This window comes from Agrobacterium sp. LAD9 (genome assembly GCF_003031125.1).
Classification (GTDB): Bacteria; Pseudomonadota; Alphaproteobacteria; order Rhizobiales; family Rhizobiaceae; genus Agrobacterium; species Agrobacterium radiobacter.
This window is the reverse complement of record NZ_PHGS01000032.1, coordinates 1-57,671: the sequence shown is the minus strand read 5'-3', so window position 1 is coordinate 57,671 and position 57,671 is coordinate 1. Positions and strand designations below refer to the sequence as shown.

Here is a 57,671-nt window from a genome sequence, read left to right as displayed (position 1 = left end):
TTTTTTGATCGCACCGGTCGCTTACTCGGTCCTTTTCTCGCTTTGCACCTGGGACGCCAAGATTCTTGAAGTCTTCCAGATCACGTCCCGCAAAACCCCCCGCACGCGCAACAAGACCTTTTGGGGCGCCAACTCATACGGGCCATGAACATGCTGAACAAAGCTATCCGAGAAGAAATTGGTTTCGGCAAGGTCGCTCATAACGAGCGGCCTATGTCGTTTCATATTCCGTACACCCGTCATGTGTCGGAGAAGGTAATACGCCTCCAGAATGGCGCTCTGGCGTGCGTGATCAAGCTCGACGGTCTGTTTTTCCAGACGGAAGACCAAACTCGCCTCAATGCGCGCGCCGAATTTAGAAACACCATGATTAGAGCTCTCGGATCGAGCCGCTATTCCGTCTGGTCAACCGTAATCCGGCGCCAGGTCGATCCGAAGATCGGAGGAAGTTTCGATAGTGCCTTCTGCGAAATGCTCGATAGCCGTTATATGGAACGGCTGCTCAAAAAGCGCATGTTCCACAACGTTCAATATCTTACCGTGGTACGCGCTGATCTGCGAGGAGCGCTCGGCGTCTCGGATAAAATAAAAAAACTGATTTCCTCCGCTGCAGGATCGGAAGTCCGCGCCCAAGAGGAGCGCGAGGAAATCGCAGAATTCGAGGAGCTGGTTACTAACCTTGCCACCGACCTCAAAGCGTACGGTGCGCGGTTGCTTGGTATCTCATATCGAGACGGACAACCTTACTCGGAGCCCTGCGAATTCTTCCAATCCATATTGTCTTGCGGTGTCGAAAGGCCCATGCGACTGCCGCGTATGGCCATACGGGACTATGTTGGCGTGTCACGCTTGCACTTCTCCAAGAGAACCATGCATGCTCACGCGGGTACCGACGAAGACAGCCGTTTCGGCGCCATGATTTCCCTCAAGGAATATCCCCCGTTCACAGCTCCGGGTATGCTCGATGGCCTCATGCAGATGCCGCACGAGTTCATCCTTACTCAATCATTCACACTGTCAGACAAGCCGATCGCGCAAGAGCGGATCACGAGACTTAAAAGGCAAATCGCGGCATCAGACGAACGCGGCAGCACCGTCGAACAGGACATAGATTTCGCGCTCAACAGCCTCATGAATCAAGAGGCCGTTTTTGGCGTCCACCATCTGTCGCTTCTGTGCCTTTCGCGCGACCTCGATGGCCTCGGAAAGGTCATCTCAGATCTTGGAACTTGCCTCACCGACATGAACATGACCTGGCTGCGTGAGGATTTGAACCTCGAAGCAGCATTCTGGGCGCAGTTGCCCGGAAATCACAGCTACATCGCTCGTTCGGCCATGCTCTCAAGCGCGAACTATGCGGGCCTATCCTCCATGCACAATTTTGCGACAGGGAGCGCGGATGACCTGCATTGGAAGGTGCCGATCTCTCTTTTGGAGACGACGTCGCAAACTCCGTACATTTTCAATTTTCACGGAAACGGCGCGGCTCGCGACCTTGGTCATTTTCTGGTCACAGGTCCCAGCGGTTCCGGCAAGACCGTATCTCTCACCTTCCTGTTGGCGCAGACCCTTCGTGTCAAACCGACACCGAAGGCAGTCTTTTTCGATAAAGACCGCGGTGCGGAAATCTTTGTCCGGGCTATGGGAGGCACCTATGAGGTGCTGGAAGCGGGGAAACCAACGGGCTTCAATCCTTTACAGCTCGAAAACACCGGCCAGAATCGGGAATTTTTGTTCCGCTTGCTTAAGGTCATGCTCGCCAAGGACAGCGCCTCCCTCACCCAGGAAGACGAAGACAGGCTTGAGCGTGGGCTAGTTCGCCTCATGAAGGAACCCGCCGAGGAAAGAACGCTCTACCAACTGTCCCGTCTTCTAATGGGGCAGGCTCGCGCTGACGCCAACGACCTGGCAGCACGATTGCGCCCTTGGTACGACGGCGAGAAAGACTGGCTATTCAATGCAGAGCGCGATGCGCTTTCCTTTGGGGACGCGCGGGTGTTCGGTTTTGATATGACCAGCATCCTCGCCAATGATGAACTGCGGGTTCCGGCACTGATGTATATCTACCATCGCTTGGACGAGCTTCTGACAGGCGATCCCGTCATGTACTTCATGGACGAAGGCTGGCAGCTCCTGAAGGACAAGACCTTCAGCGACTTCATCATCGACAAGATGAAAACCATTCGAAAGCTCAATGGCATCGTCGGTTTCGGTACCCAATCGGCGGCCGACATCGTCAAGGCTGCTGCCGCACATACGCTGATTGAGCAATCAGCCACCCATATACACTTTCCCAACCCTCATGCGGATGAAGACAGCTACATCAAGCGGCTCAACTTGACCGTTAAAGAGTTCGATTTCATCAAAAATACGCCGCCAGAAAAGCGCGCATTTCTGATCAAGCATGGCAATGACTCTGTGATTGCCCGCCTTGATCTCGGGGGAATGCCCGACCTCATAAAGGTACTTTCGGGCACCAAAAGCACCGTCGATGAATGCGCCAGACTGCGAGAGGAGTTGGGGGAAGATCCCGCTGTCTGGCTTCCTGCATTTTGCGGGTGGGAGAGTGGCGATGATCAATGACCTCACCTATCGGTCAGTGCGCAGACTACCGTACATCGCTCGCCTCGGTTCCTTGGGCATCATGTTTGCCGCGTCCAGCGTCCTCGCTCAGGTTCCCACCACCGACGTCGCGATCGAGAGGGAGCGCAGCAAGCGAAACGAAACCACGGACAAGATCGAAGAGACGGACAAGAGCCGCTTTGCGATGAACAAAAGCGTCACTTGTTCAATCTACAGGCCAGCTAAAGGCGGCGATCCCAATGCTGCTGCGAATGCCAACCCTGAAATCGCCGGCCTGGTCAAACGCGTCGCCAAGCAAGAGGGTGTCGATGAAAACCTCTTCATGGCGCTTGTCTACCAGGAGAGCCGATTTAACCCTTGTGCTCGCTCTCAGGTTGGTGCCATGGGTTTATCACAGCTCATGCCAGGGACCGCCAAGGATCTCGGCGTCAACCCGCACGACATTGAAGACAACCTCCGCGGCGGCGCTCGATACCTGCGCAAGCAGCTGCAGACCTACAATGGCGACGTCAATAAAGCGCTTGCGGCCTATAATGCGGGTCCTGGCAATGTGAACAAGTACGGCGGTATTCCGCCGTTCAAGGAGACGCAAGGCTATGTTCACAACATAACCCAAAAATGGCTGCCATCGCTCGGCGGCAACAAAATCCCACTCAACTACGGCGGAAGCGGTGAGAGCTTCACGGGTATGCGATCCGCCACGATCAATTCGATGGCAGTGTCAAAGGGCGTCTCGGATAGTTCCGCAAACGTCTCCTCGTGGTTTCAGCAACTCGGCCAGATGGAGACCGGCACTATTCAGGATAGCTGGGACCTGAATTCCGGCGCCCGCAACGCAAACCTTGAGATGATCAACAAGGCGATCGAGCTCGGCAACAGCCTGTCCGAGCTATTAAACAGTCGCAACTCCGTCACCCTCAGCAGCACCTCCGGATCTTCCCAAACTTCCAGCGTGAAGACGAAGGACGACAATAAGCCTGCAGAGCAAACCGGCGTCTGCGATCCCCGCGAAAATTTGCAATGGAGCGACGAGGAAAAAGCCTGCGTCGCCAAGCGGGAAGACCCCAATCAGATCAACCTCAATCTCAACCCCCAATAAAGGATTAGGACGATGCAGTTTCGTCGAAAAATGCCCATTGCCATGGCAGTCACTGTGTTCGCCAGTGCCGCATTCGCCCAAGGGGTTCCCGTGATCGATCAGAAAAACTATCAGATCGCCCAGGAAACGTCACAGACCACCGACAAGATTCTCGGCACCAACAAGGAAATCCTCAAGACCGTCGATGAAACTCTCAAGGCAGTGACCGGCAACCGCGGAAGCGAGGCCGGGCAAATGCAGAGCCTTGCGATCGGCAATGGCTTCAGCGTTTCATCGGTGCCGTCGATCGACAGCATCATGTCAGGCGGGGTTCCTAACTTCGGCGGTCTGGGCGGCGACATTTCGAAAATTGCCTCCACACTCATCAACGGCCTGAAGCTAGTCAAAAGCCTCAGTGGTAAAGCCAACAGCGATTTCTCCGGCGACAAATCCTATGAGCAAATGGTCAACACGGTGATGGCCGTTTCAGCGCTCGTGAACGGCTCGCAGCAAGCCGTAACGCAACGGCGCTCCGCCTTCGAACAGGCGGGCCAGCAAATCGGACAGGCGCAAGACATCAAAGGATCCATCGACCAGAACACACAGCTTCAGGTGCAGTCTGGTCTCACGATGAATGAGCTGGTCGGCGTCATGAACGGCGCTGTGCAGTCGCTTCAGGTTCAGACGCAAAAGCAGGTCACGGACATGTCGAACACAAACAAGATTCTCCAGATCCAGAAGTGAGCAACACATGAAGTTCTTCCTCAAAACCCTTGCTCTCTCTGTAGCCATGGCGACGGCGGCCGAAGCTGCACCGCCCGGTTATTTTGATCTGAGACCCGGCGTCACGCTCGAAACCGGCGAGACCTGGAACGACGGTTCGACGCGATATCGCCTCTACGGCGTTCAATCATGCATTCGAGGAACGTCGTACACCGATTTGCAGGGGCAAAAGCGAGATTGCGGAGACGCCTCGCTTGCCGTCCTCGCGGCCTTCATCAAGGATACGAAACCTATCTGCGCTGCGACCGCAAAGACCTCCGACCTCACCTACGTGGTTTGTTATGCCACGGTGGCAAACGAGCGACTGGATCTCGGTACAATGATGGTCAGTCAGGGCTTCGCCTTTGCTGCCCTCGATGCGCAAGGCTTTCCCGTTTTTCCCGCATATTCCGTCGCGGAGCAGGACGCCCGCGCACGCAATTCAGGCCTCTGGCAGTTCAGCGATGTCACGCACCCTTCGATCTGGCTGTCGTCGCGTGTCAACGCACAAGTGAGGGAGGCCGCCAGATGAAACGATTTGCCTCTGTCGCCACCTTTGCTCTCTCTGTTGCCATCAGCAGTTCGGCCGCGATCGCAGCTGACCTCGTTGAAAAAGTTCCTTCACCCCCGGCCACGCACGGCAATGGGGTCGCGCGGATAAGTGGACATGTTTCGGTAATCGACGGTCGCACGCTCTGGTATCCGCAGTATGCGCAAAAAGTACGCCTTGCGGATATTGATGCCTGCGAACTTCCGCAATGGGCACTCGATCCAAACTGGCAGAACCGCGACAAGATCAAAGCTCCGCCGCCTGTGCCCTGTGGACCATTGGCGAAGGCCTGGCTCAAGCGCTCGATCGGCGCCAACAGCGTCACTTGCGAAATCGCAACCGTTGGCCCGGATGGCACACCGGAGGGATACTGTACGTCCCGGCGTGGTGGTGATCTTGCACTGGAGATGCTTCGTGTGGGTTGGGCCAGAGTTTCGGATCCATTCCCGCGCAACAGACAGTACCTGCAGTACCAGACGAGTGCCATCGCTGCGCGCTATGGCATGTGGGCTACCTATGTCCTCGACATGAACGAATGGCGCCGGCGGGCCGTGGATAAAACGCTCGAGCGCCAGCCAATTGCAGATTTCAATCTGCTGGCAACCCGTCAAAGCGAAATCTCCCCGCCATTCGCGGACGCGCGCAACAAGCCGCATCGCACCGACCGATGAAAGGAAATACCATGAAACTCGCTCTCGGATATATCCTGGCTATTTCGTCTCTTGCGCTGTCTTCACCGCCGGCCGCGGCGCAGGACGCCCCGTGGGGCTGCGAGATCCTGCTGTGCGCAGCGTCTTCCAACCCGTCATGGAAGGGCGTCACCTATTGCATCCCGCCTATGACGAAACTCATCGCCGCAATGAAGTTACCCGGTTTCTCATGGCCTATTTGCCCACAAGCCGGAACAGGAAAGCCCGGCTATGAGCCCTACGAGGATTGCCCGGCCGGGTATCTGCCGCACAAGGATTTGGATCGCAATGGCGAGCTCTGCAAAAAACCCGACAAGTGCCAGGGATACGGGGATAATCGCCTTTGTGACACCGGCGAGATTATAGCCCGGCCGGTGAAGAAGGATCCGTATTTCTTTGACATACCAAATGCCGAAAATCAGTCACAGCGTCATTGGTTCAATCTGACGTACTGAAATTCGATAGGGCGCTAAGTTTTAGCGCCCTTTTTTTGTTCGACCAGCTCTCGCGCCGTCTCGTAAATCTGAGCGATCCTTGCCAACGTCATGCAGGATAGGCAGAAGCCGAATGCGCCAATCAAAAAGGCGAGGAACTGGTAGATTTGAGCAATCGCCGGCGAGCTCCAAAACAGAGCAATCTTCGACAACATAAGCAACAGGAATACGATGCAGAGCGTCATCGTAGCCAGGATTGAGGCCGCCACAACGAACTGTTGGCGAAACTCGCCGATCGACCTTCCGTTGAGCAGCTTTCTACCTTGCGCCCGTCGTGCTAGCAAATCATCCGAGCCAGCCTTGCCACGCGGAAGCGCATCCAGTGTTTTCTTTCCATAGTACACCAATGGCGCCGACAGCGCAGATCCTACGATGCTCAGGATAAAGTCCGATACTGTCATTGTTTCTCCTACATCATGACAAAAACGGAACCCGCGTCACCGCGGGCTCCTTACTTTAGTGGCGCGTGCCATCGAGCATTTCGATGCACGACTTTTCGAGCGCTCTGCGCTGTCCAACGATCAACGCGGACAGGTAGAGCAGCTTGGCGATGCTCTCCTCCGCACTTGCCGGCTGATAACGCAAGACGGCCTCCTGTGCTTCCGTTTCCCTGTGCAGCAGATGCTCCAGGCGATGCTCGCCGGCATCTCCGCCGGCGTGGTCGCTTGCTATCACTCGCCACGCAATCGCTGCCTCGGCCGCTTCGCGCTGCACATCCATATGAATCCGGATTACGTCTGCCAGTTTAGGCTCTTCAATCACTCTTATGCTTTCACTCATGCAACATCTCCTAAATCGGCACCTTCCCCGATCCTCACCAGTCGGAAGCAGAGGGCAGGTCCACCTGCCCTCCTGCCCGTCCGGCGAGGACCGGGAGAGTGGGGGGCAATAGCCAAAAACGGAGGGGGATCGCCCGCCCGAGGACGTTCCGAGTGGTCATCGCTGCGCGCAGCGCGGCGATGATCCTGCACGAACTCCGTTTTGGCTTCGCCAGAGCGGCAGTGAGGAAGGACGGGGAAACCGTTTTTGGACTATTGCGGGGGAGAGAGGGCAGAGCTCTTTCTTCCCTCTAACAGCAACAATGGGAATGATGATCGTCATTCACATGATCAGATCCGTCTATCGCGGATCTGGTTTATATGCCCGTCGTCCTGCCTTCTGCCTCTCGGTAGCTCCGGTCATGCTGGCGATCGAATACGCGTCGCCGGCTCCGCAAGAGACGGCAAATACGCGGGGAGGTCGAAAGGTCCTGACATGACCATTGTCGGGAACATGGCTTGCAAAGCCTAACTCGCGCCTGGAAACGCGAGAACTGTCAGGAGACAGTAGACATGATGTCTATGTTTTGGTGCTGAAGAAGCCGGCTTCCCGGCGACATCCGCAAAACACAACTGAGCCCCTAAAAATCTCGGGGTAGTTGTGTCTTCTTGCGTTCATATAACGCGGGCGTTTCAGACAGGTTTATTCGAAAATCGCAATATTACTAAATTTGGTGGATTCTAGTTCAGGCTTTGGCTCTTCGTTTTTGTCAAGTTCGAGGCCATAGGCGGCGGAAACAGGCCGCTTTCTCCTATTCAGGGTTAAAATGACGGACGACTGGCAAAATTGTGACCAAAGATTTTTCCTCCATATCAACTAGATGTGACATGACGGAATTTAGTAGCTGAGCGGTTGCAGGATCCTGTCCAAAGAGCTGTGGCGCCGCGTCGAAAAGAACCTCCATGGGGTTCGCTCCCAGTATCGAACAAACCGCGATCAACCGGCTTACCGTCAGCCGGGCCTTTCCGGTTTCAATTCGACCATAGACATTCTCGTGCAGGCCAAGCCGATCGCTGATTTCCCGCCGATATAGATTGCGTTTTTCTCTCAACGACCGGAGAGCCAGACCGATTTTCTTCTCCAAGTCGGCCTGGTCGTCAGGCCAGTTTATCTCACCCGCAATGCCTGAAATTTCCGGCTCAGCCAAATTGTCAGGCCGCCGCTCGCTCATATCGTGTTCGTTCGTCGGATCGGTCGGAATGTCCATGCGGTTGTCTCATTAAGGGTGTTGTGTCTGAAGATTTGATACCAAGAGAGTATTCTAAAATTGCAGTGTCAACAACCTTTTTAGAATCTAAATTTTGGCGCGTCGCTGCGCGACCTATGCTCTATGCTGCGCACTAAACCCGCTAAATAGCGCGGTTTTCGCCCTTACGGGTAACGATCATTTCGCGTGCTCAAAAGAAATTAGGCACTTTCAAATGTGCATAAATGGTTTCTTTTTATCTTGTCAAAATGGAAAGATAAAATAGAGTTTATTGCGTTCAGCAGTTCGGTCCTCCGCGTCCGCTGCTTGGAGCCGTTTCCTCCGAAGCGGTATATTACTACAGGAATGAAAGTCGCCGGATGCGGATGTCTTTTTTCAAAAGGGGGAGGGCTAGCGCCGCTTCCCCTCCCCCAGCAAGGATCGTCCGCCCAGCTTCCTACGGTCCCTCCGCTTACGCTGCGTTTCCTTCGTGCAGCCGGTTCCCCGCGCCGATCCTTGCCCCCCACCCCAACGCTGGATCGCCAGTCCGAAGGTGCAGAAGCCACGCTCCTGCCCTCTCGGGCACGAGACCGCTTTGCGGGTATTGAAGAAAGGGATTTCATGCGTTCATATGCGTACCTACTCGATCCAGAAACGAGTCTGTTCCGCACTGTGCCTTTGCCGGAAGGCGACGGGCTGGAGCGGTTTTCGCCGTTACTCGGCGCGGATAAACTTGACGCCACGCGGTTTGACGAGCGCCATAGCATCGTCTTCGACGTACAAGGCCTCGTCCGTGGAATGACTTCATTCTCCGCTCACGATGAGCGATTGCCGCCGTTTGGCGGCAAGTTGCTGGTGATGGGCAATAGCGCAGCGCGTTTCGACAACACTCCCGCCCTGACCATATATGAGGTCGCGCAGCGCTTCATATGCTTCCGAGTGGTTGTTGATCCCATCTATGCCGACAGTGATGAAGTTACACCCGCGCACGCAATTATACAGGGGGCCTTCAAAGGGTTTCAGCTTCGCTTCGTCCGCTCTGTTCCAAGCGTGGTTGAGGGAGAGGGCTGAGCATGAAGTTCGTCAAAGCTCAACGCCACGGGCCGTTTCAGGACACCTCACGCAAGCGCGCCGCCCTAACGCGAAAGCAGAGAAAAGAGCGGGAAAAACTCCCGCTCTTTGCCGCAGTCATTGCCGAGAGTCAGCCAGACGCTGATACGGTCATGGAGAAGCGGGCTATCCAGTGGGACCGTTGGAAACAAGCGTATCGCGACGATCGAGCAGCAAAGTGGCGAGAGGCGCGGAAACGTTTGGCCACATACGGCGATAATCTGCGGCCGAGATTACGCCATCTCTGGAATACGAGCCCTTACCCGAAAACCCCCGGCTATCTCCTCGACATGCTGCATTCGTTCAATGTCGGCCGTCTCGATCTCGATAACCCACCATGGGTCTATAAGGGACCTGGTTTAAAGGCATTCGATATGACCCCCATCATAGAACGCGCCAAGGCCCGAAAGCTGGCAGCGGAAACGCGTCAGCAGCACAAAACAAGCATCCCCCCATTCGAACTCACGCCTTATTGAAAAGGAGCCTTTATGCCGTCCTACAAGTTCCCGTCCCACGTCCTCGCAGATGATGACAGCGCTTTCGAAACCGAACTGGCCGGTGCGCACCAAAACCGCTTCCGGCCAGCCTGCCTTTGCCAGACGCCGGCGCCTGACATGTACATCGCGCGCCTGGGCGACAAGTATTTCATCAAGCGCATGCCTGGAACCGGCCTCAGACACCATCATAGCTGTGAGCACTTCGATCCGCCACCAAGCCTCTCCGGACTTGGCGACGTCATGGGCCGTGCTATCCAGCAAAAGGATGACGGTCATACGGTACTGAAGCTCGACTTCAGCTTAACCAAGGTCGGACGCAGCGCGCCGGCGCAAGCGATGGAATCGAAGCCCGATACGGTGAAGGCCGAGACAAATAAACTCACCCTGCTTGGGCTGCTTCACTACCTTTGGCATGAAGCCGAGTTGAACAAATGGAGCCCTCGGTTCGCCGGCAGGCGCAACTGGCCCATGGTGCAGGCCAGATTGATTGAGGCCGCCAGCTCCAAGGAAACGAAAAAGGCTGCGCTGATCGAGAGGCTTTATGTCCCTGAGCCATACTATCGGGAGCGCTCGCAGGAGATCGATGGCAGACGCATGAAGCAGCTGCAGCCATACATGCCCACCAGTGCGAACAAGACCGAAATGCTGATCTATGTTGGTGAGCTTAAGAACATCGAGCCGTCGCGCTTTGGGTCAAAGCTTGTAATCAAGCACGCACCGAGTTTTCCCATCTTCATGGATGAAAAGATGGAGAAATCTGTCCGCAAACGTTTTGCGCTCGAACTCGACCTCGCGGAAGCGCATGAGCAACTGAAACTTGTCATGATCGCAACAGCTGGCCTGAATAGAGCCGCTTCCGCCCAACTAGCCGAGGTAAGCATCATGCTCGTCAACGAAAACTGGATTCCGGTCGAAGGTCTCTCGGAACTACAGCTTATAGACCATCTAACGGCCGACAAACGCAGTTTCACGAAAACGCTTCGGTTCAACGTCAAGGAACGCCCGATCGCCAGCGCACTTTTGACCGATACGACCCCGGTTTGCGCGATGTATATTCAGCCGGAGGAAGCGGGTGAGGCTTATCGTCAAGTCCTGGGAGAAATGGAAAAAGAAACTGGTATGGCGACCTGGCTGTGGGACGCCGAAGATGGGCAGTGGCCGCAAATTCCGGAGAAGGCATAATGTTCGAGGTTAGGGAGCGAATTCGCGAGTGGACAAGATACCATGTTTACCTGCGAGTGTATTTGATCGGCTACGACGGCAAGGTGATGCCACGCTCACTTCGTAAGCTTATCGCTCGATCTGAAATCCACAATGCATGGCTCCTCGGCTATATGCGCTTCTTTGAACAGGACGGAATGCGTTTCGGTCCTGCCAATCCCTATCCCGGCGATTTGGCCCTGGCCGCCGATTCATAAAATTGCCTTCAGGCCGTTCCGAAGAAAGCAACCATTGTACTCTATGTTCCCGCTAAAAGGAGAAGGCATGTCTTTCGGGAAAATCGTCGTGCTATCGATGTTTGCTGCTTTTTCGGCCGGAGCTGGCTACAGCTACTACGCTGACAAAACCGATCTTCCTCTGCCGTTTAACGCTGAGAAATCTCGGCCGCCTTCATCTGCTGTACAGCGAACGAACGTGACATCGCAAAGCGCAAAGTTGTCGGGGTCGCGACCCTACACGCTTTGCTCGGGATCGGTGAGAACGCATTGCGTGGTTGACGGCGATACCCTCTGGCACGAGGGCGTAAAAATTAGGATCGCAGATATCGATACTCCCGAGGTGTCCAGCCCCAAGTGCCAGTCAGAAGCGGCATTGGGTGCGAGAGCGACTTCGCGCCTGCTACAGCTCGTCAATGCCGGCCCTTTTGAAATTATGGCATGGCAAGGTCGTGACGAGGACAAGTATGGCCGCAAGTTACGTGTCCTGGTCCGAAATGGGCGTAGCCTTGGCGATGTCCTGGTGTTTGAAGGGTTAGCGAGAACATGGGCTGGTCGTCGGCAACCATGGTGTTAGGCCATACCGTAAAAAAGCCCGCTAGAAGCGGGCTTTTTCGTTAATAGAGTTCTGATTTCGGCCGAGGCTTGTCCGTCTGTTGCCGGCGTTTTTGATGCGCCGGCGGGTTGTTCTTTGCTTGCTGTTCCGCTGTCGCAGATTTGTTTTGAGACGCAGCAGCGGCCTTGGCAGGCGCTGCATCCGCTACCTTTTCCGGAACGGCTTTCTTCTCAGGCTCTGCCGGAGCGAAAGGATTTGTTGCGGCGATCTGCAGTGCTTTCTCGAAGCCTGCCATATGACCGCGCAGATCGATATCGATTGCCTCGCCGTTCGGTCCTTTCACTTTGTATGCAAAACCAATTTCCTGAGAGGACTGGACCGCCGACTGCAATATGCCTTCGAATGGCAAGCCCACGATGCATCCTTGGTCAGAGCAAAACCATTCCTGCTGTGGAATGGTCTTCTCTACTCCGGCAAATGACATACGCATCCCACCTTCTGAAAAGAAGTTGCTCGTGACATGCACAAACAAGAGCGACTTGTTTGCAACGCTGGAGCCGATGCCCCACCTGACCGAAGACCTGGTGGCAATCGGCTGCTGACTGTCCATGACCACCTGCTCTATCGAGCAAGAACGGCGACCGGACGAAATCCGGACGCTGCACCCAAGGCTCCACATGTCAAATCCCCGCGTGACCGTGAGGATATCGCCAATGTCGATCGTTTCACCCGGGTCAACGATTGGCGCCCGTACCATAAATCGGTTGATGGCTGGCTTTTCTGCAGGCGCTTGTTCAAGGGGCGCAACCTCCTCCGCCACTGCAAGCGGCGCGATCGAGAGCAAGGCAACCGTCAATAGTGTTCGCTTCATTTTTGCTCCAAGCTAATGAATGGGGAAACTGCCCCCCGATAGAGAAATCAGTTGAGGGTGAAGGATGCGCCGGCATTCCAGCTGAGGTCTTCTTCGCCAAAATTGTAACCCATTGAGGCGTTGATCCTCACTGCACCGTCTTCAGTGGTGTAGCCGACGCCGGCAACCATTGACGTTGAGCCTTTGAAGCTGCCGAGGCCGGAGGCGAAGGAAAGCTTGCCGGGGTTGTTGTCAAACCGCAGTGCGGCCATGCCCATCGCGGAGGCGATACCGGCACGCGTTTCCTGAAGGTTGCGTTCGATCTGACTGCTTAGCGCGGAAAACTGGCCGGTGTTTTGCGATTGCAGTTCCGAAAAACGCTGATCAGTATAGTTTTTCGATTCCTGAGCAACTTGCTTCACCTGCCGCACGTTTGCCGCGTCGGTGTCGGCCTTACCTTCTGCAACATTGTGGATCCGCACTGGTCCTGTGCCATTGCCGGTCAAAACGACGTCATTCGTGCGCTTGCCATTGCCGTCTGTGACGTACTGAACAGCTGCTTCATTTGTCGCCTTCAGTGCGTCACCAACGTTATTGTAGCCGAGGCCGGCGACCTCATACACCGGGGCCTGTATAGTGCCGTCCGCATTGATCTTCGCCCCGCCTCCAAGTGCGGCCACGGTGGAATCAAGCTGCGACACGTTCACGGCATCTGTCGCTGCCTTGCCGGCCGCTACATTTCCGATTTGGACCGGATTGCCGGTCCCGTCATTCAGTGTGAGGCCGCCGCTTTTGTTGCCGGCGGCGTCAGTGTTATAAAATACGCCTGTATCCTTGATGCCGGCAATGTCGCGATCGTGGCCGTCGAGCCGACCATCTTGCTGCACATTCTTCTGCTCAACTCCGTCGAGCCGCCCGTCCTGTTCAACATCCTTCTGCTCACCCGCCTCAATCCGAGTAGTGTGGTCATTCAGCTGGTTTTGCTGATTTATATTCGTGTTGTTGATGTTGGTGATATTGTTGGTGATGTTCGTAATGGCCTGATCGTGGCCATTCAGACGCCCATCCTGCTCGGCATCTTTCGCACCATTGTTGCTGGCCGAAATCTGCTGGTTCACATAGTTCTGGTACTCATTCTGAATTTGGTTGAAGGCGTTGTTGATCTCGCCGGCGGTGACAAAATTGTCCTGTATGAAGGCATCCCTGGAGTCGCCCTGTTGCTGATTGCAAGGCGTTACCGACATGTTTGTATTGGTCGGATTAAATGTGCCAACCGCAGCAGCGGCACCCGGTCTGATTATGCAGCCGCCCTGGCCGCCAACCTGCGGCGCGGCGACAGCCGTTGATAAACTGACGGGTAAAATAGCTGTCGAAGCGATTAACGAAATCAGAGCAGTTTTACGCCCCAATGGCTGTAGCTGGGTTTTTACAAACCCAGCTGCACGAATGGGATCCTTTGCGACTAGATGCCGCGACGTGTAAGACATGGAACGTTCCTCTATCCAGGGTGCACACCTTGAAGACGGGACATGGACCGGGGCGCTGTAACGCCCCGGTTCGCCCTTCGCAGCGTCGGCATCTCTGCCGAGATTACGAAAAAAGTACAATAATCGAACTACTAAATATGTGTTAGAAAGTACATACGGAAAACAGCTTTAGGCCGTATTCCATTGCGAATTGACGCAAAAAAGCCGCAAGATGATTTGAAAAGGCGTAAAAATCGCTAATGTGGCTCACGAAGAGCGGCTGAGTATTCCCTTTTAGGTAATGCGCTTATGTCAATTTAAGTATCTTTATTGGTCGAATTCAGCGACAGTGCCTGTTGCTATATCGACCAAAAAGTGAAGTGATGCTTTTAAATTTTCTTTTGCCGATGAGCGGCACGTTCAAGCGGACCGCTACGCGGACGTCTTTACGTTCGCCCCATGACAGCGCCGGCACAGCCCGTCAAGCGGCCCGTGAAGCCCTGGAACCTTCCGCGCCAGTCCGGCGGGGCCGGACCCGTGAAGATTCCACGCCTTCCGCGCCACGCCACTTGACCGCCTGTACCAGCGCCGCGGGGCGGGCTTTCGCCCTCCCCCCTCTGTCCGGGGAAATGTCAGGAGACATTCCCCGATCAGATCGGGGAGGCTTCGCCCGAGGGGGCTTGCCCTTCGGGAGTGCAACGCAAAGCTCAGGAGATAAGCCATGACCGATACCAAAGCCGCACCCGATACAATTTCCGTTCCGTTGAACAAGCTCAGCATCGACCCGAAAAATGTCCACGCTGGCAAAGTTTACAGCAAGCAGGGTATCGAAACACTCGCTGACAGCATCCGGCAGGACGGTTACAGGCTCTTGCAGGACCCGATCGTGCGCAAGGCTGAGAAGAAGGGTCACTACTATGTCATCGCGGGTGGTCGGCGCTTGACCGCTCTGAATTTGCTGGCCGAACTCGGTGAAATCGATAAGAGCTATGCTATTCAGTGCAAGGAAAGAAGCGGCGAAGACGCGCTGGAAGTCAGCCTTGTGGAGAATATCGAACGCGAGGCCATGCAGCCGGTCGATCAGCTGCACGCGTTCCGCCGCATGGTTGAGGATGGAAAGCAACCAGCAGACATTGCAGCCCGCTTCGGCGTCAGCGAAGTGACCGTTCGTCGTCGGTTAGCTCTGGTCAAGGTAGCACCGGCCCTGCTGGACCTCTACAGCAAAGGTGAGATGAACCTGTCGCAGTTGGAAGCCTTTACGCTGACCGACGACCACGAACGGCAGGTCGATATCTGGAAAAATCTTTCTTATTGGACAAAGGACGCCACAGCCATCCGTGATGCAATCAGGTCCTCTGGCGTGAGGCCGACCGACAAGCGGATGAAATTTCTCGGAGGCTTGACAGCATATGAGGCCGCTGGTGGTGCTGTAAGGCGCGATCTCTTTGACGACGAGACCAATGGTTTTGCCACGGACGTGCCACTGGTCGAGAAGCTTGTGGCGGACAAGCTGCTGGCGGAAGCCGAGAACATCCATCGTGCCGGTTGGGCGTGGGTGGAATGCAGCAATGGTTATCCCTCTGACACCTCGGGCATGCGCCGCATTTATCCGGAGGATGTTGCGCTCTCGGATGAGGCGAAAGCGGAACTGGACCGGCTGACCGCTGAGCACGAAGAACTTGCCAACCTATTCGAGGCGGGTGATGCGACGGATGCAGATGACGCCCGTGTTGAAGAAATCCGTGGATGCATCGAAGAACTGACCAATCTTCCGCCTGTCTATCGACCGGAGGATGTCGCTATCTCGGGTTGCTATGTGTTCCTCGACCACTACGGCAATCTGAAAGTCGAGGCCGGTTTCATTCGTCCCGAAAGCGATCCGATTGTCACCGAAGTTGGCTCCGAGGACGAGACAAGGGGTCGCTCCGCCACCAACACGGTGACGGCAGATCAAAAGCCGACCGGGTTCAATCCTTCGGCTGCGCTGGTCTTGGAGCTTTCGGCGCAGAAAACCGCTGCGATCCGTGCTGCAATGGCGAACAATTCGCACGTTGCTCTTGTTGCTGTGGTGCATTCCCTGCTGCTGAACGGGTCCAGCCTGTACCGAACAGAAGAAAGTTGCCTCGACATTCGCCTCGCGAGTGAGCGGCTTGGCGGCAACATCAAGGACGCCGCCGAGTGCAAGGGTATAGTGGAATTCGATGCTCTTTCCGAACTCTACGGCGACCACATTCCCGGTTCGCCTAGCGATCTCTGGCACTGGTTGCTGGAAAAGCCGCAGGACGAGCTCCTTTCGCTCTTGGCCTACGCCGCTGCGAAATCCGTCAATGCGCTTCATCTGGCGCATTATGCGCGCAGCAAGGAGCGCGCACACGCTGACCAGCTGGCGACAGCGCTCAATATGGACATGCGGGAATGGTTCGTGCCGACCGCTGCGAATTATTTCAGCCGCGTCAGCAAGACCGGAATCGAGGAAGCTTTGGCCGAGGCGAAAGGCGCAGATTTCGCCGCTGGCGTATCCGGCATGAAAAAGGCCGACGCAGCGGCCTACGCGGAACGCAACATTGCTGGAACCGGCTGGTTGCCGCCGCAATTGCGGATCGTAACCGACGCCTCGCAGAAGATTGAGAACGATCACCAGTTTGACAACTTTGAAGAATACGGCGAGCCTCATGGCAGTGCGCTTGCCGAGGCGGCTGAATAAGCCGCCAACCTCTGGCCGCGCCATGTCCCCCGGGCGCGGCCAGTTTCCATCCCGTGCCTGACCAGGTCGAGGGGCTCCCCTGTCGCCCTGCCCCTCGAACTCCCCGCCCACCCGAAGGATTTGAAATGTCGACCTCACCAAAAACCCCTAACCAGATTGATATCAATGTAGGTGCCCGTATACGCCACCGTCGGAAAATTCTCGGATACAGCCAAGGCAGGCTTGCCGAGTCCCTCGGCGTCACCTTTCAGCAGGTGCAGAAATACGAAAAGGGCGTCAATCGAGTCGGCGCCAGCCGCCTGCAGGCGATTGCAGCTGTGTTTGACGTGCCCGTGTCATTCTTTTTTGAGGACAGCGCCGCTCCGGAGGCTGACAGCGAACCACTCGAAAACGATTTCACGCAATTTCTCGGGACTCCTGAGGCGATAGCCTTAAACACCGCATTCGCAAAAATCGGAGACAGCGCAGTGAGGCGCAAGGTCGTCGTGTTGGTCAAATCAATCGCTTCACAGGATGTGAGTTTCTGACGAACGAGACCGGATATTTGAAGGGGCCAGTGTATCTGGCCTATTCCGTCAAAATGGTGACGTTTTGTAAAAACTTCGTGCTACGCTCACCTCATGAAGAAGCCGAGAAAAACACAGCCTCTTCTGAGGCATGACGAACCACTGCGTTCCCGAGCACGCCGCCGGCGCGATCCAGCTCAGCCAAACTTACCACTCGATCCTATGCCGGATCGCGTTGAGCCGTGTCTCGCACTACTCAAAGCCAAGCCCCCCAAAGGTGATGAGTGGCTTTTCGAGGTCAAATGGGATGGCTATCGCATCGCGGTTCACATCGAGCTCGGCCGCGTTCGCATACTGACCCGCGGAGGCCACGACTGGACACATCGTTTCCCGACGATCGCGGCCGCTGCGGAGAAACTTCCTGTCGCGACCGCCATCATAGACGGCGAGGCCGTGGTAATGGACGAGGAGGGGCGCTCGGATTTCGCCCTCCTGCAGAAGTCCTTGGGTGGACGATCAGGCAAGGTCACCGCAGCCGACGCGATCTTTATGGCCTTCGACCTTCTTTATTTCGACGGCCACGATCTCCGTTCGGTCGAACTTACCTCACGCAGAAAATTGCTCGAGGATCTTCTGTCTTCCAAACCGCCCGGCATCATGTTTTCAGAGACGATCGAAGCGGATGGTGAAGAACTGCTATCTTCCGCCTGTGGTTTTGGCCTGGAGGGCATCATTGCCAAACACCGCGACAGTTCCTACCGCTCCGGTCGCCTCGGTGACTGGCTCAAGATCAAATGCATTCAGAGCGCCAGCTTTTTCATAGTCGGCTACGAGCCGTCGATGAACGCGCTCGGCAGAATCGGTTCGCTCTTGCTCGCCGCGTATAGCGGCGATGACATTGTCTATGTCGGCTCCGTTGGAACCGGGTTCAAGGAGGCACAGGCAAACAAGCTGCGCACGCATCTTGATCGCCTCCAGCGTAAGCGGCCGCACGTGGAATACGCCGGCGCAAAAAAGAATACTGTCTGGGCGCAGCCAACGATTATCGCCGAAATCGAATATCGCGGCTGGACGCACGAAGGCAAATTGCGCCATGCTTCATTCAAGGGCGTCCGTGACGTCCAAGACAACGCCGAGGTATTTCGCCTCGACGCTATCTGACGCGACGCTTAGAAAGCGCATGTTCCGGATTATTCCTCGTATCCGGGAAGCCCTTTCTTTATCAGCCGAAGGTCCCCTTCATGGCAACGCCCGGTATAGGCCGTCGATACTTTTCCTTTTAGATCATTGATTTCAATGCCCGCGCCCAATGCAAGCGCCAGCAAATTAGTCGTCAATTTCAAACCGCTCTCCGACACAAAAACTATTGAGCCGCCTTCATTCCTCCCAACGAACTCAAAGCGCTGGCAACTGAGGTCCTCGTCATCGCTCCTGCCTTCGCCGTCACATAGTTGCGCGGATTTGCCGGTGATGATCGAGAAATACTCGACCTGTTCCGTAATCTTCCGCTTTTTGCTGGAAGCTTTAACGCGCTGATCGAATTGGCAAACCATGCCGCGGCCGCTTGGAATTCCGACGTCCAGGTTTGCCTCTGTCGCGTGTCCATTTTGAGCAAAAGCAGTTGATACGAAAAAAAATCCCAGAAAAAACAGCTGGGCCTTTGCGGTAAGGTGCACGAGAGACTCCTTGGCATCGTGAAGTTTCAGGCTCTGCTATCGCAGAACCACATAAATCAATTCAACCAAAGGACACTGAAGATACCGTTGCTATTTTACCGAGAATATTAGATGGGACGTCGACGGGGTGCAGCCGTTCTCTATGCCTTGGGCACGGAAGCAGTCTCGCCCTCGCCTACGATGCGCCCTGTCAAAAAGGAACGTCCACGTTCTCCAGCTCCAATGCTTCCCGAGCTGACGTCCCCATGTGACGATATGGAAGAATAAACGGAATGCGGTAAGCACTCGAAACGCCGAGCTTGGTTACACGCGACGGGATGTGGTCAACCTGCAACATGCCGTGCGTTATAAGGAGGCTTATGGCGGTTCGAATCCTTTCGCGAGGGATGCCGGAAAACTCGGTAATCTTTTCGTAGCTGATATTGGCCGCGTTTGTGTCTGTGCCTCTCCGCGCAACGATAAGAAAGAAAAACTTCAGCGCATCCAGTTCTCCCGCCTTCCGCAACGAAAAATCACGCAGGAACATAATATCTCCGCTTCCGGAATAGAGCTTGCGCGCCGGCATGGCACCCCAGCCACTTTTAGCCATTCCGACCAGTCGATATGTGCTCCTGCGTTTTTCAACGCGCCGCTCGATAATTCCTCGTTCCTGGAGAACATCAAGGCCACCGGAGATCTTCGCACGGCTCAGACCGGTGGCGCGCTCGAGCGTATAATATGTCACCATCGCTTCGCCCGTATCGGGATCCGCATGATGCGCGATGGTCATGAGACACATGAGCGCGGAAATATTGTTCGCGCCCTCACCTCTCTTCCAACCGAATGCCTTCAGGCCGCCTTCATTTATCCACGCCGTAGGTAGCTTGACCCAATTCTTCATGATCAGCGATCCTTGTTTTTCGCGACGCTCGCGATCGAATGGATCGCCAGCGCTGCCACCCCGAGAGCGACTATCGCAACCAGCAGAACGAGTTGCACGTCCGTCAGTCGCGCAGCCTCACCCAGAATTTCACTCACAACGTCCATGGCCAATCTCCATTCAGCGACCCATCGCATTCGATGTGCGAAATCTAAGGCCGGTGAAGTTTTTTTTATAGAGACAGTTTGGCTTAGTTGAATACTGCAGTTCAAAATACATAATAGAAAACAATGTGATATACGGCAAAAACTTGGTTTTTATAATCACCAGAGTTGGTATTTAAAGCGCCCTCCGTGAACTGTTTGGGCTTAAAAGTTGTCGCCGGTCTTGGATTTTCCATGGCCTCTTATAATGGCTCATCGATCAACATTTCACTGGTATCGTGCCAATAATGCTGAGGCCTCCCGCGCCATGGCAGCGCGGATCCGCGCGGTTTTCCACCAACAGGCAATTCAAAGTGCATTGTTGCGGAGGAGGAGCAACTGCCGGCTCGACCTTCTTGACCTCTTCCTTATTAAAGGCGGGAATGAAAAACTTTTTGGATTCGAAGGACGTGTTCACGGTGATTGTTATGGGATCGTCGCTTTCTCGCGTGCACGTTTGAAACCTCCCACCCGTGTTGATTACAGTTCCATCTTTAACAGCATCGTCACACTTTGCGTTGATGACCGTCGGGTTGCCCTCCACCGTTGCCAAGTTGACAGCGCCAGCTGAGCGCATCCTGTACTCGATCACCAACGTTTTGCCGTTCAGTTCTCCATTCACAAACAATCCCCCGCGGCTGCTGACGCAGGCTGACCAAGCGTCTACGATATTCTTATCCGCTATCGCCTCAAGGATTTCCAAGTCGCGTTCATCGGACAGCGCGCTGTTAGTGTCGCTGCACAATTCCTTGGACATATTCTCCATTCGTTGATTACTCACACTGCCATTCGCCGAGAAAGGGCCGTATGATCCGCCGGCACTTCCTGAGTTGCTTCCGCTTTTCGCTGTGCTGTAGGCATCGCAATATTTCTGTTTGAATGTCGAATTGAAACTACCGCTCTGAAGCGTCTTGTAAGTGTTGCGAACACCATTCTTTAGAATGGCATCGCACTCACCCGCGAATGCTGCCGTCGAACAGGTGAGCAGTGTGGATAGGACCAGAAAAGACTTGTAAGTAATCATCGCAACATGCCCCCAATTGCGCGAGTTGATTTCAATATTATGGCGTGAATAAACTTGAATACAACTGAAATTCGGGGCCATCGCCACTGGCGACCGCGCTCCATGGCTTTGCCACGGAGCCAGCCTTACGGCCGTCTCCGCCGTTCCGGTAACGATCGCTTGTCCAGGCGCTGCGCTTGTAATGTGACCGCCCAAGCGGTCTAATCCGCGCGGTGCAGCCGCTACGCTCTCTGCCCTTTCTTCCTGTTTCATTCCCGCTCTACGATGCTCCGTTGGTCTCGCCAATGGGCAAGCAGGCTTCGCCTGTCCGTCCGTCAGAAAATTGGTTTTCACCACCTTCAGCGGCGAACCTTCCGATTTTCAGCCAGCCAGACCCATGACTAGCCCCACGGATCACCGGGGAGCGGGCTTCGCCCTTCCCCCTTCGTTCCGGTGAATGTGAGAGCACATCCACCGGAACGGTGGGTAAAGGCTTCGCCCACTGCGGGGCTTGCTTTGGACTTGGCAACAATGGAGGGCCTATCATGACCGTTTACACCTCGACAGCACGTTTCGACACTGGCCGCGCTCTGACGGAAGACGAGCTGCGCAAGCTCGCACCGTCGATCTTCGCCAAAACCGCGCATGAAAGCCGTTCGGAACGCTTCCAGCCGATCCCGACAATCGAAATCCTCCGTGGTTTGACGAAAGAAGGTTTCGTTCCGGTTGGCGCAAAGCAATCATCCAGCCGCACGGCGGGCAAGGCCGACTATACCAAGCACCTCATTCGTCTTCGCCGCATTGATGACGGCAAGATTTACAATGTCGGCGACACCGTTTGCGAAATTCTCCTGAAGAACGCCAACGATGGTACAAGCGCCTATGAACTCATGGCGGGCCTGTTCCGCGTGCGGTGCCTGAATTCACTCGTCACGCAGACCGGCACCATCGAGGAAATCAAGGTCCGGCACTCCGGCGACGTACAGGCGAAGGTCATCGATGGGACCTATACCGTGCTCAAAGCCGCCGAAAACGCGCTTGTTGCGCCGCAGGATTGGTCAAACATGCGTCTCAATCGAGATGAAAGACAAATTCTTGCTGAAGGAGCGCACTTGTTGCGCTTTGGCGATACCGAGGGCGAGGCGAAAACGCCGATCCAGCCCGAGCAGCTTTTAAGGCAGCGCCGCAGCGATGATGTCTCTGACGACCTCTGGACTACTTGGAATGTCGTGCAGGAAAACGCCATCAAAGGCGGTATCCGCGCCGTTGGCCGCGATGATCTTGGACGCCGCCGGCGTGTCACGTCCCGCGCCGTGACTGGCATCGATCAGGACATAAAGCTCAACAAGGCGCTTTGGCTTCTTGGAGCCAAAATGGCCGAATTGAAGGGCGCACGATGATGCGCTCCGTTTCCTCTAATGCACCGGCCGAGAAAGCGCCTTTCAACTCGGCCGAGCTGTTCAATTGCTGCACGGCCCTGCAGGAGCCGGAATGGAGGAGATTTTCCAACCTTGAACTCGGTGGCTGCATCGATGCCGCCCAAGAAGGAATGGATGGGACTTGTATCGAGGGCGGAAAGTCCCGCGACAAAGCGGAATTCTTCACCGTCTACGGACACCTCATTGAGGGCGGCTGTGAAGCCATCACCGATTGCGATGATTTTGACGGCGCGCAGCGCGTTGCCATCCATCTATGCGGCTTAAGCGGATTGACGCTTGAAATTGTTTGCTAGATGAAACGCATGGCAACGCCGGGAGATGCGGCGGAACCAAAGGCCGGGTTTTGCGAGGAACCCGGCCGCCTTCGAAGGGCTCCCCTGACGCCCCGCCCCTCGAACTCCCCACCCACCCTATTGTTTAAAATTTATACCTCCTGGTCGCGCTATCGTTTTCTTTCCACGACGATCGTGTGAGCCGGAGCCAGAACGCGCTCCCCATAGCGCCGTAGTGATGGCGGAGGCTCCGGCCGCGATTGCGGCCGACAATGCCGCTACGCGACGATTCCGCCGGCAGGGGAAGTCGGAGCGCTGCTCCCCCTCCCCCTCAAGGACAAAATCGGGTTTCCCCATGCTTCCTTCCAGCGCTGCGCGCTGTCGTGCAGCACGCGGCCGAGGATCCTTTGCGCGTCCTTGACGCCGGCAGATCTTCGTCCGGCCCCTTTTTGGGGTGGGTGATCCCCCTCCCGATTTTCTCCTTGTCCCCCACCCCCACGCTGGATCGCCAGTCCGAAGGTGCAGGAGCGCAGCCCCTGCCCTTAGGGGCAGTACATCCGCTGCGCGGATCAAGGAAGAATGCAGATGACAACACGCAATCGAGTACAGGCAATCGTCATGCTGTTTGAGCGCTGCCAATACAAGCATGATCTTTACGCTGTCTTTTCAGACTGGTGCGAGTGCGCAGCAATTGCCTTGAGCAATACAATCGACCTGCGCAACCGGGATAAGCGAGAAGCGCGCTATCTTGAAATCGTAAAGCGCTATGATCGGTATATAATTGACATCTTTCCGGAAATCTTGGGCCAATTGCAGCTGGCCTTTGAGGCTGGATCAGCCGATGTTTTGGGCCAGGTATTCCACTCACTGGAGTTGCACAACAAGGCGAGAGGCCAATTTTTTACGCCCTATAGCCTTTGCCAGCTTATGGCGCGTATGACCATCGATCCGGAAGTGGTCAAACGTACGATTGATGAGCGCGGGTATATGACCGCTCACGAACCAGCCGTCGGTGCCGGTGCAATGATTATAGCGCTTGCAGAGGCAATGCGGGACGCGGGTTTCAACTATCAGCGTCAATTGCATGTGATGGCCGTGGACATCGACCGTCGCGCTGTCCATATGGCTTATATTCAGTTTTTCCTCATGCACATTCCGGCCGTCGTCATTGAGGGTGATACACTGCGAATGGAATTTCGAGATGAATGGTTTACCGGCTCGCATATCCTGGATGGATGGGGCCGGAAGCTAATGGCTGAAGTGCCGGAGAATGAGACCGTGCCAGTCATCGCGGGCGCAGGTGATCTGCGAGGATTTGAAACGGCTCTTCCCCTCCTGTTCACGACAGATAAGCGCGGGCAGTTGAGCTTCTTTTGAGCTTGCAAACGCGTATATTCCATATAGAATATACGAATATCTAAGCGTGTATATACGCGAAAGGATTTGAACGTGTCTCTTTATATCCGCGATAGTGCCGTAGATGAACTTGCAAGAAAAGTTCAGATGGCGACGAAAGCACCGAATAAGACCGAAGCGGTAAGACGTGCTTTGGAAAACGAGCTTGCTCGGGCCGAAAATGCGATCCCTTTGAGTGAGCGCATCAAGAAGCTGCAGGACGAGGTGCGAACCGTGCTCGGCCCGACCCCCCAACCCTTTGATATGAAGAAATTCACAGACGAGCTTTGGGAAGAATAAATGTATATCGACGCATCCGCAATCGTCGCCATCCTGACCAATGAGAGCGACGCAGCTTCCCTGATTGTCAAACTGGAGGGAGCCAAAAAACCGATCTTCTACTCGTCGATGACAGTTTTCGAAGCGGTTCTGAGCTTGTCCCGCCAGATGGCGAATGCAAAAGTGGGACAGCAGGCACCGATCCCACCGGAATTTATAGAGACCGCTCAACAAAACGTCGAAAGCTTTTTGACGTTGATCGCCGCTCGTGAAATGCCGATCGGAGGAAAGACGCATCGCGCCGCTATCGATGCCGCGAGAAACTATGGAAAGTTTGTCGCTCACCCAGCTCGCCTGAATATGGGCGATTGCTTCGTTTATGCGTGTGCAAAGGAATACCGGCTACCCCTTCTGTTCAAGGGTGACGATTTCACAAAAACCGATATCGAAACCGTCTGACTGTTTGAGGTAAGGATGTCCGATATTCTTATTCATGTGAAAAGTCCGGCCGTCCGAGCTGGCCTCATTATCCCCGGCGCGGTGATGATGATCATGATCGGCGTTTCGGTATTGCCGATCTGGAGCGGGACAACCGCCGCCCTCATCAACACTCTTGCTCTGGCGGCCGGCCTTTTGGGCGGTCTGTTCCACATTCTCGATATCATGCCTCCGGCCCTCGCCTGTGAGGAGATCGAGTGGAGAAAAAAACACCCGGAGGAATATGGCGAAGATGGTTGGGAGGCGGTGCCCTTTTTGCATAACATTCTGGTTCGGATCCGGGCCACTGAAAACGACTATTAATCGCTGGTCGCACCCATCGCGGCCAAGAAGCCGCGACGGATGGCAAAACACGAGGAAGAATAAATGACGGGCAATGTGCCGACAAAAGCCACAGTATGTGTAGCGCTGGTAAAACCGGGCTCGAAACTTGCGAAAGAATGGAAACTCCCGAAGCCGGCCTACGGTATTTATGAATACGAACCGGTATTTGAACGCCGGGAGTTGCGCTGGGGTGACGGTTCTTGGCAGGAACTTTCGGCAGAAGATCATCATGACCTGGTGCTTTTGTTGGAACCGGGTGAGCCGCTCGTGAACGCACTTTTCGATTGACCATTTCGCCTAACCCTTCCGCATCGAGCGGGTGGGCTAGGCGCGAGGGGTTCCCCTTTGGAGCCCCACCCCTCGAACACCCCGCCCACCCGATCTGTGACGGCCGCCTGCGAGCGGCCTTTTTCATGCGGAACGCACGGGCGGGGCCAGTCAATCCCGCCTCCCCTGCAGGGCCGCTACGCTCAGGCTCCTGCGGCTGTCCTGGTTCCGACCTTAGCGCGTCGAGAATTCCCGAAATCCCGTCCTGCGGCCGGCGCCATGCTGATTTCTCCGATGCTCTTCATTTGAGCTGGATCGACTGTAGTTCGCGGGCTCCACCTTGCCGATCGCGTGCGGGCTCGCCCACACGACACAGAGGCCGGTCCGGCCGGTTTCCCATGGTCTCCGGCAAATAACTACGACGCTATTTGGTCAGCGCGGCCCCCTGCCTCGCCCCACTCCGCTCACCTGACAGGATCGCTCTAGCCTCGATATCCTCGGCTGGGAAACCGGCCGGCCGTTCGGCCACAAGTCCTTCAGCGGGGGAAAGAGGACGCTGCCCGTCTCTCCCCCAACAAGAACCGCCTCGTCCCTCCGGTGCAGCAATTCCGTCGCACCCTGAAGGGTGCAACCGCGTTGCGCACCATCAGGCCGCGTGCCCGCACGCTCTTCGCCGGATCTTGCCCCCCCTCTCTCCCGCTGTTCCGCACGAGCTCGGGGACAGGAGCGGAGTGCTCCTGCCCGCCGGGCAGAAAGGCCGCTTCGCGTATTGAAAGGAGAGCGGAAATGACGCAGGCCCACCAGATATTCGACGTCACGGAGTTCGTTGACGGTCCCGATCCCGGTCAGAACCAGACTGACCGTGTCCTCTACCATGCCGGCAGAGGTTATCGCTTTGTCGCGCCTGAAGAGGCGTCCCAAGAAGGTTGGGTCAAGGCGTATTTTCCATCTCCCGGAGACGCCCTGCAGGCTGCGCGTCATACCACCGTGCGTGATGGTTCATTTTTCGTGCGGCCAGTACGGACAAGGCGAGATTTCGCGAAAAGCTATCTGGAGTGGAAGATCCTGCAGGGCCACGGCGGCGCGAGTGATGAAGCCGTTGCTGCAGCTGTTCGCGAATGGTTCCCGAGAAAGTGCGCAGAGGACAAAGACCTGCTGGCGCAGATGACCGCTTACGCCCTGGCGTGCCATCGAGCGTGCCAAGGTTCAGCGGCGGCTTGTTTTTTGCGAGGTGCATAATGACCCCTCGGAGCAAAATCCTCGCCGGCCCGCCCCTCGAAGGCAAGGTCTGGATGCTCGCTCATATCGACGGCGCGTGTATGACCGTTCGCGTCGGTCAGCTGATCGAGGCAATACCCGTTACTGCTGTGCAACTGATCATTGACGATGATCCGGCAAATGCCGGTGCTGAAATGGAGAAACTCGCCGATAGGCTCAACGCATACGCCCAATCCGCGCAAGCCACTTTCCGCGATCGCGGCCACCTGGTTGATGTCGACTTCGGGGCGGAGATGGAGGATTTTGTGCGCAAGCACCTCCGTTTGACAACGCGATATTGGCGATGCCACGCGCTTTGCAGACGAGCTGCGGCAGCAAATACGGATCCTCGCAAGGGGAGACGCCTGGATGCTCTCTGGCGCGTCCTCTATTCGAGGCGTGCCCTGCTTCAGGCCGACACCTTCAGGGCGAAATCCACGCTCCATCTCAAGGTATATCCCTTGCAGGCTGTGGAACATGGCCCTTTCGGATTTCGAAGGCGAGTGGAGGAGGATGAACCCGTGAAAGCCATCGTCGAAGACAAACCGTCTTGGATTGATTTGGCTGTCGTTCAATTGCGCAGCACCTACGCGATGCTCGCAAGAACAGCGGCGCGTGATCGCCCTGCCAAGGGTTGATGCCCGTGAAAACAAAACTCCCCAGCCTGGAGAGCTGGGGAGCAACCTGATTCTCATCAGGAACTTTGACTGGAGTTATCGACTCGGCCCCGGTGGATCAGGGGTTGATCCGAGCCTTCTAACTCACGAACATGCTAAACAAATTTTCGGGCATTGTCCAAAAAATAATGCTTTGGCTTGCTTATTTTCTTGCAATTTCTGCAGATGCCTTAACGGGAAATTCCGCCTTGATAACAGTGCGTTAAGAAAACGCAGCCGACGCAATGCGAAGCACAAAAAAGCCCCGGCATTGCTGCCGAGGCTCTCATCACTGACAATGTCAGATCAGATTAGAACGTGCGCTGAAGGCGAACGAAACCAACCCAGCTGTCGCCGGCGCCAGTGTCAACACCTTCGGTGCCGTCAACGTCCTGGTAGTTAACCGAAACGAGCGTGGAGAGGCCCTGGGTGATCTTGTAGCCAACAGCTACACCAGCGCGCCATGCATCGCGGTCGCCAACGAACTGGTTGTCAGCACCGATGTCGATCGTACCGAAGTACTGAACGCCGGGGGTGATGGTCAGCTTGTCGGTAGCCTTGATTGCGTATTCAGCAGCAACCGTCCACTCGGACTCTTCGTAGTAGTTGTTCGCGCCAGAAGCCCAAACGCCGGAGAGGCCAAGCGTGCCCGGGCCGATGTCAGCCGTGACGATACCGCGGATTGCGCCTTCTTCCTGGTCGGTGTCGTAACCGCCGAGAATGTTAGCGTTTACGCCGCCGAACTTGGCGCCGATGATAGCGGAGATACCAACGTTGTTCGGGCCTTCGAACGAACCGCCCTTTGCAAAGTCGCTGGAGATGTTGGAAGAACCGCGAGAAGCTTCCAGCTCTTCAACAGCAACGCCAACGTAGAACGAGCCAGCGTCGTAGGTGTAACGGATAGCGTTCAGACGGGTAGCGTTCGAAGAAAGGCTATCGACTTCGCCGGAGAGACCATCATCCCACCAGTTGTAGTAGTAACCGACCTTCAGGCCGCCGAGCTCGATGAAAGCCTGGTCAACGTTAACGCCACGGTTGTTGTCGTGGTCGGCATTGCCGCGCAGACCGATGTAGCCACGCAGAGCGCCAAGCTCGGTGTCGGTGCGGGTGTCGATGTTGAACTGAGCGCGTGTGAACGAATCCCAGTCAGACGTGCCGGACTTGTTACGGCCGAAGTCGGTCTGGAAACGGATGTAACCGTCGAACTTCAGGCAGGTTTCGGTGCCGGGGATGTAGAAGAAGCCGGTGCCGAAAGCGTCGCAAACGCGAACGTATTCCAGGGGCTCAGGCTCAGCAGCGACGATAGCGTCGGCAGCGTGAGCGCCGGATACTGCTGCGAGAGCCGCAGCGGAGCCGATAAGAAGGCTCTTGATGTTCATGGTTGACCTCCAGTCAAAATTTTATTTCCACCAACGCAAAGCCTGAGGTCGTGTTTCCCTGCCTCTTGGCTCGGCGCTGATTCACAAATGGCAGATCAAATGCAGGGTCGGCAATGTAGAACGGCATAATACAATCATATTCGCGCTGCCTTAATTTCGGATTGTAGCAAAAGGGCAACAATGTGATTAATGGGCCGCCATCCGCAGCACAAACGAAAACCCTTTGTTAAATATCGCATTTAATCAATTGGTAATTTTCGTTCAGTTTCAGGATCTTGTTGGCTCGTCAGCAGTTTTAATATGCAGCCGTTCGCCGTTTGACTCCAGTTCTTTGGCGGAACATAATAAGAACAAATGAAGGTGGAGTTGAGGTGGGTATGTGTAATCTGTACCGCGTGAAGACCAATCAGGAATCGATCCGCGACATCGTGGGTATCATGCAGGAGCGGCTTAACCTTGAGCCCGATGTGGAAATCTATCCAGATCGACCGGGACCAGTGGTGCGTAATGGCGAAACTGGCCGGGAGCTCGTCGGGCTGACGTGGGGGATGCCATCGCCGGAGTACGTCACTAAGGGCAAGCCAGATTCAGGCGTAACCAACATTCGGGACCTCGATTCACGCCACTGGCGCCGATGGTTCGGCGTAAAGCACCGATGTGTAGTGCCTTGGACAGCCTTCTGTGAATGGGAAGACACCAAGCCCAGAAAGACGAAACGTTGGTTTGCCATAAATGAAGACACTCCAATCGCTTTCTTCGCTGGCTTCTGGACCGATTGGCGCGGCGTCCGCGGATCGATGAAGACCCCTCGTGAGGGAGATCACCAGCTGTTCGGCTTCCTCACGACGGGCCCGAACAACATCGTGAAGCCAATCCACCCGAAGGCTATGCCGGTTATTTTGACGAACAAGGATGAGGTTGAAATGTGGCTGACCGCGTCTTGGGACGAAGCGAAAGAGCTTCAGCGACCATTGCCTGATGACGGCCTCGTGCTGCTGCCGGTCGAAGGCGAGAGCAAAACGGCCGATCTGTTCGGATAGGAGACTAATATGCATATCCGTCCTTACATTCTCGAAAAGCATCGCATCTACCCAAAAGGGTTTCTGGAAGACGGCGATTTTGTTGGAACGCAGAAGGCCAGCCACGAAGAACTTGATCCGCGGCTTATGGGCGAAGTGGATCGGGAATCTGACCTGACTGCCTATTCTGGATATGTCGCTATGGAACTCTGGGCCGATGACGACGACATACCGACTGGCGCGGGAATTGAGATATTGTTCAGCGAGCGAAAAGGCATTGCTGCTCTTCTTTACGACCACCCCAAGATTTCCGATGCTTTCATTGAATGGGTGTTCTGCGCGTCACCAGACGAGGCCTTGGCCGAATGGAAGAAGAAGGTCCGCTGGCCGCTTATTGAGACGTCGAGGGGGCCAGTCGACATAATCGGAGATGCCCATCTATGAGTGACCAGACCAATAAGACCGGCGATGGGATTCTCGACGAGCACTATTGCGAGCATCCGGGCTGCGGGAAGTGGGGCGGCTTCGGATATTCCCACTCAAAGACTGAGATATCATCCTGGCATTGCTGGGAGCACTATCCTCAACGAGATATGTTCCGAACCGATCGGTCAGCACGTCGCGCAGACGGTTGACGATAGACGGGAGATCCCCAGTTTATTTCTCAACAATTGGGCGCGTCGTCGTCCGGAGAGACTGACAGGAACGCTTCACGGGCAGCATCGACGAAGACTGCGCGCATCTTACGATCCGGACTTCATCTCCTCCGCAATGAAGGCCGTAGGCGTGCATCAAGCCACTATGAAAATCATCGTTCGCAGCATCGAAAGGGGCCCGCGGGAGGGTCGATTTGCCCCTAGGTAGCATTCGATAAAATGAAATATTACCTTTTTGACACGCTTGGAAAAGCGGACAGGGCATTCGCTAATCTAAAATACAGCGATAAATCAAATAGTTATTAAAATGACGTTTTTTGGAGCGACTTTCTTAACGCACCAATTTTAGAACTATTTGCGACTACCTAAATAGTCGTCTATGCTCGCGCGCAAATCAGACCGGGAATCAGGTCCGGGCTGATCAAATTTCACGGAGAGAACAAACAGACCAGAAAAGAAAAAACCGCTCCCGAACATATCCGGAAGCGGCTGGGTAGAGATAATATATAAGCCAAAACCGTTATCGCACCCTCCCCGCCTCAATGTCAACCACAAAACGTCTGTTCGGCGAACGCTAACTCTTTGCCTGGTCTCTGCTTTTGAAAGTAGGGGACAATGGGGACACTTTGCCATTCAACACGGCTGCAGGGACGAAAGATCACGCCTCAAAGGATGAGGCATATCGCGATGGCGAAGGCCGTGTCGCTCGGAACCGTTCAACGATCAGAACTTGCTTTTCTTGCGCAAGCACTACCTTGCACTGGATTGATTAATGCCACCGAAGCGCACCTGCTTGTGCTGTTAGTCAACACGGCGCCCAAAGAGGCGTTTGAAAAGAATGGTAGTCCGATTGTTTTCAAATCAAACAAGCATCTGGCCTTCGAACTGAACCGCTCGGAGAGCCGCGTAAGCTATCTGCTCTCCCGGTTGTTCGACGCCGGCTTGGTCACCATGCAAGATAGCGGGAACTACAAGCGGTTCCCCGGCCGCGGGACTGACGGCGACGTTTCGGAGGCTTGCGGGATCGATCTCCGCATACTCGCTGCTCGCCATGGTGAGCTCACGGAGCTGGTTCGGTCTGCCCGCCTTGAGCAGGCAGCGCGCAACACAGCGCTTCGCAGGTATCGCGGCACGCTCAGAATGCTCAATGCCCTGATCGAGGAGGCAACGTTGAGCGGCCTTGGTTCAATGTCAGCCTCCGTCCGGCGTCTGCACCGGGTCCTCCAAGCCGTCGGCAAGCCTGCAGGCGCCACCAGCTATGTTCTGCGAAGGGCCACATGCCTCATCGAGTGGTTGGCACGAAAGATAACCGCTCTTGGTGCCGCTCCGGAAGAGCCTAGAGGCGTGCCAAAAACAATAGGCCTGTTTCTCGAAAACAATAAGCACATACAGAATACAAACCCCTATCAGCCCGTAGAAAGTAATAATGAACGGCGATCGGCTAACGCCGATCAACATAAATTTGAAAAGGCTGGCTCCGCCAGCGAAGGGGCTTTTGAGGAAAGCCTGAGACAGCGTGCGGTGACACGCAAGCCAAAACCGAGCGAGCGGAATGGCCTGCCTGCCCTGCAGGACCTGTTGAGGGGAACCCCGGCACTGAGCATGTGGGGAATAACTGCGAAAAACTGGACTGACCTGATCAAGTCGATCCCAAAAATGGCGGCCTGCGCTGGCATTTCACTGGACGCCCGCGAGCGCGCGGTTCAGCAGATGGGAGAACAGGCCGCGGCCGTCGCTATTGCCATCACCATCCAGAAGCAGGAGATGCGGGAGGTGACATCGCCAGGCGGTTACCTCCGTGCAATGACCGATCGGGCAGCGACGGGGGAACTTTACCTCGCACGCTCTGTCTACGCCTTGGCGGCACGCCAAATGTCCGGAGCGCTGAATTGATTATGCCGAACACGGGGTCATGGCCCCCACGTTTTTGGGCCCGAAAGGTGAGGATCGAGTGTTGGCCGGGAACGTCGCATGGAAACGGACAATCCCGGCGAACGTCGAGGTCATATCGACACTGGAAGGGTGGCTCACATTGGGGCCAGGTCGCCTTTCCTTTGTTCGGGTTGCTCTTGATGCTCGTTCGCATGTCGCCGCAGGTACGGCAAAGCCGCTCCCCTGAAAATTTCCCCGCCTGCGGCTTCCTCGCGAAACAAATTTTCCGGTCAGCAGCCTCCGTCGCTTTGCTTCGGCCCTACGGGTGCAGTCCCTGCTCATTCGACATGCTGATGAACGGTCATCGCAACCCCAAGAAAGGAAAAACATCATGACCAACAACAAGCTCACCAACTTCATCCAGTTTGAAGATGACAACATCGCAGGCTCCATAGGTACTGGCCGGATATCCACCCTCACCCACGACATCGAGATCCGCGCCGTCCCTTTCACATCCGCCAACGAGAAAGCGCCGACACATCGCATCTTCGGCAAATCGCCGGCGGGCTACGAACTTGAAGTCGGCGCCATCTGGCAGGGTCAGAACAACAATGGCGGCACGAAGTTCACTCTCTTCATCAAGCAGCTCCGCCTCAATGCCAACCTCGGCAGATACGCCGGCCAGGATGACGCCAGCCTGCAGGCGATCATTCCTTGGGAGGACCGGGACTGAATAGTCCCTATCTCTTCCTGGCCCCGGCTGGCCCGGGGCCTTTATCGTCGGAGGCTGGGCGTTGCCGCAGGTCAGCCGATAGTTAAAGCATTGAAAATATGATAAATATATTTCATACTGAAAGTGATCATGACGTTAGCATTCATTAGTGAGTATGACAGTGGGTTGGGATATCTACCATCGATAACCATCGTTTATCGATGGTAGATTGACAGAATCCCCGAATCCGCCGAATCTGGGCCAAATCACGCTCTGCAAAGGCTCTGTCCATGGAAGATCGCGTCCGCTTCGCCCTCGAGAAGCTGCTTAACGTCGCCCACGGCGATACCGGCCAGGGCCGCCGCGTCGCCAACTTTATGCTCGCCTGGTGGAACGCCGACGTGCATGGCGGCTTGGACCTCACCGACCTGGCCGACCTCGATCCAGAAATCTGCGAAGACATGATCACCGTCTTCACCTATATCGCCCGAGAGGAGACGCTGTCCTATCCTGATACCTACAAGCCGGAGATTGTCGAAATCATCCGCCGCTGGCGGCCGCATGTCGAGATCGACTGATGGCGGTACCGCGAAAGCCCGCCAGCCTGAATGGCGTCGAGCGGCGCGCCGTCGAGCTCGACACGATTGCGTCCGTTCTGCCTATCGACCGCCGGGATGAGTTGGCCGAGCTGCTCACCGACAGCGATATCGAAACGCTGCGCCATCTCGTCAACGAGGGCATGGGGGCCAACACGCTACGGGCGCTGACGTCCGATCTTGCCTATCTCGAGGCCTGGGCTCTCGCCACGACGAAGAGATCGCTGACTTGGCCGGCGCCCGAAGCGCTGCTGCTCAAATTCGTCGCGCAGCACCTCTGGGATCAGCAGAAGCGCGTGACCGATCCCGAACATGGCATGCCGGCCGATGTCGCTGACAATCTGCGCGCCCAGGGTTTCCTGAAATCCATCGGCCCCCACGCGCCGGCGACCGTACGCCGTCGGCTGGCAAACTGGTCGACCCTGACGAAATGGCGCGGGCTCGACGGCGCCTTCGCCTCCCCTGCCCTCAAATCCGCCATTCGGCTCGCCGTACGCGCCGTACCTCGGAAGCGAGCCCGGAAGAGCGCCAAGGCGGTTACCGGCGATGTCCTGTCAAAACTGCTGGCGACCTGTTCGACCGGCAGTCTGCGCGACGTCCGCGATCGCGCCATCCTGATGGTCGCCTTCGCCTCCGGTGGCCGACGGCGCAGCGAGATCGCAGGCCTTCGCCTGGAGCAACTGACCGAGGAAGCTCCGATTGAGACCGAAGGCGGCCCTCCCCTTCCCTCTCTCGCCATTCATCTTGGCCGAACGAAAACAACCTCCGGCGAGCAGGACGACATCGTTTATCTCACTGGTCGGCCGGTCGAGGCGCTAAATGCTTGGCTTACGGCCGCGAAGATTGACAAGGGCAGCGTGTTTCGCGGGATCGGACGTTGGGGCACGGTGTCGAAGCGGGCACTGGATCCGCAGTCGGTCAATGCGATTCTCAAGCTGCGGGCGGAGATGGCGGGTTTGGACAGCGCAGAATTTTCTGCGCACGGACTGAGGTCAGGCTACCTGACCGAAGCGGCCAATCGCGGAATTCCACTACCCGAGGCTATGGATCAGTCCCGTCATCGATCCGTGCAGCAAGCGTCGAGCTATTACAACAATGCTACGAGGCGGAGTGGTCGGGCAACGCGCCTACTTTGATTCAGGACAAGCGTGCTCTATCCGGAGTATCTTTATCGATTGTGAATATTGCCGCCCTACCCTAATATTTCAAATTGACCTCATCCGGGCAAAACAAGTGGCTATCACCAACATACCTACCGCGGACCATTTCGAGCAGGCAGCGAAGACGGCTTTCTTTGCTGGATGGAACGATCTCTTGCATTTAATCAGCGACTTCGAACACCATCGCGAGCGCGACTACAGCGCAGTCGATGACTGGGAAATTGAGCGAAAGCGCTATTACGACCACTGCAAAGTCGAGCTTGAGAAGATCTGCTCCTGGGCGGGACAGGCAACCGAGCTTGCGCTCAAATCAAAGATCTGTGCAGTCAGCCCATACTTGCTCCTCTTGGGAACCGACCCACGGTTCAAAGCATCAGGGGGCGATATAGATTTCACTGACTTGAGGACTCTTGACGCCACCGACTTGGTCACGACCGTCAATTCAGTATGCCCAAAAGCGATGTCCCCCCAGTTCACTGAACGCTTCAATCGCCTTCGGCAATGGCGCAATAAAATCGTCCACCAAGGTACTTCGAATGCAATTTTTCAGCCGAAGCAGATGGCTGAACTTCTTGCCAACCAATATGCTGAACTCTGGCCCGAAAAGCAGTTTCTTTCCGACTGGATGGCGTACATCTCGGGAACACGTTTTTCCTTTTTCCACGATGGCGATTGGTCCACGCCCCACATGGAACTCGCCGAAATGCTGGATTGCTTCTACGAAACTTTGGGAAGCGGACAAATCGAAGCGCTGACTGGCCGCAAAAAAGGCGCTCGGCGCTATGTCTGCCATGAGTGCTACTACGAGGGCTCATTGGGCCGGGGGGCCGTGAGCGAAAGTGAATTCAGAACGGCCTTCCTCATCTCCCAGACCAAGCTACGGTGCCTATTGTGCCATGATGACTACACTGTTGAGAGACGTATGTGCCGAAGTTGCGAAGGTGACGTGATCAGCACCTCGGACGACTTTGGTGGCAACTGTCATACCTGCGGCGCGACTCAGCGGGCGGCGTGATGCGCTACTGCGCAGTCGGAATGGCGACGCACCGCAACCCGCCGCTACCACCACGAACACAGCAAACCAAAACCGCTGGAGCAAACACTTGGGGGCAAGGTCAACGCCGACAGACAGGGATGACATTTTCGGAAGGTGGCGGCGCTCAATCGGGCATTCTTTGATGTCAAGACTAAGCAACATTTGGGACTGCAGCACAATCCTCGGAAGGCGGCGCCTTGGCATGTGGCGCAAACTTCTCCATCCACTCCCGCGTCTCGATATTTGGCTCGAATGTCCAACCCTCGCCCTCTCTTTTCCAATAGCGGTGTTTCTGGATATCGGCGGCGAAAATAACCTCTGTTACGATATCGAGTAATAAAGCCATCAGCTTCATCGTCGTGATCACAAAATCTAGACGCTCGTCTCCCTTGGTGTAGGGAGTCGCGCTGTCCACCGTGTCCTGCAGCGCGCCGATGTGAACGAAATTGTTGCTGAGTTCACCATTCAGTTGGCCGATGAACGGTAGTGCCTTCTTTGCGACGCCAATGCATTTGGTCGTCTCCAGTTTGCCTTTGTGGAGTTTTTCGAGTGTGGGGCCACCATCGATTGCGATCGCCAGAACCGTGGCGATTGTTTCCACGATAACGCGCATCAACACGCCTAGCTCCCTGGGATATCCCTTGCGAGCGACTTCGATCGCTGCGACATACGATTGAGCCGCGCTATAAAGCAGTCGGGCGCAGGTCGCCTCTGAGCCTTTGTCCCCGGTTTTCGGCAAGTGCCTGATCAACATCACTTGAGCCATCGAAATGACCTCACTGCACTCACCTAAAGCCCCCCGGGCTAGCTCATCGAATGATGCCGCAATGCGCGGCCCGTCGCGATAGAGCTGGTTCGTCAGCATGTCTTTGGTGACGAACATGATCCTCTTCGACTGCTTGTCGAGAATGATGGCGGTGATGTTTTCTTTTTTGGGCATCCTCCGCCGGTTTCGCCGGCTCTTGGGGCGATGTTTCTTCATGGTTAAGACTCCCACGTTGGCAGTAGGACACGAATCTAGGGAAACAAAAGATCAGTTTTCGCCATGTCAGTAAGGCTCACGACGCGGTGTGCAAAAGCCTTGTTTTCGGTTGCTGACTTGGTGAGATGGGAACCGATCTTCGAGAGATTTGATCTCTGCCGGTCATCGAGAGCCTGCAGATCGCTCTTGATTTTGGCGGCGTCACTGAGGACGAGATAATTGAAGAATTTTCCCAGAAGCCCAGCGACAACATCTGATACCTGGATCAGCGGCTCGCACTTGGAATCGGAAAATTGGAAATTTATGTCAGCCGGCACTGGAAGCGTTTCGAATTTTTCGCGTATCACTTCTTCAATATCTAAAACATGCTCGGATTTGCTGAGAATGGTGAGACGATGCCGGAAGAAGATATCAAAACCTTCAATAAGAACATGAGCATCGTCTGGCACCCCTTCGATAAACGGAAATTCGGTTCCATGACCGGCCGATTCGAACAAGGTATCAAGCATTTGCCCGTAAATCGGATTAAGTTGACGGGCCTGTCTCAACAGGATCGTCCGTAAGCCCTCATAGAATTGTTTGCCGTCCTTCGGATCAAGGGCTGGATAATTCAAGGCACGGAACAGCGATATCGCCGTATCAAAATCGATGCGGAGCGCGGTGTTGAGCGTATCCTTCAACGCCGGCACAAAGGGTATGAGGTCGGGCCGGTGACCGCCCATAATCGCACTGTCGACAATATCGACAATCGACCAATAGAGTTGATCGAGGCAATGGTAGTGAATGTACAAACCCGTTGCTTCAATCCAATCCAAGAATGTGCCGAGCCGTTTGGAGCGAAGCAATGAAAGCAAGTCTCCCTTGCCAATATGCGAAAGTTTGATTTCCCCTGTGGTAGGTTGAAGGGCGAGCAGACGCCGCAATTCTTGTATATCCGGGTCTGGTGATCCTTTATGAAGCGCTACGCCGGCTAGGACAAAGCAACCGGGATCCTCAACATTTAGTCCGTTCGCAGTGACGTGAAGTTTGCGATGGTTGTTAGTCTCATCGTAGAATAGTTTGTAAGGAACGTTTGCCTTGTCCAGACCATGTAGACGTATTTCTAGGTCACGAAAACTGTCTGTTTTTATCATTGTCGCCTCTGTTTTGGCAGCACATTGTATTGTTGCGAGTTGATTTGCAAGGTCATCTATTTTTGCGGGGTATTCGCGATCTGGAGATTCTAATGGTGGCTCTACTTGGCGGAACTCCGTTGGCAGATTGACATGCGTCGCCGGTGCTTCCGCTCAAGTGTCTGAGCGGTCAGCATGAAGCACTGCAAAACTGTCGAGAGAAGAAGTTGGCCATGGCCAACTTTTATGCCTTTAGGCAGGTACACTCAGGAAGATTGGCAGGGTAAACGAATCGTGTAATATTTGATACGCTTTTTTAATGGAATACGGCTAGTTTTCGTATCAGCGATTCATCCGTTTTGTGAGGAAATTTCGAATTGGATACAGGTACCGTATTAACCACCGATATCCGTATTGAGAGACAGGCCAAGCAATTGTCTCGTCAACTCAAGCTGCTATCCGAACATCTATTCCCGCCGCATTCACGAAAAGAGTTGAGAACGTTCTCATCTGGTGAAGCGGCGCAGTTGATAGGGGTGTCCGACGGATATTTACGTCAACTTTCCATCGATGGGAAAGGCCCTGCACCTGATTTGAGCAGCACGGGAAGACGATCGTATAAGCTTTCCCAGATAAATGAACTGCGTCATCATCTCGCGCAATCGAAGCCGAAGGACGCTTTGGGCTATTTGCCTCATCGTCGAAAGGGTGAGAAGCTTCAAACTATCGCGGTAACCAATTTCAAGGGCGGATCGGCCAAGACAACAACGACATTGTATCTCGCTCAATATCTGGCGCTTGCCGGATACCGAGTTTTGGCCATCGATCTCGATCCGCAAGCTTCACTATCCTCTATGCTCGGCGTTCAGCCGGAATTTGATGTCGGAGATGGAGAAACCCTCTACGGCGCAATACGATACGATGATTCCCGAAAGGCCCTGAAGGACATCATTCGTAAAACCTATTTCGATGGTCTCGATCTCGTTCCAGGCAATCTTGAGCTCATGGAGTTTGAACACGAGACGCCGCGGGTGCTCGCCGAAAGGCGAGGCCAAAAGGGAGGCGCATTCTTCCAGCGGGTGGGTACAGCAATTTCAGAAGTTGAGGCGTCTTACGATGTCGTAGTTATAGATTGCCCTCCGCAGCTGGGCTATTTGACCTTGGGCGCAGTTTGCGCGGCAACTTCGATGCTCATTACCATCCATCCGCAGATGGTGGATGTGGCATCGATGTCGCAATTCCTTTTGATGACCTCCGATCTTCTTTCTGTGGTTCGTCACGCTGGTGGCGATTTGTCCCACGACTTCATCAAGTATGTCGTGACACGCCACGAGCCGTTTGACGGTCCACAATCCCAAATCGTCGCCCTGCTAAGAAGTTTGTTCGGGGACGATGTCTTGACCGCGACGATCTTGAAGTCGACTGCAATCTCGGATGCCGGCCTCTCCCGTCAGACACTGTTCGAGATCGAGCGAGGTCAGGTTCGGAAGTCCACTTATGACAGAGCGTTGGAGTCCGTAAACGCCGCCAACGCTGAAGTCTTGTCCAACCTTCATCGAGTGTGGGGCCGCAAGTGAGCAGAAGAACGAAGCTAAGCGGAATTTTTCAGCAATCGGTCGAAGAGTTGGCCATGGCCAACTTTCAGGAGGATGAGTCGGCAAGAGAGCCGGCTGGTCCAGTCAAGTCTATGGCCTTGACTCTTGGCCGTATGGAAGACGAGACGCGCGCACTGCAAGATGCTCTAAAAGCCGGGCAACATGTCCAGGAGTTGGATCCAAAATCTATCGACGTGTCCTTCATTCGTGACAGGCTCGAAGACGTAGTATTCGACGACGATCATCCACTTGTTCAGTCTTTCAAAGAGACCGGGCAGAAAATCCCGATCCTCGTAAGGCCACACCCCGATGCGGACAGCTCATACTTGTTCCAGGTAGCATTCGGGCATCGCCGCCTCAAAGCAGCGTCATTCCTTGGAATCAAAGTCCTCGCAATCGTAAGGGATTTCGATGATGAAGGACTTGTCCTGGCTCAAGGCGTCGAGAACAGTGAGCGACAAAACCTGTCCTATATCGAGCGCGCGGTTTTTGCCTTCAGGTTGGAGGAAAAAGGTTTCTCGCGACACGTGATTGGTCAAGCGCTGTCGACTGACAAAACGGAGCTTTCCAAGCTAGTCGCTGTCTCATCATCGATACCTCTCGATGTCATACAAGCTATCGGAAGTGCGCCAGGTGTTGGAAGGCGCCGCTGGCTTGAATTTTCGTCCGCGTTCAAGGCGGATCGCCAAGAAGCTTTAAATAGGCTCTTTCGTTCGTCCGATTTCTCCAAACTATCATCCGACGATCGATTCCTGAAAGCTATGTCGATAATTTCCCAAGCGGAGCCTCGGGCTTCGCAGGAGGTGAGAGAATGGAAACCAATAGCAGGCGATGCATTAGTAGGAACCATCAAGGCAACTGACAAGGCTTTCTCGTTGACTTTGAGATCAAATGAAGCCGCCCAGTTCGGGAACTTTCTCTCGGCGAAGCTCGACGAGCTTTTCCAAGAATACGAGCTATCCAAGGAGACCAAATAGCAAAAGAAAAAGGCCCCCAGAACGTTGCCGTCCGGAAGCCCTCTCTGATTTCAGCACCCAGAGAATCGCACTTCCCGGAATCACTGTCAAGAGTTTTGGCACCGTTTTGGTGAGCGGATTTCTTTTGCCTAATTGAAGGTGGAAGAAAATGCAGATTGGAAATGTGACGACGCCCTTCGGGCGGCGGCCGGCGAAGCTTGCGCTTGTGAAACGGCAGCTCGACACCAAGGAACTGCCTCAAGGCAGATCTGTCGAAAAATGGAAAGTCTTTCGCGACGCCTGCGAAGCTCGTGAGCTGCTGGGCGTCCAGGACCGCGCGCTCGCCGTCCTCAACGCGCTCCTGACGTTTTATCCCGAGACAGAACTACGCCGCGACGGCACGCTCGTGGTGTTCCCGTCGAACGCTCAGCTCACCGTACGCTCGCATGGAATCTCCGGAAGGACGCTGCGCCGCAATCTTGCGGCACTCGTCGAGGCCGGGCTTATCGATCGTCATGACAGCCCGAACGGCAAGCGCTACGCGCATCGCGATCGGGCAGGGGACATCGAAGAGGCGTTCGGCTTCAGCTTTGCGCCATTGCTGGCCCGCGCTGGCGAGATCGCGCACATGGCGCAAAAGGTCGCCGAGGAGAACCGGCTGCTGAAGCGCGCCCGGGAAGCACTGACCATCTGCCGGCGGGATGTTCGCAAGCTCATTACGGCTGCCGTCGAGGAGGGGGCTGATGGCGATTGGTCGTCGATAGAGGCGATGTATCTGGCTCTTGTCGGCCGCCTTACGAGGACCCCGGAGCGGTCTTTGATCGAATCTGTTCTCGATGAAATGGGCCTTCTGCGTGAGGAAATCCTCAACCTTCTGGAAAGTCAGTTAAAAACCGAAAATATGTCCGCCAATGATGGCCAGGATGACCGCCACATACAGAATTCAAACACCGAATCCATCAATGAACTTGAACCTAGCTTCCGAATGAAGCAGGGAGCGAAGGCAGAGCAAAAGCCTAAACCACCGAGTGCGCCGATAAAGGCTTTCCCGTTAGGAATGGTGCTGAAGGCATGCCCACAGATTGCCGACTACGGACCGGGCGGCGCGATTGGCAGCTGGCGCGAACTCATGTCGGCGGCGGTCGTGGTCCGCTCGATGCTGGGTGTCAGCCCATCGGCCTATCAGGAGGCCTGCGAGATCATGGGACCGGAAAATGCCGCGGCGACAATTGCCTGCATCCTCGAAAGGGCAGGGCAGATCAACTCGGCCGGAGGCTATTTGCGGGATCTGACAACAAAGGCCGGGCGCGGTGAGTTTTCGCTTGGGCCGGTCATCATGGCGCTGTTGCGAGCGAGCGGGGGAGGGGCGCTCAAACGGGCCTGATGCATCTCCCTCCGACGATCTTCGCCACTCGCTCGTTCCACCGGCGATTGCTTGACTCCTTTTGAGTATGAGAACATTCATAGAACAAAAAGGAAGCATTCAATGCCAGCGCCGCTCCTGAAATCAACCGAAATACAAACCACAATCAGGAAGCCGCTTAGCTGGCCAATGCTGATATGCCATGCGAACGAATGGCAGGTTTGCTACAAGGCGAAAGGGAAGCTTGACTGGCGCACCGTCATTGCATGGGTGTACGGCCGGGAAAGCATCTTCTTTTGCGAAGTTGGGCAGGAGCAACATGTGGTGGATTTGCCAGACCCTAAGAAGGTGCCGTTCTTCGACGCCAATTTTACTTTCACCGTGGATGAAATCAACGAGGACGGGTTTCGCTTCAAGGAGCTTGCCGGCGCTGAGAACATCGTGGCCGCGAATGCGGCATATCAGGTCTACAGGCACAATTGCAGCGGCATAGTGCGCCTTCGGCATGGCGGCCGGTTGGTACGAAGATCTGATTTCGACGGATGAGAAATTCTGTCAGAAAAAGAGGCGAGGGCACCCCTTAACAGGGGTGCGTACTTTAGTGGCGGCGCTTGCGGTTCGCTTGGCGATTGATTTTCTCCACCTGGGTTATCATCGCCAGCAGGTCATGAATTAGCTCATCTGGCAAGTTTGCCAGTTTTACGTAAAGCTCTGACCGTTCTGCGGCTGCTTCCTTGCTGCCCCCAAAGAGGTGTGGAGCAACCGAAAACAACATCTCGGTTGGGTGGAAGCCTAACACCTCGCTTAGAACAATTACTCGGTTCAAGTTCAGCTTCAGCAAGTTCCGCTCATACCGACCATAGACTTGCTGAGAAAGGCCAAGGAGACTACTCATATCTCCCTGCTTCAACCCCTTTTTTTCCCGAGCCGTTTTCAGAAACTGCGACGCGCGTGCATCGAGTTCGTCAATCGGGGTTACTCCGTCGAAGCCAGGTTTCCGGAATACTTCCTTATCGGAATCGGGATCGGTAGTGGCCACCAGGTGCTCTTGTCGGGCATACACGACATGCGCGGGAGCAGAACGCGGATCGAACTCATCGTCATCGAAATTGTCGTCTTCCCAATTGTCACCGCTCACGCCGCTCAACCCCCTGTTTGAAGCCCAGCCTTATAAATCAGTGGGCCTCTTTGTTACCATCTACCGTTTTTGGCATATCTGAGGCGCATCATAAAGGGTAGCCCAAACCACAACCTTTTCGCCGTCCAATGATACTGCATGGTTTATTGCGCATAAACCACCCGTCAGAATAGATGGTAAGGGATTGCCTAGTAGCCCGCCTCCTCAAGATATTTACGAATAGCGTCGCGGACAATCGCTGCCATTTTAACTTCGTTCTCGGTGGCTGCTCGGTTCAAGCGGCGTTTCAGTTCTGGCTCGAGCGGCACATTGATGAAACGCTGCGCTTCTCTCGCCTGCTGCCGTCGCAAGCTCCGAAGGCGATGGATGCCGTCCTGCGAAGCTAGATGGCGTTCATCACTACGTGCCCTCTGTACTTCAGGATCGGAGCTTATCAGCACTTCTTTTTCCTGAAAATTATCACGTCGCGGCGTCTCAAGCTGGTTTGTCGCCTCACTTGCAGCGGCACGCGCCCTAGGCGCCACCTGGAATTCCTCAGCGCTCGTTTTGTCTTTAGCCATTCTGGTTTCTTTCAGAGATCACGCTGGGCACGTTAAGAAGCTCTTGCACGAACGCTTTTGTTTCGGCTCGGCCTTTCCTTACTGGTTCCGTAAGCTCAAGCATTTGAAGCGTACCAAGTCCACTCCTTATCTCGCGATAGCAGTTCCGCTCGGTAAGCTCCGTCTCCAAAAGCACGCTGTCATATCCAGATTGTTCAAGCTTCTCGGAAAACTGCCTGATGATCCGGTATTCGGCCAGATTGCGGTTGGGGACTGTTATCCGCGTCCTGAATATGGCCTGGGGGATAGTTCGGCCGAGTGTGTCGCCCACCGACGCGGCCAATTCGGCCGCTTCCCCAACGGCCTTAATTTCATCCTGGTTTGGCTGGACCGGCGTCATTATCAATTCCGAACGTTCGAGGACGGCGCTGATAAGAGATGAATCGACACCCGGTGCATCTATGATAATGAAGTCGGACTGACCTGCTGCGCGATCAATCGCCTCGTTCAAGCCCTCACGGCGAGCGGCAACCACCATTGAGACATTCACCGGGCGATTGTCTTTTTGGATCGATCGCTCCCACCACTCCGTAAGATTACGGCGCGCGTCTGCGTCGATCATCAAAACCGATTTTCCCTCAAGCGCCAGCTCACCCGCGACCAAGATCGCGGCAGTGGTTTTTCCGGCTCCGCCTTTACCACTGACCGCTGAGATAACACGAACCATCCCACTCTCCATGCCTACTAATGGTTGATCAAGTTGAGCCCGGCCGTGCCCCGAACCGTAGTGCCCAGCACTATTGATACTCGCGAGCGCCATCCGTCACAACCATATGAAACTACCATATAGGTGTATCATATGGTCGGATGATTACGCAATGTAGAACTGCAATAGTAATATAACGAGTTTCGCTGTTGGGATTTCGAGCAGTCGTCATGTGGTGTTGTCAAATGTGATATCGAGCCCCCATACAACAACATTGTATGGAGTTATGGAGCAAAGCCCCTGCTCGAAAGGCGTTTCGCCACTCAAAGCTCTTCCGACTGTGTGGTGAACCCCGGAGCCGCGCAGGTTCTGACTGCTGCGAGCGCACGCAGTCGGCAAGGGCGCAAGAGCGAAGCGTCCCTTGCAAGACGAGTACGATTGGCAGCAAAAAAGAAGCCAGCGGACCGAGGTGAACCCTGGTGAGCGCCCGCAAGGATCAAAACGGAGGCCGGCAGGCCGACCATCATTTAAAGGGTGAGCGCAGCGAGCGCTGTAAAGGTCGATTGAAAAGGCTTTGTCTATTACTCTTTTGGTTTGGCAGGATACGCAATTTCGTGGTACGAAAATTGCTAACCTCGATAGATCGAGGGGGAATTGGCATTGGATTGACTGGTGAGGACTGTTTGACCAGAGCTTTGAAAGGGAAAGTGGGACGCCCAAAGGCCGTGTCCACGCTTGGCAAAACCCTCAAAATCCGGCTCAGTGATGCAGAGTTAGCGTCGGTCAAAGTGGCGGCCGGCGAGGCAGGGATGACGGTCTCCGCCTTCGTTCGCTCTCTATCATTGGAAGGTGCCGGCGTTCGTCCGATCTTCAATGCCAGCGACCGCGCAGCGCTCTCCATCCTCTATGAGAACATGCGGAAGATCGGGGTGAATTTGAACCAGGTGGCTCGCGCTATAAATTCCGGCCGTGCGGTTCACCCTGAAGAGGTGGCAATCGCGCTTAGAAATGTAGAGCTCATAGCCACCGGAGTTGCTGTCGAGTTGAGAAATTCCGCCAGGCGCGCTGGTAATGCGCGACGTGAAACCTAATGTCAGAGATGTTCCCGGGCCTTTTTGAGAGCGAGTGGGAGAGGCAGAAAGCTGTTCTCCTGGACGACAAGGACCGCATTCGGTCTGCAGCCCGACCGTTAGAGGAAGAGTTGCGTAAACGAGGCGGTGGCGGAGGATCGTCCGCGGCGGGCGGCAGAAGTCTTCGAACTCGTTCAAGCTCAATTTCGGCAAATGCGATCTATGGCATGAGTGGGCCGGATGGAGGGCAACGCGCGCCACGTCCGGTCGCTGAGCGGTTGGCATCCGTTGCTAGTGGGAGTCAGCCGGCAGTGATTAAGATGGCGTCTTATGGAGGTGGAGCGCGGCTTGGGGCGATGTCTTCCTATGTCTCACGCGATGGAGATATTGCGCTTGAAAACGAGCGTGGCGAACGACTGCACGGCAAAGAGGATCTGGCGAGGCTTCGCGAAGAGTGGGAGCCTATGTTTCAAGGGCGCAGCGATAGCCGCGACATCGCGGGTTTTGAGCTCGCGGTTGGTGCACCTGAGTTTAAAGGTGAGGCCGATATTCATTCCTTTGCATCGAATATCATGAGGGTTGCGGCCGGCGATCGGCGCTACGCATATGCCGTCACTCAGTCCGCGCCGGGCGTTGTTAACATCAGCGGCGTGATGGTATTGCGGGCGAAGGACGGATCGCGCTTGTCTGGCGACAAAGAGGCCGCGGAAATCATGAAGATGCGCCTTGCCGCTGAAGGCGCCAACGCCGGGCCGGTTTCGTTCACGGGCTTTGGCAACGGCGTCGAGTATGGAACTGCGAGGGTAAGAGACCTGGTAGAATCTTACGGCGGTGCTGTGAAAGACGAACGTGGTCTGCCTGTGGCAGATGCCGAGGCTGCCGGCAAACTCGTGCAACGTGAATGGCGCCGAGACTTACATAGCCGTCGCGGTCGGGACGTCATGCACGTCATTCTTTCAGCCCGAGCCGGAACAGACGTGGATGCTTTTGAGGCTGCAGCGCGCGATTTTCTCGGTGAGCAATTCGCCGGCTTTAAATATGTCTTTGCCATGCATGATCCCACGACCGACCCCAAGGAGGAGCGGGACGGGGGCAAGAGACCTCACATTCACATCCATTCGCTGGTGGTAATGCGGAATGAATACGGCGAGCGAATTATCACAAGCCCCGCAGTGTTTCGGCAATGGCGTGAGGTCTTGGCCGAGAAGGCGCGGGAACACGGCATTTCGATGGAAATGACGGACCGTCGAGAGCTTGCCTCCGCTCCCGCTTTCACAAAAAACCAGGTGAAGGCAACAAATACGATTGGCCGCACTCAACATGTGGGAACATCTGTCGTAGCGCAAGCGCGATACAATGCCAAGCGAGCCGATGAGCCAAGCGTCGTGCTCACTGAACGGAGCATAAGATATACTGAAAAGGTTCTTTCAGCGTGGGATAACGTGTCTAGTAAAGATATAGGTTCTGTCGTCGTTGAGCGTGCGCAATATGCAAAACAGTCTGTTACCGCAGCGCTTCTAAAAGCGCTATCCGATCCGCGGCCAATTCGCTATGTTACCAATGACGTACATTCGCAAACGTCTAATATGGTAATGTTATTCGATGCAGTCAAAGAGGGTGTTCGCATGGAGCAGCTGACAATCAAAGAATTTCCGTCTTACGCGGAGGGCGTTCACAAGGCGCTAGATGAACTGAAATCTGTCGTTCTTCCGGAGGATACGGAGGCATTCGACATGCTTGAAAAAACGGCCAAGGATCGACTGGCCGCGAAAGAACGGTCACTCGCCGCGGCGGAAAAGCTCGAAGCGCAATCTGAAAAGGAAAGACCAAACTCCATTGCGCGGGAGGCCGGAGCGGCCGTTGCTGAGTTCAGCCCGACGAAGATGGCAGCAACCGTGCTTGATGGTGTGACCGCCAACGTCTCAGAGGCTAGCAAAGAAGCACTTGAGGATGCGCGCTCCTCGGCGAACGTGGCTGCGCAGGCAGAGGTTGGCGATCCTGCTGTTGATGTGCCCAAAGAGACTTCAGCAGGCCAACCAGTTGAGCACTCGGCGACCGCAATCGAAGCGGATGCTAAAGAGCCGGAGAAAGATGAGGCCGAAACGACTAATCGCGGTTTCCCGGCAGAAATATCGACGCAGTATTTCCTTCAGCGCACGCAGTTGGGGACAACGCGAGTTTTTGCAGACGCCAAAGCCAGCCGGGAAGTTTTCCAGGACGCCGGCGAGAAGCTGCGTACGAAAACGTTTGAGCCCACTGCCGTTCGATTGATGGTGGACACCGCCGCGCACCGAGGCTGGACCAGCATCGAGATAAAGGGTTCGAAAGAGTTTCGGCGCGAAGCCTGGCTTGAAGGGCAAGCCCGCGGCATTGTTGTCAAGGGATACTCTCCAACTGAGCTCGATTGGCAGGAGGTTACGCGACGTGAGCAGGCGCATCTGAAGAATGAGATACGTCATGTTGAAGAAAAGGCAATTGAGCCCAGATATTCTGCGCAAGCTGGGGAGGCCGAGCGGCCGGAAGGTGACAAATCTAAGCTGCAGTCAGCCAGCAGCGCATCGAAACCAGCCGCCGAAGCACAAGGCCAATCCTTCCGGGATGGCGTCAAAGGCATTCTCGTGGAACACGGACAGCGCGCCTATCAGGACAATCCTAAAAATGAGCAATCCTACTATGCTGTTCTACGAACCGCAGAAGGAGAGCGAACCGTCTGGGGTGTTGGAATTCCAGACGCACTATACCGGGCGGATGCAAAGGAAGGCGACACGATTACCTTGCGTGAGAGCGGGATGGAGAAGGTCAAGAAAACAGTCATCCGCGAGGTGCATGGCAAGAAGGTAAAACAAGAGGCTATGGTTGATCGAAGGAGCTGGGAAGCTGAAGTTGCCGAGCGTGGCAAGAGTGCAACCGAGGCCACGAAAGACCGTACTCCCGAAGTTGATACTTCATCGAAATCTAAAACCGTGATAGAAGAAAAGCAGGCTACCCGCGATGGTGACGCTTCCGCAACAGAGCTAGCAAAACAGCAGACCAGCCGTTTGCAGCAGCTGCGTCAGGAACACGAAGCATCTAAGGAACGCGACGACCAGGAACGGTGATTCAATGTACGACCGCCAGACACAGAACACGATCTTTGTAACTCAGCAGCAGCTCGATGAGCAGACGCGAGACAAGTCTTTTGATCGTTTGGCGGTTATCGCAGTTGCGGTTTTCGTCATTCTATTTGCAGCTTGGGCCGTGGACCAAGCCCTGGTCCAGATGCAGATCTGGTTAGGGTCTTCGACGGCGTGGCTGGCAGAGACAGCGTCTATGCTGGCAGGTTATTGGCCGTTCTAAGGGCGAGACAAAGAGCCGGGCCGTCCCGGCTTTTTTATGCGTGGGCTCGGTCATTCACCTAGAGCGATGAGCTATTACCATCGTGCATCTTGCAACGACAATCTCCCGAACTTTGAATGGATCTCGACCACATGGTGTTGCTTCATTCACGACTCGACAGACGCGGCGTCATCTGGATTTCATACGCCGTGGCGAGGTGATCGCATTTCGTTGAAATCGATTTGCCTACGACAAATCGGTTGCTTAATCAGGAAATCGCTGGACGCAAAGTCGGGCGAAAATTAATTACAGCGCGGCGTTTTTGTCAGGCGGCAGAGATCCGACATGCTTTCGCATGTGGGCTTCGGCATCGCTTTCGGATCGCTGTGATTAAATGCTTTCCGCCTTGGGTACCCGAAGCGACGCCGTGATCTCTTTTTCGTCCGCAGGAGCAGGCTTCGAGTCGTCACAACACTGCGAGCGGCTTAGCGGGCGGGTAGGTGGGTTCCTGACCAAGAGTGGAGCCAATCTTTATGCCACCGTTTCGTTCCGCCCTCGGAAGCGAGGAGAGTAGAAAACCAGCCGCAATTCTGTCCATTGTCAAAATTCATAAACCCATCATAATTCAATTTGTAATTGACGAAATCAATCGTGATGATATCGATCAAATCGCACGTGATTTTCGGGGGCGGAATGGATCGGCAAAATATTCATGGCGGCACACATGCCGCAGCGCGGTTGACACGGGTTCGAGCTCGGCATGTCACAGCATTTGAGCCGTCTGGCCAGATTGTGCTGACGTCGGACCAACCGCAGTCGTTTCAATGCGATACCACATGACCCGCCACGATCATGAGTTTCCTGAAAATTCCGATCTGGTGAATACGTAAGCCCCCCATGGTTCGTCTTTTCGAAGAGTGCGACACACCCGCTTTCAGTGGAACATGAAGCAACAGCATACTTTGACGGTGTTTCGCAACTGTTCTGCTGGCGTGTAAACGAGGGGCAATCCTGATGAAAACGAAGGCCATAAGTATGAGCAAGTGGATAAGCCCAATATTACCTAGGGGGGCCTCAAGATATTTTGACGAAAAAGTTTTCAGGTTGATAAATTACTTCAATGTATTTTTTATAACCGCGCTGTTCCTTCTCTACTTTACCGACATATCTGCGGTGGCTCTCGATTTTATTGAGCCGCCGGACACAGTCCCTAGTATTTTTTCTTTCATGCTCGAACGATATCAAGATTTTGAATCTGTTAAACCGGGCAAAGGGGCGTTCTTTGTTGTCGCCAATATCATCCTCCTCGCGGGCACAATAGCGCTGCTCGTTACCATTTTATCGAGATTTATCAGCTTCAAGGAGCGTCTCCCTGCTAAATTCGAAAAAAGTAATATTGCGACGCCTCTTGTAGCTACGATCTTTATATTGTTGTCATTTAGATTTTTATTTTTTTCAGATGTAACGTGTAGCACATGCGGCACCATAGCGTCCCGCTCTCTCAATTCCCCACTGATTATAATCATCATCCCCGCGATTTACACGGTCGTGATCGAGTCATTCATTCAAATATTTAGCGCTGGAATAGTCGCGTTGGCCACGAAGGAGTAAGGCGATGGACTCAAAATATAGTGACGGCCAGGAAAATGATGATCGCACGGGTGAACTTCCAGAGTGGGCAGCCAAATTATTTGCCGCTACTATCGAGGGCACCAACTATCTTGTTGACAAGCATGGATTCATAGGTCTGGCTTTTGGAAGAGGCCTTGCATACGGCCTGGTCACCTCAGCGTCGGAACTAGTTGTACTTGCGACGAAGGAAGATTGGGAAGAATTCACAATAAAAGCCGTGGGATTAGCCGGTAATTTCGCTGGCGGGGCTGCGGGCGCAGCCATTGTCGGGGGATTGTCTGGGGGAAGTCCGGTAGGGATCATAGGTGGGGGGATTCTCGGCGGAGACATCGGACAAGAATTGGCTGAGCAGGCCGCGAGATACGCGGCCGAAATATTTGGGACGGAGGCACGTCACTCAAGTAATTCACTCAACAACATGTCCTCTTCAAGGGCTCCTGGAGCTTGGGGACATACTGAGCCAGGCTACGAAACGAACCGGCTTGATGTAATTTCTGAAACCAATGCGTGGTTTGGGACCGTACCTCCGGCTCCGCCGACGCTTTCCGCCCCTGCGGCAGAGTCTGTGACGCCTGGTACTACAGCTACACTAGGCGCGACACCCCTTGCGCCACTAACGAGCCTGACCCCGATTAGTCCTGTAGGAACAGCAAATCCCTCCCCGACATATTCCTACCGCGGCTACGGGTCTTCCGGTGCTTTCGGCGGATTTGAAGATAACCAGGGCAGCTGGAATTCTGGTAACGACGGTACGAGCTCTTGGTCGGGATCGAGCGGCGGTAGGGAAAACACCAGCTCCCGTTCAGGCTCGAATGCTGGAAGTAAAACCGGTAGCGGAGGCGGACACCAAGGTTATAACAGCACGCCGATGAACGGCCCTACTCCGGGCTCAAAACCCGGTAGTCAGTTTGACGGTTGGAACAACGCGGACGAGGGAGATCGCGGCCGTGGTGCGGGATGGGGCGGCAGTGGTAGCAGCAAGGGAGGTAATGGAAGCGGCAACAAGGGAGGCGGCAGCAGCGGCGGAAACAAGGGAGGCGGCGGAGGCGGCGGGAAGGGTTCGGGACAAGCAATGTCACCAGTACTTCTTGACCTCTCAGGCGACGGCATTGCCATAGATACTCTTTCATCCTCTTCGAGGTTTGTAGAACTCGAAGGAGATGGTTTTGCGACTCGGATGGCGTGGGCAGGACGCAATACAGGCGTGCTCGTCATAGACGCTGACGGAGATGGTAAAATTACCCGTTCCAGTGAGTTTGCATTCACAGAGTGGGATCCGACGGCTCGAACGGACTTCGAGGCGCTCAAAAATGTTTTTGACACGAATGGCAATGGCAAACTGGATGCTGGCGATGCCAGATGGGCAGAGTTTCGAGTCGAAGTTAATGGCGAACTGGTCACCTTAGATAGTCTCGGCATTGCCTCGATCGACCTCACCCCGACTGGCAGCGGTCGAACGTTCTCTGACGGCTCCGCCATTACGGGATCAACAACCTACACCCGGACCGATGGCACGACAGCCACAGCCAGCGACGCGATCCTGGCAGGCGAGCAGGAAGCGTATAAACTTGATCGCACTGTCACAACTAACGCTGATGGCTCTTCCAACGAACTGATTATCGGCTACGTAAAAGACGGGCGCATTGCGTTTCGCAACATGGTCACGAAATCGGCTGACGGATCAACGGTCACAACAAACTTCGATGATAACGGCGATGGTGTCTATGATCGGCGCCAGACCAAATCATCCTATACGACTGAAGATGGAAGCTTCGTTGAACTCGTTACGAACTTCAACGCCGACAACTCCATAGCCAATAGCACAAAGACTGAGACGTCCGCTGACCAAACACTGGTAACGACGCTGCTCGATCTGTATGGCACCGGCCTCGTTGATCAGTATCAGGTTTTCGAGAAGCTATGGGACGGTTCCACGCGGACTACAATCCAGCATCTTAGCCGGGATGGGTCAGTGCTCAAGACCGTCGTAGCAACAGCGGCGGCGGACGGGCTCAGCAAATCCACATCGACTGACGTCACGAGCGATGGCGTCGCCGACGTGATCGAGGCTGAAACCACGAGTGTTGACGGTGGCGGCACCAGGACCCGAACGGTTAAGGAGTTGGCGAGAGACGGCGCCGTCCTAACAAGCACCACAGTTTCAACGACGAGAACCTCTACCGGCACTGAAAAAACGACAATGTCGGATCTCGATGGCGATGGTTCAACAGATCGGCGCACGCAGGAGACTACCACAGTCAACCCAACGGGCGAGGTCACAGCCGAGTCGGCCTCCTATGGCGCTGACGATACACTTCTCGGCAAAACGACGTTACGCACGACGCAGGACGGCAGGTCGACATATCTCACACGCGATATTGACGGAAACGGATCCATTGACATCTCCAGTTCCGATATCACGATCGTTGACGCTGTCGGCGAAAGAACGCAAACGGAGACGGTCAAAAGTGGTAACGGTACCCTCTTGTCGCGGCGCGTCGTGTCCACCTCAGCAGATCGGAGGATCATTACCGAAAACCTTGATATTAACGGGGATGGAGCGGTTGATACCAAAATCGTCACCACGATTGGTGGTGACGGCGCGACGAGCAAGACCGAGAGCCGGTTTAATGCGGACGGCACCCTGATTTCGCGTTCCACGACAGCTACTTCGGCAGATGGTTCCTCCAGTATCGTATCAACAGACATTGATGGCGATGGCTTGACCGACATCGAAGTCTCAACGACAAAGTCCGTGTTTGCGGATAGTTCAGCGACTACATCGGACCGCGTTCTGTCGCGCGACGGCAGCCTCGTCTCGCAGATCACGTCAACAACCAGCGCTGACGCAACAAATCGTACGATTGCCGAAGATCTGAACGGCGACGGCTCAATTGATCGGCAAACGTCTGAGGTTGTCGTCTTTAATGATGACGCAAGCCGGACAAAGACAGTCACGATCCGCAGCGGCGACTCCACGCTCCTTGGACATACGACAGTCGATATTTCCGCTGACCGGTTGACCACGATCGCAGCTACCGATTCTAACGGCGACGGCGTCATTGATAAACTCGAGGCAGAAACCACTCTTGTCGACGGACAGGTCGTCTTCGAGGAAAAGCTGTTCGCGCGAAGTGGTGCGATCTATCGTTCGACCAAAAAAACAGTCAGTGCCAATGGCCTCAGCACAACCGTTGAAACCGACATCAATGGAGACGGCGCGACAGACTTCTCAACAGCTTTCCACACCGTCATCAATGACGATGGAAGCCGAAAGGAAACCACCGTCAGAAAAAGCGCCAATGGCGCCACTATTCAGAGCTCCGCGGTCCTGACCAGTGGCAATGGGCTCACCATCGTTTCGGAACAGGACGTCAACGGCGACGGTATCGCAGACACCAGGTCCATACAGTCCACAGTCTATGAGCAAAACGGTTCTGTCTCGAAGACTGTTTCCTCTTATCGAGGAACCACCTTTGTAGCGCGGGAAAAAGTCGTCACGAGCGGCAATGCTTTAAGCACCGTTGCATCGCGAGACTTCGACGGGGATGACCAATTCGACCAGGTTCTTGCGTCTGTTCAGGCAATCAACGCTAATGGTTCGCTCACGGAAGAGATTAGTGCAAAGAGCGGCGACGGCACCTTGATCTCAAAGACGGCGATGACTGTCAGCGCCGATAAAATGAGTAGTCAACTGGAGTCTGACACTGATGGTGACGGCGTCGTCGATCGCCGTATCATAACCTCTCGTAATGCGAATGGAGTTGAAAGCCAGACAACCGAGAGGCTGTCGCCGGCGGGCACAGTCGGCAGCAGACACATCTCTGAAGCGTCTGCTAACGGGCTTTCGACCCAGTGGCGCACAGATTTTGATGGTGATGGCGTTGTCGATGCGAGCGGATCTGATGTCACGACAATTGCATCGGATGGCAGCCGGACGCAGACTGTCTCGAAAACGAGAGTGGCAGAAGGAGCCGTTGTAAAGCAGGCGACCTCCTATAGCAGGGATGGTTTGACGAAACACGTCTCGTGGTACGACGGCTCGTCTCTTGTAAGAACGCAAAGTGAGGTCAAGGTCCTCAACGCCAACGGAACTGCCACCGAAACCATCAGCGTGACCAGGGCTGACGGCTCATTGGCAAGCCGTGAGATCAGATCGGAAAGCGTGCACGGGATTACCTCGACAATCTCGCGTGACCTCAACGGCGACGGTATCATCGACCAGGAACTGACGCGGACCCTGAAGGCCGACGGTGCGGTCGAGCGTGTGTTGAAGGATTTTGCCGCCAATGGCGGTACCACCGGGATCAAAAAAACAACCGAGCAAATGGACGGGACACACGCCACTGTCGAATATGATTTTGATGGTGACGGCGTGTTCGACCGAAAATTTGAACACACGACTACTATTCAAGTCGACGGAAAGAAGGTCGGTACCGCACAGGTATACAGCCGAAGCGGAAGCGGGATGCTTCTGTCGGATCGACAGACAAGTTACGAGACTGCAAATGGATTGTTTCTTCAGAAGACCTATGATCTCGGGGCGGACGGATCGACGGACTTCTCTTCCACTGACGAAACAAGCCTGGGTGGAGATGGCAGCAGCTCGAGAACAATCAGCAACTATGCAAGCGGGGTGCTTGCGAGCCGCCATGTTTCCGTAACAAGCGCCAATGGTCTTTCTGCGACGACGAGATGGGACCCGACAGGCGCCGGAGTGTTCACGCAACTCTCAACGGACGTTACTACGTACAACGCAAACGGCTCTGTCAAACGCGAGATCCGAAGCACGAAATCCGATGGCTCCCTGTTGTCGGCGGTGACAACCACGACCTCCGCGAATGGGCTGACCAGCGAAACACTGGAGCAGCGGACAGGCCTGTCGGACCGTACAACCCGTACAAGCTCGCTAAGAAGAGCTGACGGGTCGACCGTTGAGGAAATTGCTCGATTCGGCAATGCCGGACAGCTGCTCAGCAAGACAACCTCGGTGACAAGCGCCGATAAAGATCGGAACGACATTGCCATTGACGTCGATGGTGATGGTGTTATCGACCAAAGCCGCCGCGATGTGCTGGCATGGTGGGGCGAGCGCACGTCGACGACTACGAACTTTGCGACAAATGGTGCCATTCTCCAGCGCATCGTATCAGTCACCGCATCGGACGGACTGTCGTCAACCACGACGTGGGACCTGAATGGCGATGGTGTCATTGATCAGAAGCGCATCGAAACCAGAACCCTGAATGCGGATGGCAGCCGTCTTGTAAAGCGGCTCGATACGCACGCCGCTACGGGATCGACAAAATCCAGTTCGACGGATCACACGACGGCCGACGGGAGATATCGGACTATTTCGAAAGACCTCAATGGCGACGGCACGTTTGATCAGACCGAACGTGTAGAAACACTGATTACTGGTCAGACGCGCTCAACCGTCACGAACAATACTGTTGCCCGCGACACAAAATATCTGCCTTCCGGAGGGATCACCTGGAAAAATGCCATCGCCCATACCGTCGAAAGCGAAAGCTCTTTCGACGGAAGCGAAACAATAACTCGCTACGATTATGACGGCGACGGTGTTTTCGAAACTGTCATGACTTCCCACCGTCAGATAGATGGTTCTGTGGCGGCTCAAATTCTCGAAAAAGGTACAGCAGGCTCTATTTTGGCTAAGGGCACGCTCTTCACCAGCGCAGACGGCCAAACCACAATTTTGAACAAAGATATCGACAACGATGGTGACGTCGATGAGCGGAATACATCCATCGTGAGAGAAGATGGTTCAGTCATACTGAAAAAGGAAACGCTAGGTGCAAACGGAGCCGTATCAGGCTCGGTCGTGGACAAGACTAACTCCGTCGGAACTCTTGTTTTCCGCACGAGCTTCGACGGCTTGGGCCGTAAAACGCAAGAAACTGCAGTGGAGTTCAATGGCAGCTCGCGCACTACTTCCTTCGACGCAGCCAGCGGCGCTGTTACGAGTGTCACGAATATCTCGTCTTCGGGCCATGTTACATCGGCCACCTTGTACGATCCTTTAAACAGCAGGGATTGGACGCGAGTCGAACAGACCTACAACGCCGCAGGGCAAAAGACGAGTGAAAAGCAGTTTCTCGATAATGGTACGTCGATCGTCATCACCTTCGTCGCCGAAACCGGCGCAAAGATAAAGGCTGAGTACTTCAATATATCCGGCGTCAGGACGAGCCTGATCGATTTCGACCCACGCAATACCGAGGCTTGGCGTGAGGTCCACCGCACGTTCGACGCCCAGGGCGGAGTGCTTACGCAAATTAATTTCAATGACAATGGAACGAGGGCCGAATACAGCTTCGATCTTGCCAATACGCAGGCTTGGTCGCGCTACATCAATGAGTTCGACAGTGACGGGCGTCATTTCTATGCGCATCAACTGAACGACGACAGTTCGGTATATGCCACGACGATCGACGTTTCAAACATCCACCCATGGTCCAAACTTGGCCAATCTTTCGACAGTTCCGGTCGGCTCACGTTCCAAGTTGAATACATGGACAACGGAAATCGTACGGAGATAGTGTATGATCAGGCCAACAACCAGCCATGGCAACGCTACTTTAATCTTTTTGACAGCGCCGGCCGCCACTACTACACCCAGCAACTGAACGACGACGGAAGCCAGGTTTTTGTTGAACTCGACGTCAACAATACGCGCTCCTGGTGGCGCGACGAACGCGGTCGCGACGCCGCCGGACGAGACACTTACATAAATGTTGTTCACGACAATGGCACAAGAAATGCAATATTCTATGACGTCCTTGGAAATCAGGTCTGGAGCCGCGTCGAACAAAGCTTTGACACTAGTGGTTGGATGACCCGGCAAGTCGAGTTTTACGATGACGGCATGTACAGAGATTATTGGTACAGCAGTGCCACTGTTTGGGGTTGGGACCTGTACAACACGCGAGGCCAAGTAGTAGATTCCTGGCAGTCCGGTCGACCGGTTCGTGATCCAATCGCTTTTGATCTGAACGATGACGGACACATTGATTTGCGTCCGCTTGGTTTCTCTCCGGAAGACGGCGTTTCCCAACCATCTTTTAACTGGGAAAATGATGCTGGCCGCGAAACGACAGCCTGGATCGGCCCACAGGACGGTTTCCTTGCCATTGATCTGGCAGCCGATGGTTCTGCAGGACCGGATGGCGTGATCAACCAGGCAAAAGAACTTGCTTTCACTCTGTGGCCAACGGAAGAACAGGGCTCGACCGATTCCGATCTGGAGGCTGTTCGGCTCGTTTTCGACACAAACAACGACGGCTTGCTAAGTGTCGAGGACGCTCGCTGGAGCGAGTTCCGTGTCTGGCAGGACATCAACCAGAACGGAATTAGCGAGGCTGGCGAACTTTCGACCCTCGATCAACTCGGTATCAA

55 protein-coding genes (1 of these 55 running past the window's edge) are annotated in these 57,671 nt (G+C 54.9%); 40 read left to right on the top strand and 15 right to left on the bottom strand.

Annotation, left to right across the window (positions count from 1 at the left end):
• The 7 genes from DA915_RS28125 to DA915_RS28095 all read left to right on the top strand — a co-directional run.
• Positions 1-148, top strand: the 3' end of a protein-coding gene (locus tag DA915_RS28125; RefSeq protein WP_107678024.1) for a type IV secretion system protein VirB3. It extends 152 nt beyond the left edge of the window; 148 of the gene's 300 nt are visible here — the last part of the coding sequence; its start codon lies off the left edge, out of view; it ends in the stop codon at positions 146-148.
• Between the two features lie 2 nt (positions 149-150).
• Positions 151-2,583 carry a VirB4 family type IV secretion/conjugal transfer ATPase gene (locus DA915_RS28120; protein ID WP_371412736.1) on the top strand — a complete coding sequence of 811 codons (2,433 nt, stop codon included), beginning with the start codon at positions 151-153 and terminating at the stop codon, positions 2,581-2,583.
• 61 nt (positions 2,584-2,644) lie between these two features.
• Entirely contained in the window at positions 2,645-3,682 is a 1,038-nt protein-coding gene (locus tag DA915_RS28115) for a lytic transglycosylase domain-containing protein (protein ID WP_371412737.1), read from the top strand.
• Positions 3,683-3,694: 12 nt separating this feature from the next.
• Positions 3,695-4,405 carry a type IV secretion system protein gene (locus tag DA915_RS28110; RefSeq protein ID WP_244600812.1) on the top strand — a complete coding sequence of 237 codons (711 nt, stop codon included), beginning with the start codon at positions 3,695-3,697 and terminating at the stop codon, positions 4,403-4,405.
• Between the two features lie 7 nt (positions 4,406-4,412).
• Positions 4,413-4,955, top strand: coding sequence for a thermonuclease family protein (locus DA915_RS28105; protein ID WP_107678021.1), 543 nt, complete (start codon positions 4,413-4,415; stop codon positions 4,953-4,955).
• Positions 4,952-5,644: a thermonuclease family protein gene (locus tag DA915_RS28100; RefSeq protein WP_107678020.1), complete on the top strand. Its 693-nt coding sequence runs from the start codon at positions 4,952-4,954 to the stop codon at positions 5,642-5,644. Before DA915_RS28105 ends, DA915_RS28100 begins: the two co-directional genes overlap by 4 nt.
• 11 nt (positions 5,645-5,655) lie before the next feature.
• Positions 5,656-6,117, top strand: coding sequence for a hypothetical protein (locus DA915_RS28095; RefSeq protein WP_244600811.1), 462 nt, complete (start codon positions 5,656-5,658; stop codon positions 6,115-6,117).
• Between the two features lie 14 nt (positions 6,118-6,131).
• Here the strand turns inward: DA915_RS28095 and DA915_RS28090 are convergent, their stop codons facing one another.
• From DA915_RS28090 to DA915_RS28080, 3 genes are all read right to left on the bottom strand, one after another.
• Positions 6,132-6,557, bottom strand: a complete 426-nt coding sequence (locus DA915_RS28090) for a hypothetical protein (RefSeq protein WP_107678018.1) — start codon at positions 6,555-6,557, stop codon at positions 6,132-6,134.
• 55 nt (positions 6,558-6,612) lie between these two features.
• The gene (locus DA915_RS28085; protein ID WP_153064612.1) at positions 6,613-6,936 is read right to left on the bottom strand and encodes a hypothetical protein; all 324 of its coding nucleotides are present in this window, start codon (positions 6,934-6,936) and stop codon (positions 6,613-6,615) included.
• Positions 6,937-7,726: 790 nt separating this feature from the next.
• The gene (locus DA915_RS28080) at positions 7,727-8,182 is read right to left on the bottom strand and encodes a helix-turn-helix domain-containing protein (RefSeq protein WP_107678016.1); all 456 of its coding nucleotides are present in this window, start codon (positions 8,180-8,182) and stop codon (positions 7,727-7,729) included.
• Between the two features lie 600 nt (positions 8,183-8,782).
• Between DA915_RS28080 and DA915_RS28075 the strand changes: the two genes are divergently transcribed.
• The 5 genes from DA915_RS28075 to DA915_RS28055 all read left to right on the top strand — a co-directional run bounded on the left by DA915_RS28075 (position 8,783) and on the right by DA915_RS28055 (position 11,781).
• Positions 8,783-9,232 (top strand): hypothetical protein, encoded by a 450-nt coding sequence (locus tag DA915_RS28075; RefSeq protein WP_107678015.1) that lies wholly within the window; start codon positions 8,783-8,785, stop codon positions 9,230-9,232.
• 2 nt (positions 9,233-9,234) lie between these two features.
• A complete protein-coding gene (locus DA915_RS28070; protein WP_192886689.1) occupies positions 9,235-9,747 on the top strand; it encodes a hypothetical protein in 513 nt (170 codons plus the stop codon).
• Between the two features lie 12 nt (positions 9,748-9,759).
• Positions 9,760-10,950, top strand: coding sequence for a DUF1173 family protein (locus tag DA915_RS28065; RefSeq protein ID WP_107678014.1), 1,191 nt, complete (start codon positions 9,760-9,762; stop codon positions 10,948-10,950).
• The gene (locus DA915_RS28060) at positions 10,950-11,186 is read left to right on the top strand and encodes a hypothetical protein (RefSeq protein ID WP_107678013.1); all 237 of its coding nucleotides are present in this window, start codon (positions 10,950-10,952) and stop codon (positions 11,184-11,186) included. Before DA915_RS28065 ends, DA915_RS28060 begins: the two co-directional genes overlap by 1 nt.
• A 67-nt stretch (positions 11,187-11,253) precedes the next feature.
• On the top strand, positions 11,254-11,781 hold the full coding sequence (locus DA915_RS28055; RefSeq protein ID WP_107678012.1) for a thermonuclease family protein: 528 nt from the start codon (positions 11,254-11,256) through the stop codon (positions 11,779-11,781).
• Positions 11,782-11,821: 40 nt separating this feature from the next.
• Here the strand turns inward: DA915_RS28055 and DA915_RS28050 are convergent, their stop codons facing one another.
• The gene (locus tag DA915_RS28050) at positions 11,822-12,631 is read right to left on the bottom strand and encodes an invasion associated locus B family protein (protein ID WP_107678011.1); all 810 of its coding nucleotides are present in this window, start codon (positions 12,629-12,631) and stop codon (positions 11,822-11,824) included.
• A gap of 47 nt (positions 12,632-12,678) precedes the next feature.
• Positions 12,679-14,097 (bottom strand): YadA-like family protein, encoded by a 1,419-nt coding sequence (locus DA915_RS28045; protein ID WP_244600810.1) that lies wholly within the window; start codon positions 14,095-14,097, stop codon positions 12,679-12,681.
• Between the two features lie 742 nt (positions 14,098-14,839).
• Here DA915_RS28045 and DA915_RS28040 point away from each other — a divergent pair.
• The 3 genes from DA915_RS28040 (at position 14,840) to ligD (ending at position 18,447) form a co-directional block, all read left to right on the top strand.
• Positions 14,840-16,780 (top strand): ParB/RepB/Spo0J family partition protein, encoded by a 1,941-nt coding sequence (locus DA915_RS28040; RefSeq protein ID WP_192886688.1) that lies wholly within the window; start codon positions 14,840-14,842, stop codon positions 16,778-16,780.
• 125 nt (positions 16,781-16,905) lie between these two features.
• The gene (locus DA915_RS28035; protein WP_107678009.1) at positions 16,906-17,307 is read left to right on the top strand and encodes a helix-turn-helix domain-containing protein; all 402 of its coding nucleotides are present in this window, start codon (positions 16,906-16,908) and stop codon (positions 17,305-17,307) included.
• 93 nt (positions 17,308-17,400) lie between these two features.
• Complete coding sequence (gene ligD, locus DA915_RS28030; RefSeq protein WP_107678008.1) at positions 17,401-18,447, top strand: non-homologous end-joining DNA ligase; 1,047 nt, start codon at positions 17,401-17,403, stop codon at positions 18,445-18,447.
• 29 nt (positions 18,448-18,476) lie between these two features.
• On the opposite strand, the gene DA915_RS28025 is transcribed toward ligD, so the two are convergent.
• The 4 genes from DA915_RS28025 to DA915_RS28015 form a co-directional block, all read right to left on the bottom strand.
• Positions 18,477-18,962, bottom strand: a complete 486-nt coding sequence (locus tag DA915_RS28025) for a hypothetical protein (protein ID WP_107678007.1) — start codon at positions 18,960-18,962, stop codon at positions 18,477-18,479.
• Positions 18,963-19,152: 190 nt separating this feature from the next.
• Positions 19,153-19,842, bottom strand: coding sequence for a hypothetical protein (locus tag DA915_RS28020; RefSeq protein WP_107678006.1), 690 nt, complete (start codon positions 19,840-19,842; stop codon positions 19,153-19,155).
• A 2-nt stretch (positions 19,843-19,844) separates the two neighbouring features.
• On the bottom strand, positions 19,845-19,988 hold the full coding sequence (locus DA915_RS29100; RefSeq protein WP_174047011.1) for a hypothetical protein: 144 nt from the start codon (positions 19,986-19,988) through the stop codon (positions 19,845-19,847).
• A 256-nt stretch (positions 19,989-20,244) separates the two neighbouring features.
• Positions 20,245-21,300 (bottom strand): hypothetical protein, encoded by a 1,056-nt coding sequence (locus DA915_RS28015; RefSeq protein WP_153064611.1) that lies wholly within the window; start codon positions 21,298-21,300, stop codon positions 20,245-20,247.
• 272 nt (positions 21,301-21,572) lie between these two features.
• Between DA915_RS28015 and DA915_RS28010 the strand changes: the two genes are divergently transcribed.
• The 9 genes from DA915_RS28010 (at position 21,573) to DA915_RS27970 (ending at position 27,396) form a co-directional block, all read left to right on the top strand.
• Positions 21,573-22,427 carry a DUF932 domain-containing protein gene (locus DA915_RS28010; RefSeq protein WP_107678004.1) on the top strand — a complete coding sequence of 285 codons (855 nt, stop codon included), beginning with the start codon at positions 21,573-21,575 and terminating at the stop codon, positions 22,425-22,427.
• Positions 22,424-22,759, top strand: coding sequence for a hypothetical protein (locus tag DA915_RS28005; RefSeq protein WP_107678003.1), 336 nt, complete (start codon positions 22,424-22,426; stop codon positions 22,757-22,759). Before DA915_RS28010 ends, DA915_RS28005 begins: the two co-directional genes overlap by 4 nt.
• Positions 22,760-23,323: 564 nt before the next feature.
• Positions 23,324-24,115, top strand: coding sequence for an N-6 DNA methylase (locus tag DA915_RS28000; protein ID WP_107678002.1), 792 nt, complete (start codon positions 23,324-23,326; stop codon positions 24,113-24,115).
• A gap of 72 nt (positions 24,116-24,187) precedes the next feature.
• Positions 24,188-24,433, top strand: a complete 246-nt coding sequence (locus tag DA915_RS27995) for a type II toxin-antitoxin system VapB family antitoxin (protein ID WP_104680004.1) — start codon at positions 24,188-24,190, stop codon at positions 24,431-24,433.
• Complete coding sequence (locus DA915_RS27990) at positions 24,434-24,871, top strand: type II toxin-antitoxin system VapC family toxin (protein WP_107678001.1); 438 nt, start codon at positions 24,434-24,436, stop codon at positions 24,869-24,871.
• Positions 24,872-24,886: 15 nt separating this feature from the next.
• On the top strand, positions 24,887-25,213 hold the full coding sequence (locus DA915_RS27985; protein WP_107678000.1) for a hypothetical protein: 327 nt from the start codon (positions 24,887-24,889) through the stop codon (positions 25,211-25,213).
• A gap of 63 nt (positions 25,214-25,276) precedes the next feature.
• Positions 25,277-25,522, top strand: a complete 246-nt coding sequence (locus DA915_RS27980; RefSeq protein ID WP_107677999.1) for a hypothetical protein — start codon at positions 25,277-25,279, stop codon at positions 25,520-25,522.
• Between the two features lie 765 nt (positions 25,523-26,287).
• Complete coding sequence (locus DA915_RS27975) at positions 26,288-26,740, top strand: hypothetical protein (RefSeq protein WP_107677998.1); 453 nt, start codon at positions 26,288-26,290, stop codon at positions 26,738-26,740.
• Positions 26,740-27,396 (top strand): hypothetical protein, encoded by a 657-nt coding sequence (locus DA915_RS27970; protein WP_107677997.1) that lies wholly within the window; start codon positions 26,740-26,742, stop codon positions 27,394-27,396. Before DA915_RS27975 ends, DA915_RS27970 begins: the two co-directional genes overlap by 1 nt.
• A 329-nt stretch (positions 27,397-27,725) precedes the next feature.
• Here the strand turns inward: DA915_RS27970 and DA915_RS27965 are convergent, their stop codons facing one another.
• A complete protein-coding gene (locus DA915_RS27965; RefSeq protein ID WP_107677996.1) occupies positions 27,726-28,793 on the bottom strand; it encodes a porin in 1,068 nt (355 codons plus the stop codon).
• Positions 28,794-29,170: 377 nt separating this feature from the next.
• Between DA915_RS27965 and DA915_RS27960 the strand changes: the two genes are divergently transcribed.
• The 7 genes from DA915_RS27960 to DA915_RS27925 all read left to right on the top strand — a co-directional run bounded on the left by DA915_RS27960 (position 29,171) and on the right by DA915_RS27925 (position 35,823).
• The gene (locus DA915_RS27960; RefSeq protein ID WP_107677995.1) at positions 29,171-29,833 is read left to right on the top strand and encodes an SOS response-associated peptidase; all 663 of its coding nucleotides are present in this window, start codon (positions 29,171-29,173) and stop codon (positions 29,831-29,833) included.
• 9 nt (positions 29,834-29,842) lie between these two features.
• Entirely contained in the window at positions 29,843-30,256 is a 414-nt protein-coding gene (locus DA915_RS27955) for a hypothetical protein (protein ID WP_107677994.1), read from the top strand.
• Between the two features lie 827 nt (positions 30,257-31,083).
• Positions 31,084-32,361 carry a plasmid replication protein RepC gene (repC, locus tag DA915_RS27945; RefSeq protein ID WP_107677992.1) on the top strand — a complete coding sequence of 426 codons (1,278 nt, stop codon included), beginning with the start codon at positions 31,084-31,086 and terminating at the stop codon, positions 32,359-32,361.
• Positions 32,362-32,731: 370 nt separating this feature from the next.
• A complete protein-coding gene (locus tag DA915_RS27940) occupies positions 32,732-33,073 on the top strand; it encodes a DUF736 family protein (protein WP_107677991.1) in 342 nt (113 codons plus the stop codon).
• Positions 33,074-33,342: 269 nt separating this feature from the next.
• Positions 33,343-33,630: a hypothetical protein gene (locus DA915_RS27935; protein ID WP_107677990.1), complete on the top strand. Its 288-nt coding sequence runs from the start codon at positions 33,343-33,345 to the stop codon at positions 33,628-33,630.
• Positions 33,630-34,784 (top strand): site-specific integrase, encoded by a 1,155-nt coding sequence (locus DA915_RS27930; RefSeq protein WP_107677989.1) that lies wholly within the window; start codon positions 33,630-33,632, stop codon positions 34,782-34,784. The genes DA915_RS27935 and DA915_RS27930 overlap by 1 nt, the downstream gene beginning before the upstream one ends.
• Positions 34,785-34,881: 97 nt before the next feature.
• On the top strand, positions 34,882-35,823 hold the full coding sequence (locus DA915_RS27925) for a hypothetical protein (RefSeq protein WP_107677988.1): 942 nt from the start codon (positions 34,882-34,884) through the stop codon (positions 35,821-35,823).
• 172 nt (positions 35,824-35,995) lie between these two features.
• Here the strand turns inward: DA915_RS27925 and DA915_RS29095 are convergent, their stop codons facing one another.
• Both DA915_RS29095 and DA915_RS27915 read right to left on the bottom strand, forming a co-directional pair.
• Positions 35,996-36,826 carry a hypothetical protein gene (locus DA915_RS29095; RefSeq protein ID WP_192886693.1) on the bottom strand — a complete coding sequence of 277 codons (831 nt, stop codon included), beginning with the start codon at positions 36,824-36,826 and terminating at the stop codon, positions 35,996-35,998.
• A gap of 35 nt (positions 36,827-36,861) precedes the next feature.
• Entirely contained in the window at positions 36,862-37,959 is a 1,098-nt protein-coding gene (locus DA915_RS27915) for a DUF3800 domain-containing protein (protein ID WP_107677986.1), read from the bottom strand.
• A gap of 356 nt (positions 37,960-38,315) precedes the next feature.
• Here DA915_RS27915 and repA point away from each other — a divergent pair, with 356 nt between their 5' ends.
• The 4 genes from repA to DA915_RS27895 all read left to right on the top strand — a co-directional run bounded on the left by repA (position 38,316) and on the right by DA915_RS27895 (position 42,398).
• The gene (gene repA, locus DA915_RS27910) at positions 38,316-39,515 is read left to right on the top strand and encodes a plasmid partitioning protein RepA (RefSeq protein ID WP_107677985.1); all 1,200 of its coding nucleotides are present in this window, start codon (positions 38,316-38,318) and stop codon (positions 39,513-39,515) included.
• Complete coding sequence (repB, locus tag DA915_RS27905) at positions 39,500-40,510, top strand: plasmid partitioning protein RepB (protein WP_256387743.1); 1,011 nt, start codon at positions 39,500-39,502, stop codon at positions 40,508-40,510. Before repA ends, repB begins: the two co-directional genes overlap by 16 nt.
• Before the next feature lie 148 nt (positions 40,511-40,658).
• On the top strand, positions 40,659-41,873 hold the full coding sequence (gene repC / locus DA915_RS27900) for a plasmid replication protein RepC (protein ID WP_107677984.1): 1,215 nt from the start codon (positions 40,659-40,661) through the stop codon (positions 41,871-41,873).
• A 102-nt stretch (positions 41,874-41,975) separates the two neighbouring features.
• On the top strand, positions 41,976-42,398 hold the full coding sequence (locus DA915_RS27895) for a hypothetical protein (protein ID WP_107677983.1): 423 nt from the start codon (positions 41,976-41,978) through the stop codon (positions 42,396-42,398).
• A gap of 52 nt (positions 42,399-42,450) precedes the next feature.
• Here the strand turns inward: DA915_RS27895 and DA915_RS27890 are convergent, their stop codons facing one another.
• From DA915_RS27890 to DA915_RS27880, 3 genes are all read right to left on the bottom strand, one after another.
• The gene (locus DA915_RS27890; protein WP_192886687.1) at positions 42,451-42,990 is read right to left on the bottom strand and encodes a helix-turn-helix transcriptional regulator; all 540 of its coding nucleotides are present in this window, start codon (positions 42,988-42,990) and stop codon (positions 42,451-42,453) included.
• A 188-nt stretch (positions 42,991-43,178) separates the two neighbouring features.
• Complete coding sequence (locus DA915_RS29360) at positions 43,179-43,550, bottom strand: CopG family transcriptional regulator (protein WP_107677981.1); 372 nt, start codon at positions 43,548-43,550, stop codon at positions 43,179-43,181.
• A complete protein-coding gene (locus DA915_RS27880; RefSeq protein WP_107677980.1) occupies positions 43,543-44,256 on the bottom strand; it encodes a ParA family protein in 714 nt (237 codons plus the stop codon). The genes DA915_RS29360 and DA915_RS27880 overlap by 8 nt, the downstream gene beginning before the upstream one ends.
• Positions 44,257-44,714: 458 nt before the next feature.
• Here DA915_RS27880 and mobC point away from each other — a divergent pair, with 458 nt between their 5' ends.
• The 5 genes from mobC to DA915_RS27850 all read left to right on the top strand — a co-directional run.
• Positions 44,715-45,326, top strand: coding sequence for a plasmid mobilization relaxosome protein MobC (mobC, locus tag DA915_RS29500; RefSeq protein ID WP_371412735.1), 612 nt, complete (start codon positions 44,715-44,717; stop codon positions 45,324-45,326).
• Positions 45,327-45,661: 335 nt separating this feature from the next.
• Complete coding sequence (locus tag DA915_RS27870; protein ID WP_153064609.1) at positions 45,662-48,403, top strand: LPD7 domain-containing protein; 2,742 nt, start codon at positions 45,662-45,664, stop codon at positions 48,401-48,403.
• A gap of 4 nt (positions 48,404-48,407) precedes the next feature.
• Complete coding sequence (locus tag DA915_RS27865; protein WP_107677978.1) at positions 48,408-48,641, top strand: hypothetical protein; 234 nt, start codon at positions 48,408-48,410, stop codon at positions 48,639-48,641.
• Positions 48,642-49,634: 993 nt separating this feature from the next.
• Complete coding sequence (locus DA915_RS27860; RefSeq protein WP_107677977.1) at positions 49,635-50,231, top strand: hypothetical protein; 597 nt, start codon at positions 49,635-49,637, stop codon at positions 50,229-50,231.
• A gap of 889 nt (positions 50,232-51,120) precedes the next feature.
• Positions 51,121-57,671 (top strand): adhesin (locus tag DA915_RS27850; protein ID WP_210204449.1); only part of this gene is annotated, 6,551 nt, incomplete at its 3' end.

Bases quoted from the DNA above. Each gene is read 5' to 3' on its own strand.
- DA915_RS28115 (WP_371412737.1), top strand. From the start codon at position 2,645: ATGTTTGCCGCGTCCAGCGTCCTCGCTCAGGTTCCCACCACCGACGTC.
- DA915_RS29100 (WP_174047011.1), bottom strand. From the start codon at position 19,988: ATGGACGTTGTGAGTGAAATTCTGGGTGAGGCTGCGCGACTGACGGAC.
- DA915_RS28070 (WP_192886689.1), top strand. From the start codon at position 9,235: ATGAAGTTCGTCAAAGCTCAACGCCACGGGCCGTTTCAGGACACCTCA.
- DA915_RS29095 (WP_192886693.1), bottom strand. From the start codon at position 36,826: ATGAAGAAACATCGCCCCAAGAGCCGGCGAAACCGGCGGAGGATGCCC.
- DA915_RS28065 (WP_107678014.1), top strand. From the start codon at position 9,760: ATGCCGTCCTACAAGTTCCCGTCCCACGTCCTCGCAGATGATGACAGC.
- DA915_RS27970 (WP_107677997.1), top strand. From the start codon at position 26,740: ATGACCCCTCGGAGCAAAATCCTCGCCGGCCCGCCCCTCGAAGGCAAG.
- DA915_RS28095 (WP_244600811.1), top strand. From the start codon at position 5,656: ATGAAACTCGCTCTCGGATATATCCTGGCTATTTCGTCTCTTGCGCTG.
- DA915_RS27915 (WP_107677986.1), bottom strand. From the start codon at position 37,959: ATGATAAAAACAGACAGTTTTCGTGACCTAGAAATACGTCTACATGGT.
- repC (WP_107677992.1), top strand. From the start codon at position 31,084: ATGGGGACACTTTGCCATTCAACACGGCTGCAGGGACGAAAGATCACG.
- DA915_RS28050 (WP_107678011.1), bottom strand. From the start codon at position 12,631: ATGAAGCGAACACTATTGACGGTTGCCTTGCTCTCGATCGCGCCGCTT.
- DA915_RS27990 (WP_107678001.1), top strand. From the start codon at position 24,434: ATGTATATCGACGCATCCGCAATCGTCGCCATCCTGACCAATGAGAGC.
- DA915_RS27870 (WP_153064609.1), top strand. From the start codon at position 45,662: ATGTCTTCCTATGTCTCACGCGATGGAGATATTGCGCTTGAAAACGAG.
- DA915_RS27930 (WP_107677989.1), top strand. From the start codon at position 33,630: ATGGCGGTACCGCGAAAGCCCGCCAGCCTGAATGGCGTCGAGCGGCGC.
- DA915_RS29360 (WP_107677981.1), bottom strand. From the start codon at position 43,550: ATGGCTAAAGACAAAACGAGCGCTGAGGAATTCCAGGTGGCGCCTAGG.
- DA915_RS27940 (WP_107677991.1), top strand. From the start codon at position 32,732: ATGACCAACAACAAGCTCACCAACTTCATCCAGTTTGAAGATGACAAC.
- DA915_RS28085 (WP_153064612.1), bottom strand. From the start codon at position 6,936: ATGAGTGAAAGCATAAGAGTGATTGAAGAGCCTAAACTGGCAGACGTA.
- ligD (WP_107678008.1), top strand. From the start codon at position 17,401: ATGAAGAAGCCGAGAAAAACACAGCCTCTTCTGAGGCATGACGAACCA.
- DA915_RS28120 (WP_371412736.1), top strand. From the start codon at position 151: ATGCTGAACAAAGCTATCCGAGAAGAAATTGGTTTCGGCAAGGTCGCT.
- DA915_RS27975 (WP_107677998.1), top strand. From the start codon at position 26,288: ATGACGCAGGCCCACCAGATATTCGACGTCACGGAGTTCGTTGACGGT.
- DA915_RS28035 (WP_107678009.1), top strand. From the start codon at position 16,906: ATGTCGACCTCACCAAAAACCCCTAACCAGATTGATATCAATGTAGGT.
- DA915_RS27965 (WP_107677996.1), bottom strand. From the start codon at position 28,793: ATGAACATCAAGAGCCTTCTTATCGGCTCCGCTGCGGCTCTCGCAGCA.
- DA915_RS28060 (WP_107678013.1), top strand. From the start codon at position 10,950: ATGTTCGAGGTTAGGGAGCGAATTCGCGAGTGGACAAGATACCATGTT.
- DA915_RS27960 (WP_107677995.1), top strand. From the start codon at position 29,171: ATGTGTAATCTGTACCGCGTGAAGACCAATCAGGAATCGATCCGCGAC.
- DA915_RS27935 (WP_107677990.1), top strand. From the start codon at position 33,343: ATGGAAGATCGCGTCCGCTTCGCCCTCGAGAAGCTGCTTAACGTCGCC.
- DA915_RS28080 (WP_107678016.1), bottom strand. From the start codon at position 8,182: ATGGACATTCCGACCGATCCGACGAACGAACACGATATGAGCGAGCGG.
- DA915_RS27980 (WP_107677999.1), top strand. From the start codon at position 25,277: ATGACGGGCAATGTGCCGACAAAAGCCACAGTATGTGTAGCGCTGGTA.
- DA915_RS27895 (WP_107677983.1), top strand. From the start codon at position 41,976: ATGCCAGCGCCGCTCCTGAAATCAACCGAAATACAAACCACAATCAGG.
- DA915_RS28100 (WP_107678020.1), top strand. From the start codon at position 4,952: ATGAAACGATTTGCCTCTGTCGCCACCTTTGCTCTCTCTGTTGCCATC.
- DA915_RS28000 (WP_107678002.1), top strand. From the start codon at position 23,324: ATGACAACACGCAATCGAGTACAGGCAATCGTCATGCTGTTTGAGCGC.
- DA915_RS28010 (WP_107678004.1), top strand. From the start codon at position 21,573: ATGACCGTTTACACCTCGACAGCACGTTTCGACACTGGCCGCGCTCTG.
- DA915_RS27955 (WP_107677994.1), top strand. From the start codon at position 29,843: ATGCATATCCGTCCTTACATTCTCGAAAAGCATCGCATCTACCCAAAA.
- repC (WP_107677984.1), top strand. From the start codon at position 40,659: ATGCAGATTGGAAATGTGACGACGCCCTTCGGGCGGCGGCCGGCGAAG.
- DA915_RS28075 (WP_107678015.1), top strand. From the start codon at position 8,783: ATGCGTTCATATGCGTACCTACTCGATCCAGAAACGAGTCTGTTCCGC.
- DA915_RS28055 (WP_107678012.1), top strand. From the start codon at position 11,254: ATGTCTTTCGGGAAAATCGTCGTGCTATCGATGTTTGCTGCTTTTTCG.
- DA915_RS27860 (WP_107677977.1), top strand. From the start codon at position 49,635: ATGAAAACGAAGGCCATAAGTATGAGCAAGTGGATAAGCCCAATATTA.
- DA915_RS28105 (WP_107678021.1), top strand. From the start codon at position 4,413: ATGAAGTTCTTCCTCAAAACCCTTGCTCTCTCTGTAGCCATGGCGACG.
- DA915_RS27985 (WP_107678000.1), top strand. From the start codon at position 24,887: ATGTCCGATATTCTTATTCATGTGAAAAGTCCGGCCGTCCGAGCTGGC.
- DA915_RS28015 (WP_153064611.1), bottom strand. From the start codon at position 21,300: ATGAAACAGGAAGAAAGGGCAGAGAGCGTAGCGGCTGCACCGCGCGGA.
- DA915_RS28045 (WP_244600810.1), bottom strand. From the start codon at position 14,097: ATGTCTTACACGTCGCGGCATCTAGTCGCAAAGGATCCCATTCGTGCA.
- DA915_RS28110 (WP_244600812.1), top strand. From the start codon at position 3,695: ATGCAGTTTCGTCGAAAAATGCCCATTGCCATGGCAGTCACTGTGTTC.
- DA915_RS27880 (WP_107677980.1), bottom strand. From the start codon at position 44,256: ATGGTTCGTGTTATCTCAGCGGTCAGTGGTAAAGGCGGAGCCGGAAAA.
- DA915_RS27865 (WP_107677978.1), top strand. From the start codon at position 48,408: ATGTACGACCGCCAGACACAGAACACGATCTTTGTAACTCAGCAGCAG.
- DA915_RS28090 (WP_107678018.1), bottom strand. From the start codon at position 6,557: ATGACAGTATCGGACTTTATCCTGAGCATCGTAGGATCTGCGCTGTCG.
- DA915_RS28005 (WP_107678003.1), top strand. From the start codon at position 22,424: ATGATGCGCTCCGTTTCCTCTAATGCACCGGCCGAGAAAGCGCCTTTC.
- DA915_RS28020 (WP_107678006.1), bottom strand. From the start codon at position 19,842: ATGAAGAATTGGGTCAAGCTACCTACGGCGTGGATAAATGAAGGCGGC.